The organism is Wolbachia endosymbiont (group A) of Epagoge grotiana (assembly GCF_947251775.1).
Classification (GTDB): Bacteria; Pseudomonadota; Alphaproteobacteria; order Rickettsiales; family Anaplasmataceae; genus Wolbachia; species Wolbachia pipientis.
In genome coordinates, this window is sequence record NZ_OX366387.1 from 1,384,114 (window position 1) to 1,441,784 (window position 57,671).

Here is a 57,671-nt window from a genome sequence, read left to right on the forward strand (position 1 = left end):
ACTTTGCACTTTTTTGCCTTGGCTAAATTGTCTAGATTCTTTTCAATGCTATTTTTTAGTGAGACTACACCCTCTGGAAGATTTTTTCCTACCGCTATTTTTTCCATATAAACATCAGGTGCATGTAAAAAATTACCTTTTTTCGTTGCAGCAAGAACAGACATTGCCCCTGGTTTGTAATGAGCACAAATCGTAGTGCCCTCAAGTGGGTCAACGGCAATGTCGATTTCAGGACCATTTCCAGTGCCAACCTTCTCGCCAATATATAGCATCGGCGCTTCATCTCTCTCACCTTCACCAATTACGATAGTACCATTTATTTCCATTGAATTTAATACTGTACGCATTGCATCAACTGCAACCTGATCAGCCCTTTTTTCATCACCAAAGCCTGCCAATTTATACGCAGCAAGTGCTGCAGCTTCGGTCACTTTAACTAATTTATAGGCTAAATCTTCCATCATTTGCTTTAAGAACTATATTCAATATGTATCATGATATATCATGCTGCTTGAAACTGCAATATGCCTTGACTGGTTTTGGGAAAGTTGCTATAATAAATTAGATAGTAATAGTGGTAAAATTTGACATGACTTATGAAAAGATAAAGGAAATTGTAACTAACAATCCTAATATAACTGCTGAGGAGTTTGGTGAGAAGCTCAAAGAAAATAGGATAAAAATAAAAAAAACAAATAAATATCATTATACTTTACTTGGGCATATTGTTAATTCAAAGGGACCTAATATTACAGACAACACCAATGATCGTGCTATATTTCTACACATTATTAAATTACTCACAGAGTTGAAAACTGAAGGCAATACTGGTCAATTCAAACATGTAAAAGCTGGATTGAGCGAAGCTATAACGACTAAGCAAGCTGATGTTGTAAGAATACTCCTGGATAGTGGTAAGTTTAATGAAGAAGAAAAATTTAACGCTTTGCTCTGTGCTGTTACTCAAAAGTATGTCCAGGGAGTTAAATTATTGTTAGGTCATGTAAATGATGAAAACATGCAAAAGGCTTTAAAGGTGGCCATGGATAAAGAACAAACTACACAAGTTGAAGAAATTACTCAGATACTATTAAATTTTATTACACCAGAAACATCCAATGTAGAAGAAAATATAGTACCAGCACCTCCTATAGTAACAGAAGCAAATGCTAACCAACCTGTGTCAAGTAGTGTTAATGATCAGCCAGGTCATAGTAACGAAAATGAAACGCCTGTATTAACAATAGAAACAAATACCGGCAAAACTACTATATCAGATTGTGATAATAATAAAAATGTCTTCACAAATTCTCAATTTTCTATGCCAAATGAACAAGAAACTAAATATAAAGAGAGCAAAAAGGATTTTTACACCTCATTGACAAAAGATGTTGTTGGAGTTGTTATTACAGGATTATTCATTACTGCTGCTGTGATGGTTCCATTTGTAGCTGGTGCAGTAGTTTGCAGTGTCATAGCTGCTTTGATTGCAATATATACCGGGTTGCATGTAAAAAATTCTACATTACCAAGTTATAGGGAGATGAGAGAGAATGAAGTTGAACGTGTAACAGGATGTCATCCCAGTGCCCAGACACTGGGATCCAGAAGGTCATAATAAAAACTAGATTCCAGCGTCACGCGCTGGAATGACACCCTCTGGTGGGCTCAAACCATATGAGTAGCCAACACTGCCACTATACTTACCTAGCAAATTTAGATCTAACACTAAACTGTGCTGCCACTAACTTTGCAATCGGTACTCTATAGGGTGAGCATGAAACATAATCTACCCCTGATTCGATGAGAAACTCTATAGATTTTGGATCTGCTCCATGCTCTCCACATATACCCAGTTTTATTTCTTTTCGGGTTTTTTTGCCTCTTTCAATGGCTATCTTGATTAACTCCCCTACCCCTTCGATGTCCAGCACTTCAAATGGATCATTGTCAAATATGTTGCTTTCCTTATAAGAATCGAGGAAATTAACTGAATCATCTCTTGAAAGTCCCATGGTTGTTTGCGTTAAATCATTAGTGCCAAAACTAAAAAACTCTGCATGTTTTGCTAACTTATCAGCAATCAGTGCTGCTCTTGGTAGTTCTATCATCGTTCCAATTGAGTACGCCTTGTCTGATGTCATTCCAGCGCGTGACGCTGGAATCTGCATCTGGATCCTAGCTGAGATGACAGAGGATTCTTTCTTTGCTAGCTCGCATATCAGAACAAACTCTTTCTCACTCATGATAAAAGGAATCATGATTTCAGGTTCCACTTCTATCTTCTTTTCTTTCTTTAATTCACTTGCAGCACTAAGTATTGCCCTAATCTGCATGCTATATATTTCAGGATGAGAAATAGCAAGTCTACAACCTCGATGGCCAAGCATTGGGTTCTTTTCTGATAACTGTGCTATTTTATTTTTTACTGACTCAACTGACTTACTAAGTGATTTGGCAATTTTTTCTATAGTAGACTGATCATTGGGTAAAAATTCATGCAAAGGTGGATCAAGCAACCGTATAGTGACTTCCCTGCCCTCCATAATAGAAAATATTTCTTTGAAATCAGACTTTTGCATTTCTTCTAGTTTAATGAGCGCATTTGCCCTTTCATTTTCATCGTCAGCTATTATCAATTTTTGAATGAATTCGATTCTATCACTAGCGAAAAACATATGTTCTGTGCGACATAAGCCTATACCTTCTGCACCGAATTCTTTTGCAATTTTTGCATCTTTTGGAGTATCAGCGTTCGCTCTCACTTTGATCGTTTTGATTTCATCTATCCAGTTGATTATCGTTTTGAATTCTTGCGATAATTCAGGCGAAATTGTAGGAAGAATGCCAAGCATAACCTCCCCTGTTCCTCCGTTGATGGTAATTGGTTCACCTTTATTTACTTTTGTATCCCCTACAGAAAAGAAAATTCCATCTTTATCGATATAAAGTCCACTTACACTGCAAATGCATGGCTTACCCATTCCACGGGTTACAACAGCAGCATGCGAGGTCATCCCTCCCCGTGCTGTTACTATGCCGCTTGCAGCATTCATTCCATTAATATCTTCAGGACTCGTTTCTGACCTTACTAAAATCACTTTTTTACCCTGCTCTGCAGCTTTTTCAGCATCACTTGCACTAAACACTACATATCCAGAAGCAACACCTGGAGAAGCAGATAGCCCCTTCCCTATTACTTTTTGGTCACTCTCAACGTCAAGAACTGGATGCAATAAATTGTCAAAGGTTTTTGGATCAATTCTCAATATTCCTTCTTCTTTTGTAATCGTTCCTTCGTTTACCATATCAACTATTATGCGAATAGCAGCTTCAGCCGTGCGCTTGCAAGACCTAGTCTGCAAAATCCATAATTTACCGTCCTGTACAGTAAATTCGATATCCTGCATGTCTTTATAATGCCTTTCAAGTTTTTCACATACCACACATAATTCTCGGTAGACACTTGGCAGCAACTTCTCCATGGTGTTTTTTTGCTCTCCGTCAATTGGCATAGGAGTATAAACACCAGAAACCACATCCTCACCCTGAGCATTAATCAGAAATTCACCAAAGTATTTTTTTTCTCCAGTTGAAGGATTTCGTGTAAATATCACACCAGTTGCAGAATTATCATTTAAATTACCAAAAACCATTGCTTGCACGTTGACCGCTGTTCCAAGGTTTTCAGGAATATTATGTATTCTTCTATAGGAAACAGCCCTATCATTTTTCCAAGAGGCAAATACTGCATTAACTGAGTTTAACAATTGCTCTTCAACGTTCTGCGGGAAATGTTTTCCTGTTTTTTCATGTACTATCCTTTTGAAATTGTTAACAATTTCTTTTAAAACATCAACATCAAGATCAGCTAAGCTTTTTGCTCCACTCTTTTGCTGCTTATTATCAATAACATCTTGAAATAGGTGATGATCAAGCTGTAGTACAACATTGGAGTACATCATGATGAAACGGCAGTAGCTATCGTAAGCAAAACGTTCGCCACTTTTTTTTGCAAGCCCAACAACGGTTTCATCATTTAGGCCAACATTTAAAATAGTATCAAGCATGCCCGGCATTGAACTAACACTACCAGAGCGTATTGAAACTAATAAGGGGTTATTTAAATCCCCAAACTTACAACCGATGTCATTTTCGAGCATCGCCATGTAGTTTTTGATTTCACTACATATGTCATTCCAGTGCGTGACCACATTTTTTTCTGGATCCGAGTAGTCAGCTACTTGGATGACAGAAGATCTATTGTCTTGATAATAGACTTTGCAAGCAGAGGTGGAAATTGTGAAACCAGGTGGAACAGGAATGCCAACATTGCACATTTCTGCTAAATTTGCCCCCTTTCCTCCCAGCAGATTTTTCATTTCTGCATTGCCTTCGCATTTACCCTGGCTAAAGTAATGTATTAACTTTTCCCCCATCATTTTCTCCGGATTTTCACTGATAAACACATTGTACATATAGTTCCAATAAACCTGTGAGGACTTGAAACCTTAGGATAATAAATTTTACAAAATTTTGCAACAACGTTCCCTCTGGCAACATCAGTAAAGTTAACAAAAAAGATGACAAATTATTGAATTATTATCAATAAGAATATATAATATAAAGATACATTTAAAAATTTTTTTATGGCTCTTTCTAAGTTTCTCGACCCCAAGAATGATGTTGCGTTTCGGCGTATTTTTGGTACTGAAAAAAATAAAGACATCCTCATTCACTTTCTCAATGATATTTTGGGGTTCACTGGCAAAGATGAAATAAAAGAAATAGAATTCCTCAGCACTATTCAAGATGCTGAAATTGCCTCTAAAAAACAAAGTATCGTTGATGTTCTTTGCAGGGATGAAAATGGGGTGCAAGTAATAGTCGAAATGCAAGTTGCCAAAACTAAAGGCTTTGAAAAACGCGCTCAATATTACGCTGCTAAAGCTTATTCAAGGCAAGCTGATAAAGGTGATCAATATCAGGATCTTAAAGAAATCATTTTTATAGCTATTGCTGATTGTATTCTCTTTCCTAATAAATCTGAGTATAAGTCAGATCATGTAATGTTAGACAAAGATAGCTATGAACATGATTTAAAAGATTTTTATTTTACATTTATTGAGTTACCAAAATTTCCTAAAACTAAAGAAGACCAATTGGAGAGTATAGTTGAAAAATGGATCTATTATTTTAAATATGCAGATGAAACTAGCGAAGAAGAATTGGAAAAGATAATAGGTAGTGATGTAATAATTAAAAAGGCATATGAAGAACTAAATAGATTCAACTGGTCAGAGAAAGAATTTATTGCCTACGAACAGGAAATAAAACGTATTCGTGATGAACGGGCTGTTCTTGAACAAAAACTTGATGATGCTAAAAAGGAAGGAAAAATTGAAGTTGCAAAAACAATGCTGGCTAATAATGTTGATGTCACCACTATTGTTAAGTTTACTGGCCTCTCCATGAGTGAGATCAAAGAATTGCAGAATTAAGTGGACCCGCAAACGGTTACACGAAATAATGCTGCAGCCTGACCAGGTGATAAGTACATTTAGCCTATTTATCTTTATACTTTCATGTCAATTTTATAAATCAAATTTATTTCTGTGAGTAGCTACAATTTAAAGACCTTGCTTCATCAATGTAATGGAACAAAACCTTTTTAGTAAGTTCAAAACCCTCTAAAGTCTCTCCTTCGCATCTTGCTGTAATGCAGTTTTGCGTATTTGATACCCTAAGAAGCCACCAACCTTTATTATCGGTTACTTTAACACCATCAAGATCTGAAAATACAATATTTTGCTTCTCCAGTGTTTTCTTTATTGATTCAATTATTTGAAATTTTTTCTCATCTTTCACTACAATCTTTACTTCATGAGTGATATATAACTTCGGTAAATCCTCAATTACCTGAGATAGGCTTTGGTTTTTCTTAAGCAAAATGTCAACTGCTTTAACAGCAGAATATAGCCCATCATCAAAACCTAGCTCAGAAAAGAAGAAGTGCCCGCTTAATTCACCAGCAAACTTTGCCTCTTCCTCTACCATCTTCTTCTTAACTAGTGAATGTCCAGTAGCGCAGGTAATAACTTGCCCTCCTAACTTACTAACAAAATCATGCACTTTCATACTCATTTTTACGTTAGCAATAACTTTGCTTTCTGGATATTCCTCCAACACTTCACGTGCAAAAATTATAAATAAATGGTCATTGGAAACAACGTTGCCTTTATTATCAATTAAGCGCACCCTATCGCTATCGCCATCTAGCGCAATGCCAAGATCACATTCACATTCCTTCACAATGTCAATTAATTGAGCGAGGTTCTTTTCCTCTATGGGATCTGGATCATGCAGTGGAAATGCCCCATCTATAGAGTTATTGGTTACGATATGCGTATGACCAGGCAAGATCTTTTCAATATACCTTATAATTCCACTTGCTGGACTATTTCCACAATCCCAGGCTATTTTTAATTTCTGTGTAGTATTATTCTTCACTGCACTTTTCAATATGCTAATGTACTCACTATATATATTTATGTTAATTAAGCTTCCAATTCTTGTGCTGTTTTTAATTGGACTGCTTATAATTTCCTTCATTTCTTGATCTGAGAAGACTTTTTTATTACTAAAAAATTTAAAGCCATTATATTCGCTGGGGTTATGAGAGGCAGTTATTATGATACCAAGATCCGCCTGTGTGATTTGTGTTGCAGCGTAAAGCATAGGTGAAGAGCATAGTCCAACGCGTATAACATTTGCACCGGATAAAGTTAAGCCCCTAATTAATTCTCTTTCTATACCTGGTGAATCTATTCTGCTGTCGTAGCCGACACAAACACTAACTACGGTTTGGCCAAACTTTCTACCTATCTCGTACCCATCATTAATCTGCAAGTCTTTGCCTATTATACCTCTAATATCGTATTTTCTTATAATGGTATTGTCCATACTGTACTTCTTGAAGTGACTACTATATAACATTTTGGCCAAATGCTCAAGTTTATTTATCCAACAATTAGTTGACTTTTTAAAGAAATCTGTTAATATTATAGTATATTTTTTAAAATGTAAAATTATGCCACAGGAAAACGAAAATGTATTTATAGCTGAAAGTCAAAGTTTAGATGTAGATGAACAGAAGAAAAAGGATATTTTAGATGTGATTGAATCTTGTAGCAGCTTTCAAGAGACTATAAAACAATTGGAGGAAAAAAATTTAATCTGGTATTTTATTGGCCCTTTACGCAAAGATGAGAACATTACAGGACAGATAAATTTAAAGTGGGAAAAGGAGTTCCAAAAATTTGAGCAATCAATAAATGAAACACATAGAGAATTTGAAGCATCTTTACCAAATCAAAATTTCTTAGCGTATTCAACAAAAGATGATGACTTCAAAATTAGATTTGAAAATGAAGAAAAACCAATAGAAATTAGCAATATTTTAAGAGCTAGCAGTGAAGGTAAGGTTTATAACATATCTTTAGGGAAAGATAGTCAAATAACTGCAACCAAAAAAGGCAGCGAAAGGCACTATGATTTTACTGGTTCAAGCTCATGTGAAATGACCATTAATTGGCAGGCTAAGGATTCTGAAGGTAACAGCATAGACTGTAGCATGACCGTAAAATTGGATTCTGGTGGTATACAGAGTGTTATTGGTGAGCCAAAATTTGGAGGAATAACGAGTTCAGAAGAAGTATTAAAGTTAGTTGGACAAAATAAAGAAGTTTTTATCAACGGAAAAACTCTGTATCAAGCTTTTACTGGCATATCCAAGAGTGTAGACGATCAGCAAGTACCAGCAGAGGAAATATTTACAAAAGATCTACATATATCACCACAGTCACCTACACCAAGCAGCAGTGGGTATTCCTCTCCTAGCACACCTTCTTCACGTAGAAGTTCTATATCCACCAGCAGTGAATTTAGTGATGAAGATGAAATATTTGAGGATGATATGTCTGGTGATGAAGAAGAGTATGAGCAAGAAGGATTAAAAGATGAAGTTGAGGAATTAGAGGAAGAAAAAGAAACATTTGCTAAATATTTTGCAGTGCAGGCAAAGCAGCTTGAGGATCTAAGATTAGAACGTGACTCCTTGAGAGATAAAGTCAATGAACAACAGCGAGCGATATTTGAAAGAGGTCAAAGAATAAAGGAACAAGAGGAAGAACTACAGGATAAAAATGATGTAATAAAGAACTTAAATGATCAGTTGAAAGATAAGGAAGGTGAAACAAATGAGGCAAATAAAGAATTACAGAGAAAATTGAAGCAAAGTGAAGCTAATTTAACTGTACTAAAGGAAAAGAATGCAAATTTGGAGAATGACCTGAAGAAAATAGTGGAAGGTTTAAACGATGATCATAAAAAGCAGTTGGCAGAACAGTTAATGGAAACAAAAAAGGAAAACAATACATTGGCTGAAACGGCGAACCAATTGTCTAAAGAATTAAATGAATTACAGAGAGAAAAGGAAGACTTAGAGAGGAAAATTCGACAACTTGAACCTGGAAGATCACTTGCAGATGAGCTAAGCGAAGAAAATACGAAGGGGGAAATAGAAAAGCTTCAACGTCAGCTTAAGGAAAAGGAAGATATGTTACAAGAAGAGTTGAAATCTGCCAAAGAGAGTCTAGAGCAACTGCAGAACATATTACAGCAGGAAAAAGGTCAGGCAACTCAAACTGAAGTTGAATATGAAAGTAGAGGAACAAGCATGCAGCAGCAAGACCAAGGTATACAAGCTGTAAACAACAACTCAAGCAGAACAGCTAGTGGGTTAAGACAAGAAAACAAAAAATTGACTAGAGACAAACTAACTATATCTGAACAATTAAAACAAAAAATAAGAGAGATTGACGAGTTAAAGAAAAATTTAAAGCAATTACAAGAAGAAAATAAACAACTCAAACAAGAAGTTACTAAAAATGCAGGAGTTGATGCATCATCTTCAACAGGTCAAAAAGAAGCTAAAGAAGCAGAAGTTATACCGCAAAACATTATGGATTGGCCTGTTCCAATTCCAGATGATAAACCGGAAGAGCAGAAAACTCCATTAGAGCCAATCAAGGTAAATACAGAATTATCAGATCCAAAATCAATCCCTGCTGAGGGTCCGGAAAAATCTCCTCCTCTTTCAAAATGATGAGTTTTGCTTCTATAGCTGACCCAAGCAACACGTCATCCCGCGATTTATTCGCGTTATCTCAGCCGCTAACACGTAGCGGGATACTTAACCGTCATACCGTGATTTATTCACAGTATCTCTTAGCCACTAACAAGCAGCGGGATGACAGCAATCCTACGTCATGCCGCCGCGGTACCTCTAGATCCCGCTAACTAGTAGCGGAATGACGAATTTTTGTTTTTCAAATTATAGCTAAACATACTGTAATTGCTATTGAATGATGGAGAGACATACTCCATTATTTTAGCACGAAGTAACAAATTCAATGAATTGGTTCTTCAAAAATAATTTAAACTTTTACAGTAGGTCATGAAATATTATAGCGATCTCATTAAAAGAAACTTTTATAAGTATCGTTGATGAGAAAGGAAAAGTTGTTAAGGAAGAAGTTGTTGCAAGCGAAAGTAAGGCAATAGCAGATTAGCCAAGGCAAAAAATACGAACCCATAGGAATAGAAAGTGGATAGTTGTCAATATCAATGTGCAAAGAGTTAAGGAGTTTTGGATTACCAGTAATTTGTGTAGATGCAAGGCATATGGCAGCAGCGTTGTCTGCAAGAATCAATAAGAATGATAAAAACGATGCGAGGGGTATAGCGCAGATGATGAGAAGTGTTAGTAAAATCAGTTGTCAAATTAAAATAGCGCTTGGAAGCAGAAGACAGCTAATGTGTAGCAAACAGCAGGTTATTGGAACAATAAGAGGGTTGTTGAAGATACCATACGCGTCAAGTTAAGGAAATAAAGGTATGAAAGAGATAGAATAATAAGGTATAAGTTCTCCCAGATATACTTTTAGTGAGAGAACCAATGAATAAAATAACTTGCTTATCAAAAAAGCTCAAAGAATTTTTTAATGAAAAAGCAGAGAAAATCTCAATTACAACAAGGTTTATAAAAAGAAAGAGAAAGCTAAAAGGTTCATCATTCGTAAAAGCCATGGTCTTGGGTAATATAGGAGTTGATAATTGTAGCGTAGAAACAATGTGTCAATTACTAAACGAGGACTCGATAGATATAACAAAACAAGGTTTGGATTTTAGATTTACTGAAGAAGCAGTGGAATTTATGAAAAGGATGTATAATGAATCTGTGATTCTCTTTAAAAATATCTTGCAAGTTGATTGCAAAATCTTACAGCAATTTAATAGTGTTAAATTATTGGACAGTAGCTATATTACTCTACCTAACAGTATGGAAGAGATGTATAAAGGTTATGGTACTAGCTACAGTGGCTATGAAAGCAATACTAAGTCTGGAATAAAGTTACAATTAGTTTTCGACTACATGAATCAGATAATAGACCAACTTAATTTAACGGAGGGGGTAAGATCAGACCAGGGATATAGGAAACATTTAAGTAATATATTAAGCAATGATTTGCTAATATCTGATCTCGGTTATTTTGTGCCAAGTTCTTTTAAACAAATCAATGAAATAGGAGCTTATTTCATAAGTCGTTATAAATCCGATACCAACATATATGATGTAGAAACAAATCAAAAAATGGAGTTATTAGAATGTTTAGAGGATAAGTTATTTTTAGAAAACGAGGTATTGTTAGGAAAAGAAGCAAAAATTAGAGTAAGAATTATATGTCAGAAACTAACTGAAGAACAGTCTATGGCCAGAAGAAGGAAAGCTAATAGATTAGCAAGATCGCAGGGATATACATCCTCTAAAAGAAATCAAAAATTGTTGAACTGGTCAATATTTATAACTAATGTTCCAGAAAATAAAATTAGTGCTGAGCAAGTATTAACGATTTACAGAGTAAGGTGGCAAATTGAGTTATTATTTAAATTGTATAAAAGCCATATCAGGCTTGATAAGCTAAAAGGAAAGCCATGCAGAGTATTATGTGAACTATATGCTAAATTGTGCGCAATTCTTATATTTCACGGCATAGTTGGTTGCACAGAAGTGAAAAAGAATACAGAACTTAGCTTAACAAAGGCATTTATTGAGCTAAAAAGGCGGGTTAGAGAGTTATTTTTAGTATTAACCAAAATTAATAGTTTAAAAGCATTTCTTAAAAAACTCACTATAACTTGGTCGCGATTTTCATTAAAAGACAAACGTAGAAGGGCTAGAGTATCCACTTTAACCTCTCTAAATTTGCTCACAATCTCTTAACTTGACGCGTATGGATTCAGATACTCACCCAATTGTATATGTATTAGGATTTGCTGATAATGAAGAAGAAGTAGAACAGGAGCAAAACGAGGCAAGGTACAGAATAACAGAATTGATGAGCAAACAAAGAGGATATTTGCCTATTACTTCTGAAGATGAGATAGTTTTCTGTCCTGTTGTACTTAATTTAGCTGCACAGAGAGCGGAAGAACTTATAACTATTCCAGAAAATCTTTATATACATAAAATTAATCGTCATTATGAACCAAGAAGAGCTGCTCGTAATCAAGAACAAGTATTACAACTAATAAATGCGTATATTCAAAATAATCCAAATGGTAATTTTGATCAGCTAGAAAATGTACATGATATACTTACATTAGATTTTGCAACAGATAATCTTAATTATCATTATTGGCTTCAACACCGTGATGTATTTGATGCTGCAAGAAGGTATGGCTTTAATGTTGAAAATGATCAATTGTTTGCAATAACTTCAGAAGCACAGATAACAGAGCCAGAGCGACGTGATGATGATGGGCAAGTAGTACGTCAAGAGTATCAATGGGTACGTGAAAATCTGCAAAGGCTTCGTGGTGGAGAAAATGGTGAAAGAAGGATATTAACTTTAATTGTTAATTTAGGTAACGTTCATTGGGTTACATTAACTATTGTTTACCAAAATGAGAATTATTATTGTTATTATGCTAACTCAGCTGGTGGCGGTATTCCAAATGATGTTAGACTAGCTTTAGAAGATAGTGGTATTAATAATGCTAATATCCATAACATTCTTGCTGATCAGCAAGGTAATTTGTTAGTACAACAAAGAGATAATCACAATTGTGGCTTGTGGGCTTTGGAAAATGCCAGAGATATCAATCAAGTTTTACAAGGAAATAATAACCTTGGAGAAAGGGGTCTAGGTATGTTGGATGAGATGCGTCGCCGTCTTACGTTAAATGTTCCAGGCTTGAATAATCAGGATGATCAAAATCCTCCTAGAAATGAACAGTACTTTCAAGATCTGAGAAGAGAAATCTCAAGAGAATTTCGAAACACTGGTACTAATGCTGGACAAAGTCGTGACAATGATCCATTGATTAGAGGCACTATACGACTTCAAAATCAAAATGGAATACGTGAACTACTATTAGAGTACTTAGAATTAACATTATCTCATGTACAGTCATTACATTTTGATAAAGAGCAACAGGCAGCGCTTTTGCAGTTTGTATCTAGCAGCTTTCCAAATGTATCTATTGAATTAGTGAAACAAGGCCTTTATTTGCCTTCTTTTGAAAAGCGAGGAGTTAATGTTAATGGTAAATGCGTAACAACTACCCGTGGTTTATCTCAAGCTTTATCTTTACACGAAAACAAATCACTTTTAAATAATCTAAAAACTTCATCTGAAATTTATGAGCGTATAGCTCAAGGTAAGCAGATATCGAAAAGGGAAGAAAAAGAGGCTTTTACTTTTAGTAAGTTGCTTAGTAATTTTGAAGAGCAGGCAGATTGTGTTACAAGTACTTTGCCTTCAAGCTTAACTCATAGTAGGGGTTGTAAAGTGCTTAGTGATTTATCAAATTATATAGCTAAAATTAATGGTGATTTTGCTCTTCACTTAGTAACAAGTAATCATGTTGTAGCCATTTACAGAATGAGTGATAATTACGCGTATTTTGATAGCAATACAGCATTTGTTTCTGAACTAAAAAGCGTTGATCAGCTTATACAAGTTGTGGAAAAAGGAATGGGGTTTGCCAGCTATGAAATAGGAGAAAAAGGCTTTCTCCTTGAACACTTTGATATTAATCAAGCTAATGATCTATTAGATGATGAAGATAAGCAAACCCTAACAAGAGAAATTAAAACAGAACGAGAACTTCTTGCAGAACAGGATAAAGAGCTTGGTCTTATTAAAATTGATGGTCAAGAAGTATCCAGAGTGCAATTATATGACTTTGGGACTAAAATTAATGTAAAAGGTAGCGTGCCATTGCTCATTAATGCTGATATGAAGTTAAATAGCGAAAAATTTCTGGATTATTTAGATAAAAAAGAAGTAAGCATAACAGCTAGAGAATACCTTGATAACTTGCAAAATAGCAAAAATGTGAAAGAGGTAGTACAAGCAACCAAAGCAATTCCTTTTGAAGGTTCAAATCGAGAAGTTAAGGAAGCAGAACACCAACGTAGCCAAGAACTTAAGTTTTCTATGAAGCAATTAATAAAATATCTTTTGACTGCTGTCATTAGGCAGAAAAGCCAACTGTCAGAGGATAATAGCAAAGCAGATGATAATCCTAATCATTATTTGAGTAGTGTAACAATAAGTAGTCAACCGAAGGAGTCACAAAGATATTAATCTGTTTATCTCTGAAGTTGTGAAATTTTATCTACAGAAAGATGGCGTCTTGTAATTCAACAAGAAGATTATAAAAATTGAATCTTAAGTTGTGTTGTGAAATAAAAAATATTTTCTATTCGCGACCTGTGTAGAGCGTTTCTATTATGATAATCATACTCACCAATATGCAGGTCATTCTCACCAAAAAGCTAAATCTTATGAGATTCAAGCGGAAGCCGCAAAAAGCATTCTAGCAGCACCAGAATCTATAGATGAAAAGGATAAAGAAATTATAGAACCTTTAGCAAAAGTCCGTGGTATTACGGTTATTGAAATGGCAAGAATAATTGAGGAAAAAGTGAAAAAAGCAGTAAAAGCAATAATTAAATGTGAAGAGCTTGAAGATTTAGCCAAAAGAAAGATTGAAGAAGCCAAAAGTGAAAATGAGCTACAGACTTTGCTAGATGATTTCAGGAAAAAAATACAAAGAAATGGCTGAAGAATTTTTACATGGCGTAAATGTTATTGAGGTAACCTCAGGAGCAAAGACAGTACGTACAGCTAAATCATCAGTGATAGGTGTAATTGGTACTGCACCTGAAGCAGATGAGCAAAAATTTCCGCTAAATAAACCAGTGTTAGTTGCAGGAAGCTTAAAGGAAGCAGCAAAGCTCGGAAAGAGTGGCAGTTTACCTTCTGCAATAAATGGAATATTTTCCCAGATTGGTGCAACAGTAGTAGTTATTCGAGTTAAAGAAAGTGAAAACAGCGATCCAAAGCTCAAAGAAAGTGAAACTATTCAAAGTATAATCGGTGGAGTTGATAAAGAGACTGGAGAATATCAAGGGATAGAGGCATTCCTCAGTAGTGAAAGTATAGTTCATGTTGCTCCAAGAATATTAATTGCACCTCAGTTTACTCATCAGTTACCTGAAATAGATGGAGTAAATCCAGTAGTGAGTGCTTTAATTTCCATAGCAGAAAAATTAAGAGCAATTATTGTTGCAGACGGACCAAATACTAATGATGAAGAAGCAATAAAATGGAGAAAAAGTGTAGGCAGCTCAAGAGTTTACGTAGTTGACCCATGGATTAAGTTATTTATTGAAGGAAAAGAAAAAATCTTGCCATCGAGTCCATTTGTAGCTGGTTTAATAGCTAAAATAGACAGCGAACAAGGCTTCTGGCATTCACCTTCAAATAAAGAGATAAATGGTATTGTTGGCACAAGCAGGCCTATTGATTTTAGCTTAGGTTATGCAAATTGCAGAGCAAACCACTTAAATGAAAATGAAGTAACAACGATAATTCATCAAAACGGCTATAGGCTTTGGGGAAATAGAACATGTTCAAATGACTCAAAATGGGCTTTTCTGTCAGTGAGAAGGACTGCAGATTTAATCAATGATAGTCTACTTCGAGCTCATTTATGGGCAGTTGATCGCAATATCACCAAAACTTATATAGATGATGTGATTGAGGGGGTGAATTCTTATTTGGCCAATTTAAAAGTACAAGGAGCGATTATTAGCGGAAAATGTTATGCAACTCCAGAGCTCAATACACCAACAAATATTGCAAGCGGGAAAGTATATTTTGATTTCGAATTTACACTACCATATCCGGCTGAGCAAATAACATTCAAATCTCATCTCGTAAATAATAGTGTAATAAGTTAGGAGAAAGCAAAGTGTTACCGAAAATACTGAGAAATTTTAACGTATTTGTTGATGGCCGGGGTTATGCAGGAAAAATAGATGAAATAACCTTGCCGAAGCTTACCATAAAAACCGAAGAGTACAGAGCTGGTGGTATGGATATTCCAATAAATATTGATATGGGCATGGAAAAGCTTGAAGCAGATTTCACTTTTTCTGAATACGATACAGAACTCTTTAGGCTATTTGGTCTAATAAATGGGAATTCAGTTTCTTTGACACTCAGAGGTGGAATGCAAGGGAGTGGTAGTAATGATATTGAAGCAGTAATAATCAATTTAAGAGGCATTTTTAAAGAGTTTGATTTTGGTAACTGGAAACCTGCTGAAAAAGCAACGCTGAAGTGTACTGTAGCTGCTCATTACTATAAACTTACTATGGGTGGTAATGAGTTAATAGAAATCGATGCTGAAAATATGATTAGAAAGATAAATGGTGTTGATCAGATGGCACTACTTCAAACGGTGCTTGGAATATGAAGATTTTTAGAATTCTATTTTTTAGATGTTGATCAAATAGTTACAACATTTTACAAGATTTTATTTTTTATAGGAGAATTTTATGCAAACTATAACACTAAACAACCCAATAACAGTTGATGGTATTTCTGTCTCAGAACTTACCGTTAGACGTCCAAAAGTTAGAGATTATCTAGCTATTGAGAGACTTAATGGTAGTGATCTAAGTAAGGAAGTAACTTTGACTGCCAATTTGACATCAGTTGCAAAAGAAGCGATTGAAGAGTTAGATATTGCTGATTATGTGAAAGTGCAAGAGGTATTAAAGGATTTTTTTTCACCAGTTATTCAAAGGACTTGAGGTCAGAAGTATTAATGTTCAGCTCTGTTGTAGGGCTTACTATTACCCACAAGTATAAAATTCATGAGCAAGTTTCCATCCTTCTGCTAAATCAAAGAGACGTTTCCATCCCTTCCACAAAGCTATAGGGCCTGGTTCTAAGTCATTTTTGCGAGCTAAAAACCCTCCTAACTTGGCCACCCACCTCACAATTTCTCTTATAGGTGGTGGTGTCTCAGGATAGTTTTTTGTCTTAAGCATTTTGGTATATAAAACCTTCCATTCGTCGTCAGTCAGTATGAAAGTGCAAGAAAGATTTGGATTTGTTCTAGCTACTAGTGTGATAAAAAATATTCTCCATGCAATTATACTCATTATTGTAAGAAAGCGGATTAATCTATCTGCTGCTTGGAGCCTACATTCTTCAACTTTAAGACCAGATTTCAAAATTTTATGAAAAACCTCTATTCTCCATCTTAAGCAATACCATTGTATTTTTTCTACTGCTTCTTCAAAATTATTAATATTTATATTTGTCAACAAAATCCAGTTCACAGGCTCTTCGCCAAATGGGGGGTATTTTTCTATAGCATAGACAGCATTTAAACTTAAATTAGGAAGTTTTTGGGTTTTACGTCTAGCGTTATTTTTTGATGCATTCATCACAAAGTTGCTAAACTTTACTTCTAAAACTGTTGTTCTTTGAGGTTTATCATTGCGAGCAGGAATATTCACTTGTATTTCTCCTTGACAAGACATGCGATTCATCAGATCCCACAACCTTTCACCACCTTTTTCAGAATAAGTCGACTTCTTATTTATTGTTCTGTTTTGATTTCCTCTTACTACAAAAAGAGATTGATTAGTGGAAGCAACTTCAAATAAATCATACATATCTGCTTCTCTGTCACAGACGGTAACTACCTTGATATCCTTTAATCCAGGATGATTAGTAGAATATTTAAGTGATTCTATCCACCGTATGCTTTCTTTCTCTTCTATGGGAACAGCAGTATTATGGCTTCTTCTTTTCAACTCTTTTAGGTCTTCAGCTAAGGAGGGTCTAGTACTAATTTTTTGATCCAATAATCCTATAGGCAGTCCTTCTGTTGTAACTGCAAACGTTGTATGCATCACTAATCCATGTGTTTTAAAATTAGTTGTTTTAGATGTTAATCTTGCTGCTATAATCCCTAATCCTTCGGTCTTTTTATGATTTTTATATGAGATATAACTCGTGTCTTGGATAGCTAAGATAGTTGAGTATTCTTTAGCTCTTTCAACAGTTTTAATTATATGACTTTCTAATATCTTTCTCTCAGAAATGGCATCGTTTTGGAAAAATCTATAAGCTGCTTTACTTTGATGCCAATCTTCACAAGCTTGATTTATTGAACGCTCAGGCGATTCAGCAAAACTATTAACTATTTTTAGAAGCCTTTTACTTAATCTTATATCACCAAAATTAACAATTCCAAATTCACTTTCTGCCCATTCGCCAGTTGAAGTATTTATAGTTCTTTTCATCATATATTCCATTTTTAGACCATAGATCCATTTATAATAGAAAGTTGAATTAGTAAAATATCAGCTTTTTTACTATTTATATACTTATGGGTAATAGTAAGGTTGTAGGGGGCGGGGTTGAGCAAATACTTGAAATGGAAATTAATGAATTTATCCTATGGAATGAAGCAGCGAGGAAGGTACAATGTCAACGTTATCTATAAAAATTGGAGCAGTCCTAGATGGCAGTTTCAGTACTGTAATAAAAGGAAGTAGCAGTCAACTTACTCATCTTGGTGAGAATATAAGAAAGCTTGACTTATCTTTAAAATCAGTATCAAAGTTTAAGCAGTTAGGTCATGATGTTTTGACTAGCAAGAGGTCATGGAAAGGCTTTGAAGATCAAGTAAAATCTTTAGCTAAACAAATGAAGGCAATAGAGAAACCGAGCAAAACTTTAAAAGCAGAATTTGACAAGGCCAAAACCTCTGCAATAAAAGCAAAAGAAGCATATTTGAAAAAGAGAGATGCTTTGCATTCATTTAATGAAGAAGTAAGAAAAAGTGGAAGAAATATTAAGTCATTAGTAAGCGACCAATATAAACTTGGCTCGTCCATTGAAGTGCTAAAAGGTAAGTATGGTAAGCTTGGGTCTGCAATACGTAGTCACCAAAGTTTTTTAGCAAGCAAAGCACATTTTAAGTCACAAATTATAGAGACTATTGGGCTTGGACTAACGCTTGCAGCGCCAGTTAAAGTTGCCATTGATTTTGAAAGTGCTATGGCTGATGTTACAAAAGTAGTTGATTTTAAAAAGGGAACGAATGAAGCAACTAAATTTGCCAAAGGGTTAAAGGAAATGTCAAGAACAATACCATTATCAGCCGCAGAATTAGCACAAATAGCTGCAAGCGGTGGACAGCTTGGTATCAAGAAAGAAGACCTTTTTAATTTTACAGAAACAGTGGCAAAAATGTCTACAGCATTTGATATGTCTGCAGAACAAGCAGGAGATTCTATAGCTAAACTTTCTAACGTTTATGGAATTAATGTTAGTGAAATGGAACACGTTGGTAATGTGATCAACCACTTGTCAGATAACACTGCTGCTAAAGCAAAAGATATGGTTGAAGCTCTAGCAATAGTTGGTGGTACTGCAAAGCAGTTTGGATTAAAGTTTGCACAAACAAGTAGCTTAGTAAATGCTTTCATTAGTTTGGGCAAACAACCAGCAAAAGCTGCAACTGCTATAAATGCACTACTTTCAAAACTTCAAACTGCTGAAGGTCAAGGAAAAGAATTTAAGGAAGCACTAGAAGAAATGGGCATAGCCGCAGAAAAAATGGTACAAAGGATAAGTGAAAATGGGGAAAAAGCACTACTTTACTTTTTTCAAACTCTAAAGAAAATGGATAATCAGGAACGTTCTACAATCCTTATGAAACTTTTTGGTCAGGAATATCAAGATGATATTGCATTATTAGCTGGAAGTTTTAATAAGTATGAGGATGCAATAAAGTTATTGGCTAATACAGAAAAGTATGGAAGCTCTCTGCAAAAAGAATTCAAAAATCGTGCAGACACTACAGCCAATAAATTAAGACTCCTTCGAAATGCAATAGCTGAAGTTGGTATGAACCTGGGCTCGGTGATGCTGCCTACTTTAAAATTTATAGCTGAATTTTTACAAGAAAAAACTAGGAGCATAGCCTTATTTGCAGAAAAATATCCAACCTTAACTACAGCAATCATGGGAACTATAGCAGCTTTAATAAGTTTGAAAATCTTAGTAGTGGGCTTAGGTTATGGGTTTACTTTTTTAGCAAGTACAGTTCTCGGTTTAAGAGCAAAAATAATTGCAACATTTTCATTTTTATCAGCTACAGTTTTTCCTGCAGTAATAACAGGACTAAGAGCAGTAACACTCGCTGTAATGAGTAACCCGATTGGATTTTTAATAGCAAGTCTTGTTACTGGTGCAGCTCTTGTTGTGACTAACTGGCAAAAGGTGAAAGACTTTTTTTCTAGCTTTTTGGAATACATAAAATCACTCATTAAACCTATAGGAGAAGCCTTTTCATGGATGAAAAATACAGTTAGTAGCATATTTGGAAAAGTGTCAAAAAATAGTCCAGTAAAGGAATTTGAAAAGAGAAAAACTGTTATTTCGTTAGTTGATGGAGAAGCTAGCAATGTACTTTCTAAAAATAGTGTTTTTAATAATGGGAATCCTTTATCAAATAATAATGTGATGAAAGAAATTTCTAAAAATAGCTGGAATAATGTTAAAATTAAACATGCTATCGCAGAAAAGAAATCTGTAGTAGATGAGAAAAATCTAAAAGAGTACGTAAAAAGCAAATATGAAAATAAAACTTTTAACCAAACTCAACATAATTATTTCAACATAAGTGTACAAGCAGCACCAAATCAAGATGTTCGTGGTCTTGCAGATGAAGTAATAAAAAGGATAAGAGAAAAGTCACGTGATGTTTTATTTGATACAGTAGAGACATTTTACTGATGTTATCTCTTGGTCCATATAAATTTACTCCGATAAGTTTGAAGTATAGTAAAGAAAATCGTTGGAGTGTAATTGAATGCATCAATAAAATGCCGTCACTACAAAATATTGGTCAAGGAGTGGAAAATATAGACTTAGAGGGAATAACTTATCTTCATAACCCTGGAAATTTAAGTCAATTAAATAGTGCAAAAGAAGCAGAAGAACCTCACACTTTGGTTGATAACATGGGAAATGTTTTGGGACAGTTTGTGATTACAAGATTAGAAGAAAAGCAAACATCATTTCTCCCTTGTGGATTTCCAAGAAAAGTTGAATTTAGTTTGAGTTTGAAAAGCTATAGATGACTATATATTACTTAACTAAAGAAGGAGAAATGCTAGATCTGATTTGCTGGAAACATTACGGATTTACTGATGGAGTAGTGGAATTAGTACTAGCAGAGAACTTAGGTTTGGCAGAATACGGAAGCTTTTTACCTGCTGGATTAAAGATAAAGCTTTCTACTATTAAGAAAACAGTACAAAAGTCAAAATTAAAGGTCTGGGAATAAATGCAGCCAGATTTTATAATAGATAAATGTGAATCAATTAAAGATAGAGTTATATCATTGCGCCTCACAGATGAATCTGGGACAATAGACGATGTAGTTGAAGTGTATGTTGATTACAGAGATGAAAACTTAAATATCCCGAATAAATTGAATATTTCTTTAGGGTATAGGGAAATCGGAGTGACGCCCATGGGTGTATATACAATTAATGAAATTACGGTACAGAGTCCGCCTAAAACCTTACTAATAAAGGCTCATGCAACAAATTTAAGACTATCATTAAAGGAAAAAGTATCTAAAGAATGGCATCAAATTACTCTAGGTAACTTGGTTAATGAAATAGCAGAAAAACACGGATATGGGTGCAGAGTTGCAGAAGAATTTGAAAATGTGTTGATTCCACATATTAACCAAACAGAAGAAAGTGATATAAGTTTACTAACAAAAATAGCAATAGAACGCGAAGCAATGGCAAAACTAGCTGGCGGATATATACTCTTTATTCCAAAAGGCAAAGCAAAGTCGGCAACTGGAAAAGCTTTAGGAACAACAGCTATTAGACCTCAAGACACAATAAATTGGAAAGTGCATTTTAGCGTGAGTAGGTACAACTCAGTGGTTGCAAAATGGCATAGCTATGAAAAGGGTGAAACTATATCAGAAACAGTTGGCTCTGGTAGTCCAAGTTATACCATACAAACGCTTTACTCTAATGTAGAATCAGCACTAAGTGCAGCAAATGCTAAGTTAAAACAACTAAAGCGAAATAATGCAGTATTGGATATCACTATGCCTGGTAATCCAGAACTATTTGCAGAGGCGAAACTTAGCTTGTTAGGGTTTTATCAAGATATAGACGGTGAATGGGTAATTGATAGAGCAGAACATGTGTTAGATAGTTCAGGTTATCGCACTATGTTATCAGCATCAACGTTAAGAAAAAATCAGTAAAACAAATGTTTAATGTTGAAAAAAGTATTGAATATGAATAGAGACTCAAGAAATAAGCTACATTTTTGGTGGTGTATAACAATGATAATATGTGTTGTTATTACCTATTGCTACATGAAAGCAAAAGCTACAGATAATTATAAAACAATATTACGAACTGCCTCTCAAAATTGTAACTTAGAAGTTGTAAAATTCTCAGTAGAAAATCTATTAGACATTAATGTGCAGATCCCTAAATTAACAGCACTACATTATGCTGCAGAAGAAGGATGTGCAGAGGTTGTAAAATTCTTAGTAGAAAAAGGAGTTGATATAAATGCTACGAAATATGAAAGATGGACACCTTTACATGCAGCTACATATGAAGGCAATTTAAAGATAATTAGATTTTTATTAGATAAAGGTGCAGATCCTAACATTAGAGACACAGATGGGAAAAACCCTAGAGATGTAGCTGTGCTAAGATCACGGCACAATAAAGATAAACCATACGATGAAATTATACACTTGCTCTATAATGCTGAAAAAGAACACGAATCTGAGCAGTAATATTTCGTAACCGGAAACAAGAAGTAGTTGAAAGATTACACAGTTAGGAGAAACATGCAAAATCAAAAAATCCCAATTACAGTAATTATCACGTTATTAATACAAACAGTAGCATTTATATGGTGGTTATCCAAGTTAGACTCAAGGGTACAATTTCACGATAAACTTATTGAATATGGTTTAATGGAAAAAGTATTAGTACTTGAGGAAAGGGTAAAAAATCTTTCTGAGGAATTGGATGAGCTTAAAGCTGATTTTAAGTAATTATTCTTCTACTTTTGGTGTATAAGGATCAGATTGAGATTTACGATCCTTCCAGTTTTCGATGTATTGCTCAACTAGTGGAGGATCTCCTGTTATAATCAATAGGTTTTCAGCATTTCTTTGCTGAGCGGCATCTGAAAAGTTAAATGATCCGGTTATGATTTTTTGCTCATCAATAATCATAATTTTGCTGTGTGAAATTGCAGGTTTATAGTCTATGTATATCGGTATTTTTTGCCTAAATAATTCATTGATGACACTGTATTTTGAGCTGACCTGTGATTCATCTAGGATAACCCTAATATCAATACCACGTTTTTTTGCTCTAATTAAAGATTGTGCAATAGGCTTTGAAGTAAATTGATATGCCTGAATTAATATGGATTTTTGAGCTTGATCTATAGCATTGGTTATTTGTTCGGCACAATTTTCCCTAGGTGTAAAACAGACTGTAGTTTTTGGACAGGTAACACAACCTGATAAAAGTGAGCAAGTTAACAGAATTAATAAATATCTAATCATGAAAAAATACATCCTTTCAGTTGACGGAGGAAGCATAAGGGGCATAATACCAGCCATTATTCTAGCAGAAATAGAAAAGAGAGCAAGAAAACCGATAGCTGAAATCTTTGATCTTATGGCAGGGACCTCAACCGGTGGAATTGTTGTAGCTGGATTATGTAAAAAAGATAAACCTCAATATTCAGCCAATGATTTAGTTGAGTTTTACCAAGAATACGGGTCATATATTTTTAAATCTTCATTTTTGAGAAGATCAATATTTTCTTGGTTTAATTGTGCACAATATTCACATAAAAATATTGAATTTGTACTGGATAAATATTTTGGTGATGATACTCTACAAAACACTTTAAGTAATGTACTGCTTACCAGTTATGATATTCATAACAACCATCCTTTCTTTTTTAAGAGCTGGAAAGAAGATAGAAATTTTATCAAATTGAAAGATGCATTACGAGCTACAACTTCTGCACCTACTTACTTTGCACCTAAATATCTTAAAATCAACCACAAGGAAATGGTATTAGTGGATGGCGGGGTATTTGCCAATAATCCAGCGGCTTGTGCATATGCAAGTGGTAAGAGGTTATTTCCAAATGATGATATTCTACTGTTATCGATAGGTACTGGAAGAACAGATAGAAGCATAGAGTATGCCAATTCAAAGAGATTTGGAAAAATAGGCTGGATAAAACCACTATTACATGTGATGTTTGCCTCAAGTTTAGATTCAGTAAATTACCAACTTGATCAAGTTATAGGTGATAAATATATACGCATACAATCGCAATTAAAAATAGCATCACCTGACATGGATAATATTACATCAAAAAATATCAAATCTCTTCAGCAAGAGGCAAGTAAAATGATAGAGGACAATCAAAAAGTGATAGAGAAATTCTGCATAGAAGTGTTAAATATATAACTATCTTTACTTATATCTTAATATAATATTTCTCAGTACCGTCTTTAACACAATTCAATTTTCACACTCATCAGCAGTTAGGCCACTTGCTCGCAAAATAACATCAGTAGAAACACCTGCCTTTGCTAGATTTTTCGCAACTTTGATTTTTTCTATTTTTTTAACCTTTTCTTTACTATCCTTCATACTACTAGATAAAAATTTTACTAATCCATTCACTAATTCCTGCTCTTCAGTTTTTCTTAGTAAAGTGAGTAGTTCACTATCTTCATTTGTTTTAGGTAGCAGAACTTTAATATTCACTGATAATTGTTCTGCTATTTGATATAATTTGTCAAATGATATGGCAGTGTATCCTATTTCATACTCGTGTATTTCCTTGAGCGTTAAATCAACTTTATTCGCCAAATCTTTCTGAGTATACCTTTTTATCAATCTCCATTCTCTTATTCTTTGCCCTATTCTGTAGTATATAGAATCAGTGCAGACTTCTTTCTCTGTATTATCATACTCGTAAATAGATAAGCCGGTTGCTTGGGAAATTATGTCAACTGAAACCCCTTCTTTCACTAGATTTTTTGCTATTTCCAACCTTGCCTCTTCTTGATTAATTTTTTCGCTAATATGAACAAACCTGACTAATGAAGGTACTATTTTGCCTAACTTTTGATTCTCGTATATTTTCGTTAGATAGAGTATTTCCTCGTCTTCATAGCTGTCTTCCCTTACTATTACTGGTTCAGGTAATAAATCTACAACGTCAACTGATAATACTCTTGCTATTATATATAGTACTTCAATTGGAATAGGAATATACCCATCTTCATAGCTGTTTACTTCTTGGTATGTTAAACCTATTTGACTTGCTAATCCTATTTGAGTATGCCCTCGCATTAACCTACAATTTTCTATTCTTTGCCCTATTCCGTAACTAACATTGCTTGCAGAAACAAACATTTATCCTCCATTTAAGAAAAAAACTTTATTGCTATAATTTTTTTACGAGCTATCCATCTAAAACCATATCAATAGATAAACCTACCGCTTGCAAAATAGTATCAATAGAAATTCCCCCTTTTACTAGATCCTTTGCAACTTTAATCCTTTCTATCTCTCTCACTTTCTCCTCACAAATACGTATCCCTTCAAACAAAGATTTTATTAGTGCATGACGTAGTTCTTGGCTCTCAATTTCTTTGTATTCTTTAATCAAATTCGGTAGCTCATTTTCCACTGTACTACCTTCATCTTTCTCTATTAGTAGATCTGTAATATTAATCGATAACGCTTCTGCCATTTCATATAATTTATCAAGTGGAACAGCAGTCCTTCCTTGTTCATAGTTGCTTATTTCGTCACGTGTTGTATTCATTTTCTCTGCTAAATCCTTTTGAGTATACTCTCTCACGAGCCTCCATTCTTTTATCTTTTTTCCTATTTGGCAGTATATAGAACCAACTTTTTCTTCAATACATTCATCAGCAGGCAGACCAATTGTTTTTGCAACAATATCAACAGAAACTCCTGCTTTAACCAAACCCTTTGCAATTTTTATTTTTTCTGATTTTTTACTACTTTTTTCACTAACTTTGACAAATTTAGTTAATAAACAAAACATCTTACGTAACTCCTGATCATTAATCTTTTTATATTCTCTTACTAGATTTAATATTTCTCCTTCCTCATTTTTAAAGCCGATTTTCTCCTTTGATGCAGTAATGAGATCGGTAATACTTACTGACAATGCACCTGCTATAGCGTACAACCTTTCGATTGAAATTCTACGGTTCCCTTTTTCATATTGAAGTATTACCCAGTACTTTACACCAAGTTTCTCTGCTAAATCTTTCTGAGTGTACCCTCGCTCTAACCTCCAATTTTTTACTTTTTGCCCTACTTCATAGTCTAAACTTCTTTCCACAAAAAGAACCTTGCATATAATATTTTCTATTATAGCTCAAAGGCTCCAGATATAATAGCTAGACTCTGGAACCTTTAAATTGATGAATTAAAGTGCCCTACAAGTTTCTTTACTATTTTCACGTACTTTGTCTGCCCATGAAAACAATTTTTCACTTACTTCCTTCTGCTTTTCACTCCATATGCCACATCTAGTGAAACTACCTTTCTCTACTGCTTCTTTAAGTTTTACTCCCCCGAAAAGGCAATTTTTTCCAATTTCTTCCCCTATTTGTTGTAATTCAGCCCACATTTCCTTGTTTTCTACTCTGACTTGTACTTGATCATATTTTTTTACATCGTGGTACAATATAACATTTAGCTTACCAATGCTTGTAGGAAATTCTAACACAACAGAGCTACCATCTGATACATCAACGTAATTTCTTGCACCTCCTTGCTCCCTTCTAACCCTTACTATTACCCACAAATAAAAACATAGTATTGTATTTACTCAAATAATTTAATTTTATTAACCTGAAAGCTTATTAGATTAAAATTATTAAACTAAGAGTTATAATTTTAGCAACTAAAAGCTGTAAATTGCACCATATAAACAGTTATTTCAAGCAAAAGTTATGCCATTAAGAGCTATGCAACAAACATTTATATTTGTGGGTAATAGTAAGCTTCTAACCCTTACTATTACCCATAAGTATATAAATAGTAAAAAAGCTGATATTTTACTAATTCAACTTTCTATTATAAATGGATCTATGGTCTAAAAATGGAATATATGATGAAAAGAACTATAAATACTTCAACTGGCGAATGGGCAGAAAGTGAATTTGGAATTGTTGATTTTGGTGATATAAGATTAAGTAGGAGGCTTTTAAAAATAGTTAATAGTCTTGCTGAATCGCCTGAACGTTCAATAAATCAAGCTTGTGAAGATTGGCATCAAAGTAAAGCAGCTTATAGATTTTTCCAAAATGATGCCGTTTCTGAAAGAAAGATATTATACAGTCATATAATTAAAACTGTTGAAAGAGATAAAGAATATTCAACTATTTTAGCTATCCAAGATACGAGTTATATTTCATATAAAAATCATAAAAAGACTAAAGGATTAGGGATTATAGCAGCAAGGTTAAAATCTGAAACAACTAATTTTAAAACCCATGGATTAGTGACGCATACAACATTTGCAGTTACAACAGAAGGACTGCCTATAGGATTATTGGATCAAAAAATTAGTACTAGACCCTCCTTAGCTGAAGACCTAAAAGAGTTGAAAAGAAGAAGCCATAATACTGCTGTTCCCATAGAAGAGAAAGAAAGCATACGGTGGATAGAATCACTTAAATATTCTACTAATCATCCTGGATTAAAGGATATCAAGGTAGTTACCGTCTGTGACAGAGAAGCAGATATGTATGATTTATTTGAAGTTGCTTCCACTAATCAATCTCTTTTTGTAGTAAGAGGAAATCAAAACAGAACAATAAATAAGAAGTCGACTTATTCTGAAAAAGGTGGTGAAAGGTTGTGGGATCTGATGAATCGCATGTCTTGTCAAGGAGAAATACAAGTGAATATTCCTGCTCGCAATGATAAACCTCAAAGAACAACAGTTTTAGAAGTAAAGTTTAGCAACTTTGTGATGAATGCATCAAAAAATAACGCTAGACGTAAAACCCAAAAACTTCCTAATTTAAGTTTAAATGCTGTCTATGCTATAGAAAAATACCCCCCATTTGGCGAAGAGCCTGTGAACTGGATTTTGTTGACAAATATAAATATTAATAATTTTGAAGAAGCAGTAGAAAAAATACAATGGTATTGCTTAAGATGGAGAATAGAGGTTTTTCATAAAATTTTGAAATCTGGTCTTAAAGTTGAAGAATGTAGGCTCCAAGCAGCAGATAGATTAATCCGCTTTCTTACAATAATGAGTATAATTGCATGGAGAATATTTTTTATCACACTAGTAGCTAGAACAAATCCAAATCTTTCTTGCACTTTCATACTGACTGACGACGAATGGAAGGTTTTATATACCAAAATGCTTAAGACAAAAAACTATCCTGAGACACCACCACCTATAAGAGAAATTGTGAGGTGGGTGGCCAAGTTAGGAGGGTTTTTAGCTCGCAAAAATGACTTAGAACCAGGCCCTATAGCTTTGTGGAAGGGATGGAAACGTCTCTTTGATTTAGCAGAAGGATGGAAACTTGCTCATGAATTTTATACTTGTGGGTAATAGTAAGAGCTAACAAGCAGCGGGATCTTTTTGATTTACTCCCACTCAATAGTTGCGGGTGGTTTAGAAGTGATATCATAAACAACTCTATTTACTCCGGGAACATTATTAACAATTATACTGCCGACATTGCGTAAAAAATCCCAAAATACTAGCAAGTGTTGATCCTTATCTTCAAATGGAAATGCATCGGCTGTCATACCATCAGATGATGTTACAGCCCTTAAAGCACAAACATATCCATACGTACGACCATCTCCCATAACGCCTACAGTTTTTATTGGTAATAATACAGCAAAAGCTTGCCATATCTTATCATATAGATCGTAATTTTTCATCGTATTAATATATATTTCATCTACTTCTTGCAATATTCGCACCTTTTCTTCATCGACTTCACTTATAATCCTCACTGCAAGTCCAGGTCCAGGAAATGGATGTTGAAATATTATCTCATCTGAAAGCCCAATTTCTTTTCCAAGTAGCCTTACCTCATCTTTAAAGAGGTAGCGTAAAGGCTCCACTAGCTTCAGGTTCATCTTTTCTGGCAACCCACCAACATTATGGTGAGACTTAATTGTACTAGTGTTGTTTGAGGCATGCCCTGACTCAACTACATCAGAGTAGATGGTACCTTGCATCAAAAAATCCACATCACCTATTTTTTTTGCTTCTTCTTCAAACACTTCAATAAAAGTGTTACCGATAATTTTTCGCTTTTCTTCTGGATCAGTTATTCCCTTCAACCTACTCAAAAGTAAATTTGATTTATCAACGTAATTTATCGGAATCTCTTTCAACATAGCGATGGTTTGGTTCTTGCGTAACAACCCAGTATCGATAAAAATACAGTTCAATTGTTTTCCTATAGCTTTATGTGTGAGAGCCGCTGCAACGCTTGAATCAACCCCACCACTTACTGCAGCGATTACTTTTTTCTCTCCTACTACATTTTTGATTTTTTCCTTTTGCTCCTCAATAAACGACTTCATTGTCCAGTCTCTTTTGCAATTTGCAATATCCAAGAAGTTAGAGAGCAATTTACTGCCATTTGTTGTGGGCTTAACCTCAGGATGGAACTGAGTACAGTAAATCTTCCGCTGTTCGTTGACAATCATTGCAATTGTTTGATTTATCACACCTGATGCGATAACAGTAAATCCCTGTGGTATAGTATCAACACTGTCCGCATGGTTCATTAATACATCCACTTCAGAATTAACATCCCAGGTATCCTTTACAATGGGGGATTCTTTTAGTATCTTGATTTTAGTTCTACCAAACTCCTGTTTGAAACTCTCTTTTACTTTTGCTCCAAAATAATGACAAATGAGTTGCTGTCCATAGCATATTCCAAGTATAGGAACGCTTGTTGCCTCATTAAGTTTTATAATTTCATGTACTACTCTACTTGTTTCAGAACAATCATCATTTACAGATTGTGGTCCTCCAGAGAGAATAAACCCATTGAATTTTGATATTGTTTCAAAACTGATGTTGCTTGGAAATATCTCACAATAAACACCCATTCCTCTTACTTGTCTTGCGATAAGCTGTGTAAACTGTGAACCAAAATCAATAATGGCAATTGCTGACAATTTGCTCCTCCATATTATTTAAAATGATATCTGATAATAAAGAAAATAATGGAGTAAGTAAACCAAGACCTGTTTAAAAGCTTTAACGCGTGGTACAAGTTAGCTATATAGCTAATTTTCCTACACCATACCGCTGCGGCGCTAACTAGTAGCGGAATGACAGCAATCTACGTCATACCGCCCCAGTATCTCAGCCGCTAACAAGTAGCGGGATGACGATTGTCGTTTAGCCATAAATGTTTAAGAAATTTACCAAGTGAAAAAAAAGGCAAAAGAAGCCCCATGGTGGTTGGCTATTTACTATGTACTAAAATATCGGCGTTTTTTTTATTCTAAAACGCTTGATTAAGAGCGATTTAGCTGCTTTTAACTTGCAACTAACCTACACCGCAAGTGTTTAAGAAATTTACTAAGCAGGAAAAAAGGCAAAGAAACCCCGTAGTAGCTAGCATTCAAATTCTCCCTTGTCAATTTGACGTTTTTTGCTGTCTTAAACGCTTTGTAAGCGCGTTTCGGCTTATATAGGTAAAAACCTAAAAATTTTTAAAGACATGCGATGCACGTAGTGCGAAAAATTAAACATGAGACGCCAAATACCCTAAGTTTTTTGTCATTAACCTGCACAGATTGCGAAGATAAATAAATAGCTTCAGTTTTATGATAATGGAGCTGGCGGAGTTTGTCAAGAAAGTTTTTTCGTTTCTATTCCCAATAAAAGTGCGTTATATGGTTATGCAAGAAGTCTATTTACCCATTTGCTTAACTTTCTCTCTACTTTTTTTGAGTAAGGCCGCTATTGGCATGACAGACATTCATCGTAGTCAATATCTGTTTTTTGTTGCAATATTTCACTTTTTTTGAATATGTCATGCGAGACCTTATCGGCTCTCTGCATTGATTGTGATCTGCAGTAATATAAGCTCTTCAATCCTTTTTTCCAAGCAAGCATGTGTATTTTGTGCAAGTAACGTTTATGTACGTTGGCAGGTAAGAACAGATTTACTGATTGAGATTGACAAATATACGAAGTTCTATCACTTGCATGTTCTATAATCCATCTTTGGTCAAGCTCGTACGCTGTTTTAAATGTCAATTTTTCATGCTCACTAAGAAAATCTAAATGCTGAACGGAACCCTCGTTTGTTGAAATTGAAGACCATATTTTATCATTGTCTTGATTTTTTTCTGCTAATAGTTTTTGCAAGAATTTATTTCGCACTACAAATGAGCCTGTAAGTGTCTTTTGTATGAATACGTTTGCTGCGTATGGTTCTATTCCAGGGGAGGTATTACCTGCAATAATGGAGATCGAGGCAGTAGGAGCAATAGCGAGTTTGTGTGTAAACCTTTCCATTAGATCAACTTCTTTGGCATCAGAACATGCTCCCTTTTCTTCTGCTAATTTTTTAGAAACTATATCTGCTTGCTCGCGTAAATACTTAAATATTTTTTTATTCCATTGTTGTGCTGTTACTGATTCAAAAGGAACCATTTTGCTTTGTAAAAATGAGTGAAAGCCCATCACACCAAGACCAATACTGCGTTCTCTGGCTGCAGAATATTTTGCTCGCTGCATTTCATTCGGTGCTTTATTTATGAAATCTTCCAATACATTATCAAGAAAGCGCATTATATCTTCTATGAAGAGTTTATTGTCTTTCCATTCTTCGTAGTACTCAAGGTTTACGGATGATAGACAACACACAGCAGTGCGTGACTTATTCAGGTGATCATAACCTGTGGTTAAAGTTATTTCACTGCATAGATTTGACATCTTGATGTCTAAGTTGAGCTTTTTGTAAGATTCTCGCTTATTGTTATTTGTTGCATCAAGGAAAATAATGTAAGGTTCTCCAGTTTCAACTCTTGCTGTTAATATTTTGATCCATATATCCCGCGCTTTTACAGTTGAAATAACCTTATTGTTGTGAGGGCTTATTAAATTCCATTCTTGATCATTCTCAACAGCCTGCATAAATTTATCTGTTACTATTACAGCATGATGTATATTTAACGCTTTGCGATTTGGGTCACCGCCTGTTGGCTTGCGTAAATCTAGAAACTCTTCTATCTCCGGATGAGATACAGGAAGGTAGACTGCTGAACTTCCTCGCCTTAGGGATCCCTGACTAATTGCAAGCGTTAGAGCATTTTGCACTACAATAAATGGAACAATTCCTGATGTTTTGCCGCTACCCTTTACGCTTTCGCCTATTGAGCGTAAATTTCCCCAATAACTACCTATGCCTCCTCCACGTGCAGCAAGCCAAACATTTTCGTTCCATAGATCAACTATTCCCTGCAAGCTGTCTTCGGTTTCATTAAGAAAGCAAGAGATAGGTAACCCTCTCTTAGTGCCACCATTGCTGAGTATTGGTGTTGAAGGCATGAACCACAAGTTGCTCATGTAGTCATAAAGACGCTGCGCATGTTCTTTATTATCAGAATAGTAATTAGCAATACGTGCAAAGAGGTCTTGATAACTTTCATTTTCTATTAAATACCTGTCTGATAAAACTGCTTTTCCAAAGTCGGTTAATTTGCTGTCCTTTGCGTAATTAATGGTAATGTTATTCATAAAGTTCCTTTTATTCTTTTATTATATATAGATACTTAAAAGTCATTTTGAGCGATTTTTAAGTTAGGTTTTTCGGATTTTCTTGTTGATGCTGTAATGCAAACAAGATACCGTCAACCTGACTGCCATATATTTTACAGTAACTCATATAACTTATTTGCATATTTATTTCTTTTGCAACATGTTGAACATAACTTTCTGAGTGACGAAAATAGTCTCCTTTATTTACAAAGTCAATACCTTCACCTTCCTTTCTTCTTATTAAACATACAATAACTCCTTTTTTGCTCGTAGATCTTTTTGCTAATTCCAACTCTTCTTGAAAGTCATGTAGATAATGTAGCACTTCAGCAAAGATAATTACATCATACTGCTGGTTTTTCTCTTGTTTAAGAAACTCTTTCATTTCCATATGTATTAATTCATTGTAAACAGGCTTACCTTTTATAAAGCATCCTCTTGCGATATTTAGCATTCTACTTGAAATGTCAATTCCTGTTATATGGTTTCCAATACTATTTATTTTCAAGAAATGACCACATATTCCAGTTCCACAACCAAGGTCGAGTATATTGAGCTCAGAAGTGGAGTTGTTGAAGATTTTTGTAATTATCATGTGTACAAGTTCATGCCCTCTATATTGTTTGGCAATCAACCAATGCTCAACAAAATATTCACCTGTGTAATCAAAATATTGTCTTATGAGGTTTTTTGGCAATTCTGTAATAGGCGCTGAGTTTGTCATTTTTTTTATATAGTAAGACGCCTCCTCGTGGTCATTATCTAATTTTAGTGCCCTTGTTAAATAATTATAAGCTTTGTTAGTATTCCCTACCGCAAAATGACACCTTCCGATGTTATACCAGACTATAGGTAAATGGGGGTAAAATATGCTAATTAACCAAAATCGTAACTTTGCATCTGATATGCTACCTTTATAAAAGTGATATAAACCGATTTCAATGTTGGTGTTTAACAGGTTCTTAGATTTTTTAAGAAGCACTGTCATTTCTTTATGAAGAGTATTATATTTATTCACAATGAAGTGTTTTACTTTCTTAATATTTAATACGCCAATGAGCTTAGACATACAATTTAAAGCAACGTTTTTTATAAAAGAGAGATTACTTTTCATACGTTAGAAATACTCCGAATGTTTATTATCATTTTTAGGCAATTGATTTTAACACATTTTATCTTACAAAATATCTTTTTTATTAATTTTTACTGTATATATAAGTTTACCACATATTTCTCAGATTATACTGTTTAGGATTGCTAGTATATTGTTGTTGATAATATAAGTAAATGTTTTGTGCAAAAAGGCGTTGACATATTATTTATTAGGTTATAACATATAAAAGATTAATTTAGTTTTTAGATGTTTGACAAGTTTTATGGTAGAGATTAATTTAATCTCAATTCAATTTTAATAATATTTAACTCTGCATATTCTGCATATAGTCGGATAAATAAATTATTAAGAGCACTTGATGGATGCCTTGGCGTTAAGAGGCGATGAAGGACGTGGCAGGCTGCGATAAGCTGTGGGGAATTGTCAACAAATTTTGATCCGCAGATTTCCGAATGGGGAAACCCAACTAGTTTAGCTAGTTATTACGTACTAAGTATGTAAAGCAAACTTGGTGAACTGAAATATCTAAGTAGCCAAAGGAAAAGAAATCAACCGAGATTCTGTTAGTAGTGACGAGCGAAAGCGGAAAAGGCTAGTGATTTAAGAATAAGAATTAGAATACTCTGGAAATAGTAACCATAGAAGGTGATAGTCCTGTATAAGTAGAAAGTTTTTAAATCCTTGAGTAGAGCGGGGCACGTGAAATCCTGTTTGAATATGGGGGGACCATCCTCCAAGCCTAAATACTCCTTAACGACCGATAGTGAACAAGTACCGTGAGGGAAAGGTGAAAAGAACCCCGGGAGGGGAGTGAAATAGAATCTGAAATCAAGTGCTTACAAACAGTTGGAGCTCTATATCAATTTATTGATATTTAGAGTGACAGCGTACCTTTTGCATAATGGGTCAGCGAGTTAATCTATGAAGCAAGCTTAAGCCGTTAGGTGTAGGCGTAGCGAAAGCAAGTCTGAATAGGGCGTTTTAGTTTTATGGATTAGACCCGAAACCAAGTGATCTAGTCATGACCAGATTGAAGGTGTGGTAAAACACACTGGAGGATCGAACCAGTTAATGTTGCAACATTATTGGATGAGTTGTGATTAGGGGTGAAAGGCCAATCAAACTTGGAAATAGCTGGTTCTCCGCGAAATCTATTTAGGTAGAGCGTTGTATGTATGTTGTTGGGGGTAGAGCACTGGATAGACTAGGGGGATTCACCGTCTTACCAAATCTAACTAAACTCCGAATACCAACAATTAATTATACAGCAGGCACACTACGGGTGCTAAGTCCGTGGTGAAGAGGGAAACAACCCAGATCACTATCTAAGGTCCCAAAATTACAGCTAAGTGGGGAAGGAAGTAGAAAAACCATTACAGCTAGGAGGTTGGCTTGGAAGCAGCCATCCTTTAAAGAAAGCGTAACAGCTCACTTGTCTAAATAAGTTTTTCTGCGCCGAAAATGTACCGGGGCTAAAGCTGTATACCGAAGATGTGAGTGCTTATTGATTTCGATCAATAGGCGCGGTAGCGGAGCGTTCCGTAAGTCTGTGAAGGTGGTTTGTGAAAACTGCTGGAGATATCGGAAGTGAGAATGCTGACATAAGTAGCGTAAAAGAGTGTGAAAAACACTCTCACCAAAAATCTAAGGGTTCCTACGTTAAGTTAATCTGCGTAGGGTTAGTCGGTTCCTAAGGCGAGTCCGTAAAGGAGTAGTCGATGGCAATTAGGTTAATATTCCTAAACCTCTTAAGTGTGACGGGTTTCGTATTTGTATAGGTCTTATTGGATTGATCTATGCTTAAAAGAAGCTCCAGGAAATAGCACTTATATTTATGAGGCCGTACCGCAAACCGACACTGGTGGATGAGTAGAGTATACTAAGGTGTTGAAAGAATGATGTTGAAGGAACTCGGCAAATTATACCTGTAACTTCGGAAGAAGGGTAACCTGCTTTTAGGCAACTATGAGTAGGTGGCACAAAATAGGGAGTAGCGACTGTTTACTAAAAACACAGGACTCTGCAAACACGTAAGTGGAAGTATAGGGTCTGACGCCTGCCCGGTGCTGGAAGGTTAATAGGAAGGGTGCAAGCTCCGAATTGAAGCCCCAGTAAACGGCGGCCGTAACACTGACGGTCCTAAGGTAGCGAAATTCCTTGTCGGGTAAGTTCCGACCCGCACGAATGGCGTAACGATTTCTCCACTGTCTCCAACATCACTTCAGCGAAATTGAATTCCCCGTGCAGATGCGGGGTACCCGCGGTTAGACGAAGAGACCCCGTGCACCTTTACTATAGCTTTACATTGCTATTAAAAGTGTGATGTGCAGGATAGGTGGGAGACTTTGAAGTTATGGCGCTAGCTATAATGGAGTCAACCTTGAGATACCACCCTTTACACTTTTGATATCTAACTATGTTTCATTATCTGGAACTAGGACATTGTATGGTGGGTAGTTTGACTGGGGCGGTCGCCTCCTAAAAAGTAACGGAGGCGTGCGAAGGTAAGCTAGAGCTGGTCGGAAATCAGCTTGATAGTATAATGGCATAAGCTTGCCTGACTGCGAGGCTGACAAGCCAAGCAGAGACGAAAGTCGGTCATAGTGATCCGGTGATTCTGTATGGAAGGGTCATCGCTCAACGGATAAAAGGTACGCCGGGGATAACAGGCTGATGGTGTTCGAGCGTTCATAGCGACGACACCGTTTGGCACCTCGATGTCGACTCATCACATCCTGGGGCTGAAGAAGGTCCCAAGGGTTCGGCTGTTCGCCGATTAAAGTGATACGTGAGTTGGGTTTAGAACGTCGTGAGACAGTTCGGTTTCTATCTGCCGTGGGTGAAGGAAATTTGAGAAGGTCTGACTCTAGTACGAGAGGACCGAGATGGATATACCTCTGGTGTACCAGCTGTTATGCCAATAGCATCGCTGGGTGGCTATGTATAGATGGGATAATTGCTGAAAGCATATAAGCAAGAAACCCTCTTCAAAAAGATTTCCCAATTAAGGCCGTGGAAGACTACCACGTTGATAGGCTAGGTGTGGAAGCATGGTAACATGTGAAGCTAACTAGTACTAATAGCCTGATTGATTTATTTGCTTTCTATATGTGTGTATGCAGTGTTAAATATTAAGTTAAAATTGTTAAGTTAGAAATTTTTATTGACTTGGTGGCTATAGCAAAAATGAACCACCCGATCTCATCTCGAACTCGGAAGTGAAACTTTTTAGCGCTGATGGTACTTGAAAAGGGAGAGTAGGTCGCCGCCAAGTTTATAAAAATTTCTTTGTTAATTAGACAGTAGGTATACTTATATTTTAACTTTCTTGTTTTGTTACTATTCTTTAAGTTTTTACTTTAACTACGATATCTTTTTTTTCTTATATGTTCTTGGTCATTTTCTACATTATTTAGCATTGTTCCTACTTCCCCTAATTGGTTCCCTTTTGAAGGAGAATTACTGATTTCTGGTAATATTACATTACCTCCCACTTTTTTAAATAATTCTTCTTGTTGGCGAAATGCTGACCTCCAATCTGTTCCTGTTCCTTTAGGAAGAAATAAGAATTGATACATCTGACCAAAGCCTGTGTTATTTACCTCTTTTATATGCTCTACCATTCACCACACCCATTAACTATTTTTAAAAATTTTACCTATATTATCATAAAAAATATAGTTGTAAATACCTTAATTGAGATTTTTTTTATTTTATCTTTTTTAAGCAAATAGTTAGATCTTTTTGTAAATTTTTATAACTTGCTTGCATAATGTTTCTATGAGTTAGTATTATGTAGTAGTGCCCTATATTACTTATATTTAAAATGCTAATTTTAGCAAGCATTCGTAGTTGCCTTTTTATTTTATTTCTTTTTGCTGCTTTTCCGGTTTTTTTACTGATAGCCAGACCTACTCTAATAGTATGAATGTACTTTTCAGGTTCTCTTTCTTTTATAGCGTACAGTGATATATAAAGCCCACGATAAAAAAGACTGTTGAGTGCTAACTTATTTTTGAAAGCAGAAGAAAAATCTTTTTTTTTATACTTACTATGCGCATAATTTGTTACACCCTAATGAACGGCGCCTATTAAGGATTTTTCTTCCAGCTCTTGTTGCCATACGTGAACGAAATCCGTGTCTGCGCTTTCTTATCAAATTTTTTGGTTGAAATGTTCTCTTCATTGTTTTTATATTAATATAATTATTTATTTTAAATTGTTTTACTTTATTGTCAAATAATGGTGAACTTGTATGACATTTTCGTAGAATAAAATTTGATGCATGGAAGAATGAATTCGGTGATAGTCATACCTGTCTTACTAATCCTTTTATTTTGTTTTAGTAGGTTTCAAGAAGTAAATAAGGTTAAATCTTATCTATATCTTAGTTGTGTATGGATGCTAACTTGGTTGTTAGTATTCTATAATAATTGTTTTGTAACTTTTATTTCTATAGCGTTACTTTTTTTCATGCTTGCTTTTATCTTTAAAAATAAAAGAAATAAGATAATAAAACTTTCGTTATTTGTGGCTTTGGCCATATCATTTTTTATCACTTTATTTATAATGCTGTCTATTTTTATTCAATCCATTAGTTTTTTTAATAAAGTAGCTATTTCAGAATTCTTGTTTTGCTTGAAATGGGGCCACAATGTAGTCACTATCAATGAAGAGAAGATAGGATGTTTTGGTATAGCGCCGCTTTTAGTTGGTACATTACTTATAACTATTATAGCAATGTTAGTTGTCGTTCCGCTTGGTTTATTTTCTGCAATATATATTAGTGAATATGCGAGTGAGAAAGTGCGTTATATTGTTAATACAACTTTGCAAGTTTTGTCTGCTATTCCTACGGTTGTATATGGATATTTCGCGGTTGTGTTTTTGTCTTTCTTTATAAAGCAGGTAGCAAATTTTTTTGGTTTAAGTATACACTCAGAAAGTGCCTTAGTTGCCGGTTTATCGATTGGGATAATGATTCTTCCTTTTATTATTTCTTTACTCGAAGATGCCATAAGATCTGTTCCAAAAAGCTTGCGTTATGGCTTCATGGCACTTGGTGCAACTCCAGCGGAAACTATATGGCATATAACAATACCTTATGCAATGCCTACAATTTTAAGTGCAATTTTATTGTCAATTTCAAGAGTGATAGGTGAAACAATGATTGTGCTAATGGCTGTGGGAATCAACGCAAATTTGACTTTTAACCCTCTTAATTCAGTTACTACCATTACCGTGCAGATCGCTACATTACTTACCGGAGATCAGGATTTCAATAGTGTACAAACTCTTGCTGCTTATGCGCTTAGTTTAGTATTGTTTATTATTACTTGGCTATTAAATGCATTTGCATTGTTTGTAATGAAGCGTAACTAGTAAGCGTTTTAATGTTGCAAAATTTCTATTAATAATATAAAATTTATTTTCTTTAGAAGTTCTTTTATGGAATTATAGTGTTAGGTGATAAAAATAAAGAGATGAATATAGGTAGAGCGATTAAGGTAACTCAAGCAGTTGTTGATATAAAATTTGAAGGTGAATTGCCTAAAATATTTAATGCTTTAAAAAGCAAACTAAAATATAAGGATAAGGAGCTGGTTTTAGAAGTTTCGCAGCATATAGGTGACAATATAGTTCGTTGTATTGCTATGGATAGCACAGATGGCATGTCAAGGGGGGATGAATTTGTTGATACAGGTGCACCAATATCGGTGCCAATTGGGCGTTCAACTTTAGGAAGGATTTTTAATGTTGTTGGAGAGCTTATAGATGAGTGTGGTCCACTGAAGGGAAAGTATAACTTAGAGCCTATACACAGAGCACCTCCAAGTTTTACTGAACAGAGAATACAGGAAGAAGTTTTAGTTACGGGAATAAAAGTTATAGATCTTCTTGCACCTTATCTTAAAGGAGGAAAAATTGGCTTATTTGGTGGAGCCGGTGTTGGTAAAACAGTCCTAATAATGGAATTAATTAATAATATAGCAAAAGCTCATAAAGGATTTTCTGTGTTTGCCGGGGTAGGGGAGAGAACGCGTGAAGGTAACGATCTTTATCACGAGATGATCACTTCAAATGTAATAAATATAAATGAGCATGAAAAATCTCAAGCTGTTTTGGTTTATGGTCAGATGAATGAGCCTCCTGGAGCAAGGGCTAGAGTTGCTTTAACAGCACTTACTATGGCAGAATATTTCCGTGATAAGGAAAATCAAGATGTTCTATTTTTTGTGGATAATATCTTTAGATTTACACAAGCTGGTTCTGAAATTTCTGCTTTACTTGGAAGAATACCGTCAGCTGTTGGTTATCAGCCAACCCTTGCAACTGATATGGGTGCAATGCAAGAAAGAATAGCTTCAACAACTTCTGGCTCTATTACTTCTGTGCAAGCTATATATGTTCCTGCGGACGATTTGACTGATCCAGCCCCAGCAACTACATTCTCTCACCTTGATGCAACCACAGTGTTGTCAAGGCAAATAGCTGAAATGGGAATATACCCTGCTGTTGATCCACTTGATTCAACTTCTCAGTCTTTATCTGCTGAAATCATTGGTGAAGAACATTATAATGTAGCTTCTGAGGTGAAACGTATATTGCAAACTTATAAATCACTGCAAGATATTATCGCAATACTTGGTATGGATGAGCTATCTGATGAAGATAAAATTATTGTTGATAGGGCTCGTAAGATTCAGAAATTTCTTTCTCAACCTTTTCACGTTGCAGAAATATTTACTGGCATGCCTGGTAAATTTGTTTCACTTTCTGATACTGTTTCCAGTTTTAAAGGGATTGTTGAAGGCAAATATGATCACTTACCAGAGGCTGCTTTTTATATGGTGGGGAATATAGATGAAGCAATAAAAAAGGCTGAATTAATACAAGCTGAAGCTAAATAAAAGTTAAAGATTATGAATACTTTTAAAGTGCAATTTTTCTCTCCTGATGATCAAATTTCATTCAGTGGAGTGGTTTCTCTTTCAGTAACTGGGCTCGAAGGGGAGCTTATGATTTTAGCTCACCATGCTCCTTACTTAATTTATTTATTGCCTGGTATGATTACTGTTAAAATGAGTAACCAAACAGAAAAGAAGGTTGTAATTGATAGTGGCGTATTAGAAGTTGCAAATAATAATTGTAGCATTATAACAAGTCAAATTCAGGTTTTTGATCGTGCAATTCATGATGAGAAATCGTTTAAAAATAAGAGAATTAGTATATATTTAAGTTATCTTGATGAGAAGTTTCTTTCTTAGTTATTTTAGGCAAAAAGTCAATTGTCATTCAAGTGGCTATAAGATTTTTGCTCAGGGGGCTCTTTTTTGTCATCCCAGAAACCCCGGGGTGTCATCCCAGTGTCGGAGTACTTTAGGTGTATGATCCCAGAGTGTGATGGTATGGGACCATACACCTAATCAAATAAAAATTAAAGAAGGAGAGTTGGTTGTAACGGTTGGAGATAACGACTTTGTTTTACCTGGAATTTACGTTGGATAAACTACAAAAAATAACAGGTAAAAATCAACGTAAATTTAAGATAAATCGATTTTATTAGTATTATCAAATCAAAATCTGTTTTTAATTAATCAATAATACTTTTTTACATATTTTCATCCCCTTTCATGGATTTTTTAATTTTATAGATGATATCTAATATTATTAGAAGCATTGTAAAATATCTTATGAGAAAAATTATAAAATATATTAGCATTATTGGTATTGCATGTTTAGTATTGTTATTTTTTATATCTAATGTGGAAACACGCGTAAAAACACAGGAAGAACAATTATTCCTAGCTGTAGAAGATGGTAATGCACAAGAAGTAAAACTATTACTCAAAAATGGTGCAGACCCAAATTGACCTTACCCAGAAAAAGTAGAGAGAAAGTTAAGACGTTTTTATCATGAGAATAAATTGTGCAGGAATGCAATAGTTAATAGTAGAATGTCTACGTTATTTGTTATAAAAGATTTCTATGTATTCAAATATGGCAGTTCTGGTTTGTTGAGCGAGAAGTATCAATAAGCAGCTCCCTTTTAAGTGAACTTTTCTGCAACAGAGTTATCGTAACAACAGCCCTTATGGCTCATGCTGGAAATGATGTTTTTTGTATTCAATAGAAATTGGTAATTTTGAGAGGTATACTGTGACCCTTGATCGCTATGTAACAGCAGATTTTTATCGGGTTTGCGTTTATCAACGGCCATCAATAAAGAATCTATAACTAATTATCATGTTACTCATTAACCACCATGCGTGAATATAGGTCAATTATTGCCGCCAACAACCTTCTTTAGTTTTTATGTAGGTAATCCCAAACTTTATTTGGCTGATCAGTAGTAAAATTTTGATCCAATGTGTTCGGAGCCACAACTCGGTTGCTTATTTGCTGTTTTTTATTTTTGAACCTTCGTCTAAACTTGGCTTTAATGCCATTTTCTTGCATAACACTTTGTACTGTTTTAATTTTTGCCTAAAGCTTTTAATTCAGCGTGAATTTTAGGGGCTCCATATCTGCATTTAGAAGCTTGATGTATTTTTTGAATATCTGCTAGAAGCCCTTCTTCTGCTAATTCTTTACTGCTTTTTTCCTTAGCAACCCATACCACCAGTACAAAACCCTACATAGTTCCTGTGTTTTATAGCAATTTCTATATAAAAGAATACTTTACTCTTTTTCTTTGCCCAGGGCTTTTTTTAAAATGTCTCTTTCTCTTGTTAGTTCTTTTTTTAGATCAAATCTTTCTTTGTCATAAGGAGCCTTTGCCTGGAAATGCGTATGCTCCAGACATTTTTCCATCATATTTTCTTACTTAACATACTACCATCTATACCTAGATCTTTTGCTATTTTTGTACTTGCTTGACCTGTTTCTTTAACCAGCTTAACAGCTTCTAATTTGAATTCTGCTGTATATTCTCTTCTATTTGTCATATTTTGAAAAAACGTTTTATTTTACTCCAAAAACGTTTTAACTTTCTCTCTACTTTTTCTGGACTACTCCGAATCGGTTGACAAATTGGACGTTTGATAAGCATAATTTGGAGCTTCTTGTGTAATGACTATATCATGAGCGTGACTCTCTCTTAATCCTGATGCAGTAATAGTAACAAATTTACAATTTTTTTTCATCTCTTCTATATTCCTATTACCAGTATACCCCATTGCAGCTTGCAATCCGCCAATCAATTGATGGATTACTCCTGAAGCTGGACCTTTGAATGGAACTCTTCCTTCCACTCCTTGTGGAACTAATTTGAGTTTTGAATCTTTATCTTGAAAATAACGGCTAGCTGAACCTCGTTTCATTGCACTAATAGATCCCATTCCTCGATAGCCTTTATATGCTCTGCCCTTATACATAATAATCTCACCTGGGCTTTCGTCAGTGCCAGCAAAAATCGAACCAATCATCACAGAGTCAGCACCAGCTGCAATAGCTTTTGCAACATCTCCTGAGTATTTTACCCCACCATCAGCAATTAGTCTGACGTTTCTTGCTCTACACGCCTCTGCAACATTCTTGATTGCAGAGAATTGTGGCACACCAACACCTGTAACTATTCTGGTTGTACAGATTGATCCTGGTCCTATTCCAACCTTCACTGCATCAACACCCGCATCAATCAACGCTTCAGCAGCCTCCTTTGTTGCAATGTTTCCGCCAATTAATTGCGTATTAGGATACATCTTTTTTATTTCCCTAATGGTATTGATAACGTTTTCGGAATGACCGTGAGCAGTATCCACAACAACTACATCAACTTCTTCTCCGATCAAAGCTTCACATCTTTCTATACCATCTTTTTTACCAGTGCCAATTGCAGCGGCAACTCTTAGCCGCCCTTTACTGTCTTTACATGAATTTGGGTATCTATTGTATTTTTCAATGTCTTTAACCGTAATTAAACCTATACAACAAGAATTTTCATCTACGACCAAAAGCTTTTCTATTCTATTTTCATGCAACAATTTCATTGCTGAGGCACTATTCACTCCCTGCTCCCGCACTGTCACTAACTTATCTTTTGTCATCACTTCGGAAACTTTTACATTCATGTTCTGGTCTTCAATAAATCTCACATCTCGGTTAGTTAAAATTCCAACTAACTTGCGTTGATCGACTACAGGAATGCCAGAATAATTGTGCTCTCTCATTAATGAAATTGCTTCCGCAACTGTTTTATCCGGTGAAATCGTAATTGGGTTATACACGATCCAACTTTCATATTTTTTCACCCTTCTTACTTCTAAAACTTGTTCATCTATTGATAAATTCTTATGTATGCAACCTATCCCTCCATGTTGGGCAATAGCTATTGCAAAGTCCGATTCAGTAACAGTATCCATTGCAGAGGATATGAGAGGGATATTTAGTTCTATACTATTTGTTAAATAAGTTTTTGTATCTGCATCGCAAGGCAATATATTAGAATAGGCTGGCAAAAGAAGTATATCGTCAAACGAATAACAAGCTTCCATTTTTTTCATAGGCTTTATTTAAAGCTTATACGCCAATTAATTAAATTGCAATAGGCAAAATTAGCTAGGAGCCTTTAATTGTATAGCTCTAACTGTTTTTAGGAGATAGAAAAGCTATATGGTTGCTAATACATTTTATTGCAAAATAAGCATTCTACATTATTTGCCAGCAAACAAAACTGCTCAATAGTTAAGTTTTCTGGACGCTGGTTTCCGCTCAATTTAGCGTTTTCAAGGACAGTTTCAGCGTGGTTCGTTATATTTTGCAAGCTATTTCTCAGCATCTTTCTTCTTTGAGCAAAAACAGCACGTGTTAATTTTATTAAGGTTTCCAAGTTTACTACAAACTTTGGGGTAGGCAAAGGATTTACTGTAATTACTGAAGAATGTATTTTTGGTCTTGGAAAAAACTCTTTAGGTTCAATATCAAATTCCTTTTTTATATCACATAGTAACTGGCTTAGCACTGATAAGGAACCATAATCTTTAGAATTGGGTCTTGCCGTAATGCGATCTGCTACCTCTTTTTGAAACATTAATGTCAAGTTCGTAAAAAATTTTATATTATTTAACCACTTTAAAAATAACACTACCGAGATATTGTAAGGCAAGTTAGCAATAACTTTAACTGGGCGCTCTATCAGCTCTTCTTCTGTAACATGCAGTGCATCCGCTTCTATAATTCTATACTTTCCTTGATGCTCATTTAGCAGTTGGTCATGGTGTTTTACTAAATCTCTATCTTTTTCTATAGAAAGTAGAGACTTTGGATTATGCACCAATATTTCTCTTGTTAATGCACCATATCCAGGACCAATTTCAATGACATTAAAATTTTCCAGACTACCAGCTAAAGCGACGATTTTTTTTGTTATCTCACTCGATAAAATAAAATTTTGCCCTAGACTCTTTTTTGGCTTCAGTAAAAATTTTTTCATATTATTTTCATTATACAGTATTTTAAAAATTAGTTGACGAAAATTCATTGATAATTGTATATTATTAATGTGTTTAACGCCGGCTTAGCTCAATTGGTAGAGCAACTGACTTGTAATCAGTAGGTTGTCAGTTCAAGTCCGACAGCCGGCACTCTCACTCATATAAGTAAAGTTGATGTCCTTTTTAATAGTAGCAAATTGGAAAATGAATGGAATGCGTTCTTCATTTGTTGACTTTATAGGCAAACTTAACGACAAGAGCAACGAAATTACCTCTAAATTAGTAATTTGCCCTCCTTTTACGTCATTTCCAAGCAGTATAGAGTTGAACAATAATATTAATATAGGAGCACAGAATTGCCATCAGAAAAAGTCCGGTTCTTACACAGGTGAAATTAGCGCAGAAATGTTAAAAGAACTAGGGTGTACTTACGTAATACTGGGGCATTCTGAAAGGGCTAATGAAAAAGATAGTGAAATAAAACTTAAGTCCAAAACATCAATAGAATTAGGCTTACACCCAATGATCTGTGTAGGTGAAAATTCAGAAGATTATAAAAGTGGAAAAACAAATGAGGTAATAGAATATCAATGTAAAAACCGTTTGCCAACACATGGTAAATATACCGTAGCATATGAGCCAATATGGGCAATAGGTACAGGTCATATGCCAAATAATGATGCAATTACTGAGGTGATAGAGGTAATAAAATTGTGTACTGGTAAAAAACACATTATATATGGTGGTTCAGTTAGTTCAGAAAATATAGAAAATTTGTTAAATATTTCAAATTTATCAGGAGTTTTAATTGGCAGTGCAAGCTTAGATTTCGATCACTTTTATAAAATTATACAACAAGTTGAAAAAAAGTTTTCTCTTATCAATTCTAAAATCAGCAACTAAGAATCCTATGATAAATGTCATCATTCCAGTGTCAAGCATATATCTGTACGAACATCTAGTATAGCTAAAGTAATCTAGAAAATTAACGATATTTTATTCCCCGGTGAACGCTCTATTTTGTTTTCCAACTCTAGTTCCAAAAGAGCCATTAGAGCTATGTTGGTAGAAAGTCCGCTTGCTAATATAAGTTCATCTATATCAACAGGTACAGAGTTAATATGATCAACTATAACAGATTTTGCCTGTTGTAATTTTTCTTGTTTTTGGTTAACAAAATGGTGCTCAACATCAAATAGGTTTTTTTGCTGCGGAGGTAAACTAAACCTAATACTCTCTATTATGTCATCAGCGGATTCGATAAGCTTAGCACCGTTTTTAATTAAATAATTACTACCACTACAGCGTGAATCTAAAGGGAAACCAGAAACTGCAAACACCTCTCTCCCTTGATTTAAAGCAAAATCTGCTGTTATTAGAGAGCCAGAACGTTTCGATGCTTCAATCACTGCAACACCCAGCGATAGACCAGATATAATTCGATTCCTCTGAGGAAAATATTGAGGCTTTGGTTTAGTAGCAAATGGAAGCTCAGTAATTACTAACCCACCGTTCCCAGTGATTTTTTTGTATAGATCAAAATTCTCTTTTGGATACACCACATCAATTCCGCTTGCTGTAACAGCAATAGTGGGATGATTTTTGTATATTACACTGTTTGCTGCAGTATCGATTCCTTTTGCAAGTCCAGAAACAATAACAAAACCAGCTTCGCTTAAATCAAGTGCCAACTTATTGGCAAAATTTCTTCCATTCATTGAAGAGTTACGCCCACCGATTATTGCAATTATCTCACGGCTTAATAATGATATATCACCAAGCGCAGTTATTACAGGAGGACAACTAGAGATATTTCTTAAAAGATCAGGGTAATCTGGGTCACATGCGGGTATAATTTTAGCTCCAATTCTTTCTGCATTATTGATTTCTTCTCGTGCATCTTGAATGCCATACACCTTATTATTAGCCACCCTATTGAGATATTTCAACACCTCATCTAGCGATCCATGTGTTCTTAGTATACTAAAAAACTTTATTGGTCCTATAGTTCTAGCCAAGCTTAACCATACTTCTAATTCTTTGTTGTTCAATTTATTTATCTTCATAAAAGACTTGAATTTCTTATCAATTTAGTGTACCCAAGATAATACAAATATACAGTGTTTTATGACGCATTTTGTTACAGACAAATGCATAAAATGTAAATATACAGACTGCGTGGAAGTATGTCCCGTTGACTGCTTCTATGAAGGCAAAAACATGCTCGTGATTAACCCAGATGAATGTATTGATTGCGGAGTGTGCATACCTGAGTGTCCAGTAGATGCAATTGTAACTGATGATTCCATAAAAGATATTTTAGAACTAGATGAAGAGTTGCTGAGCAGCGAACAAAAAACTTTCAAGTTATTTTACGATATAAATGTAGAATACTCACAAAAGTGGCCAAATATCACAGCTAAAAAGCAACCCCTCTATACTGCAGAAGAGTATAAGGAAAAAAAGGATAAAACAGCTTATTTTGACGAAAATTTAGAGTAATATTAACAAAGAAAAAGATCAGACTCCTTGCATAACCATATGAAAAACTAGCAACTCACTCTTTTTTGTCATTCCAACGCGTGACGCACAATCGTACGAACATTGCAATTTGCAGGTGGCAGATGGTGTCATGCAAGTAGCTCTCCTTTGTCATCCGAGCCCCTATGATGTCATTCCAGTGCTCTGACTACTTGGATCCAGAAAAAAAGATGATGTCATCCAAGTAGCTGACACTGGTTCCTTTATGACGGTGTCATCCCAGTGCGTGACACTGGGATGGCTTTGTTGCATAGCAACTGAAAAAATCTGGTGGCTACTGACAAAATTCATTATAAAATAGCCATTTAACCTTGAAAGAAAAAATATGCCACAAAAAATGAGGGTCAGTAACCATAGCGAATATAACAAATTTCTAGAAAAAAGAGGAAATATTTTTCATTATATCAACGAAGCCATAGAAAAGTGGTACGAGAATGGTCCAAAAATACCAGTTGGCAACAATATTTATAGCGATAAAGTTGTAATTTTGGTGCACATAATAACTTGTTTATTTAGAATAGGCCTGAGGCAAACAGTTGGGTTTATAGCAGGATACCTTGAGCAAATTGGGAAAAATTTGCAAGTTATCAGCTATTCACAATCATCAAGAAGGTTTAAGAAACTCAATATTAAGATCAATGATTGCAGAAAATAATATGGAAGATATCGAAATTGCTATAGACAGTACAGGAATTAGTATATACAACAACACTCCTGGTCATAGCAAAGAAAATAGCGAAGATAGAAAGTATCGCAGCTATGAACAGACAAGAAAATTGCATGTAATGTTGAATACAAACAGCAAAAAAGCCATAGCTGTAAAATACAGTAACGGCTGATCACTATGGAGCTTGTGATTTGCTAAAAGAAGTCGATTTTCAGTATGTCATAAAAGTACTATATGCAGATAGGGCATATGACAGAGAAAAGCTCTATAAGCTGTGTAATCAATATGGTATAAAAACGAAAATTCCTCCGAAAAACAACGCAGCAGAGCATCCAAAGTTAGACTATATGGCTGAGAGAAATGCTGCAATTAGACTAATAAAATCATGCAGCGAAGATGGAATGAAGAGGTGGAAAAGGCAAACAAACTACGGAAAAAGATCTTATATAGAAAGTTTTTTCTCGCGACTGAAACAAACATTCGGGTTTAGTTTTAGGAATAAATCTGAGACAAATAGAGAGAAGGAACTACTTGTTAAATGCTATTTGCTCAATAAGTTCACTGATATTGGTATGGCTAAATTTGAGATAGCTTCATAAATTTATTGTGCGTTACCTACTATCCGAAGAGCGATGCAACAAAGCCATCCCAGTGTCAAGCACTGGGATGACAAAAAAAGGAGCACTGGAATGGCACCATTTGTTATGTTTAACAAAGTTCGTACTTAGCTTCATGTTAGCCATAAATATTTAAGAAATTTACCAAATGGAAAAAAAGGCAAAAGAAGCCCCATGGTTAACTAGTTCTGACACTGGTTTCCATCCAAGACGGCAGTAGCCCCTTCGGTGTCATTCCAGTGTCAAGCACTGGAATGACACCATTTTGGATGGAAACCAGTGTCAAGCACTGGAATGACAAAGGAGAGCAGTGTCAGCTACTTGGATGACACCTTTTTTCTACTTAGTGTGGGTTATACAAGAAGTCTATTGTATGGCTATTGCTGGTCGTATATTACTTATAGCTTATCTATTCAAATTGCAACTTTGTTTTTCATAATTAATTATTGACAGAAATTATTAATTGGGTTATTATTAAATTATCGTTAACAAGTGAGGCAAAGAAATGATGATATCCAATAATTCTTCATTGCTAAAAGATAGTCAGGAGCTTACTAAAACTAAGCAGACTATATGGAAACCTTTAATTGCTGTTTCATTATTATCTATATTTAGTTTCATATCTGGTCAATATCTTCCTTATGTTATTATAGCAGTTTCTGGTTCTGGTCCTATTGCAGCAGTTCCTTTAGCAATTTTTGCTGTTTCTACGGTTGTTGCACTTATTTCAGTGACATATCTTGTTAAACTGGCTATTTCTAGAGATGATAATAAGAAAGAAGTAGGTCTTAATGGACAGAAATTCGGCCATACTCCATCTCAAGAACCACAAAAATTTGTGTGTAAAAATTGTACTAATCTGGAGAATAAATCAAATGTACCTACTCCTCAATCACCTCCAGTAACATTGGGTACACAACCAAATCCAAGTGTCAGTGTACCACCGCCACCACCTCCTCCATTGCCACAAGATGCTGCACTACCACCTCCGCCTCCGCCTCCGCATTTTTTTACAGCTTCCAAGCGTACGGAGCAACCTAAGAATGATGCACCGAAGAAGGCTGGTGAACCTGAGAATAATAATCATTCTACTCTGTTTGAACAGATAAGAGGAGGTACTACGTTAAAAAGAGTGAGCAGCAACAAGAGTGGGCAGCAACAAAATTTTACAAATGAATTGAAAGCAAAATTAGAAAGTAGTGGGGGCACTGACAAAAAAGAAACACCAGAAGAGTTTGCTGCAAGAATAGATAGGGAGCAAGCAGAGAGAAAGAAGTCGGATGATAATGATTCAGATTGGACAAAGAGACTTAAGGAGAGAGCAGCAGTCATGCAACTCTCAGATAGTGAAAGTGAGCATTCTGATTCTATTAGCGATTCAGATTGGACTACAGATGAAAGCAAAGACACACAGAAAGAGATAGAGCAGGAAAAAGAGGAGCAGACAAAACACACAAATTCCCCATCAAGCAAGGAAGAAGGAAGCGGGGGTCTTGACAGTGGTATAGGATCTAGAGCCACATCTCCGATACATCCTGAACAAGAAACAGAGGAGTCACCGGTACCGCCAAGTTCGTGTGTTGATTCACCACAAGTAAATAATGTTGACTCAGTGGATAATGAGGTGCAAGATTCACCTCCTCTTTCTGTTGAGGATCGCATAGCACAGTTTGGTGGAAAAGCGTTGCGATGCCAAAAGGAAAATGTTGTACAAGGACTATGATAACTATGAAATGGTCAGCCATGCACTTCCCTTCCTTTTCAAAATAAGTTTACCTACAGGTCTGATTGTATTAAGATTACTTAATACAATCAGATCTATTATATGCGCTTATCCAAATATTACCTGCCAACTCTAAAGGAAAAGCCTGCCCATGCTAAAATTATCTCCCATCAATATTCTTTGCGTGCAGGTTTAATAAAGCAGATAGCATCTGGCATCTATACGTGGTTACCACTTGGTCTCTTAGTGCTTAAGAATATTGAAGATATTATCAGAGATGAAATGAACAAATCCGGTGCTATTGAAGCATTAATGCCTTGTGTGCAACCAGCAAGTCTTTGGCGAGAATCAGGGCGTTACGATGATTACGGTAAGGAAATGCTACGCATAAAGGATAGGCATGAGGAAGATATGCTTTTTGGTCCAACGCATGAGGAGATAGCAACTGATTTAATTAGAGATGTGGTAAAAAGTTACAAAGATTTGCCACTTTGTTTATACCAAATTCAATGGAAATTCCGTGATGAGGTAAGACCACGTTATGGTGTTATGAGGGGCAGGGAATTTTTGATGAAGGATGCATACAGTTTTGATGTAGATTACGAAGGTGCACTGAATTCATATAATTTGATGTACAAAACTTACATAAAAATCTTCAAACGCATGGGATTTACTCCAATTGGAGTTCGAGCTGATACGGGGCCAATTGGAGGAAATTTGAGCCACGAGTTTCATATATTGGCAAACACTGGTGAGAGCACTTTATATTATGACAATAAATTTTCTGAACTACTAGAGAGTGAAGATATTGAAAGTTTAAAGAGTATATACGCAGTTGCAGATGATATGCATGATCCTGAGACTTGCCCTATATCACAAGAGCAGTTAAATGTTAGTAAAGGTATTGAAATAGGGCATATTTTTTATTTTGGCGACAAATATTCAAAGCCTATGAAGGCAAGTGTTACTTCTCAAGATGGAAAAAATGTCAATATACATATGGGTTCGTATGGCATTGGGGTTTCAAGGCTTGTTGGTACAATAATAGAAGCTTTTCATGATGATAAAGGAATTATCTGGCCAGAATCGGTGGCTCCTTTCAGAATTGGTTTAATCAATTTACAAACGAAAGTAACGGAGGCTGCAGATAAAATATACAAAGCTTTGAAAAGCGATGAAGTGCTTTACGATGATACGGAAGGGAGTGTAGGAGTAAAATTTTCTAGAATGGATCTGATAGGCTTGCCGTGGCAAATAATTGTCGGAAAGAAAGCAGTAAGTGAAAATATAGTTGAAGTAAAAAATAGAGCAACTGGAGAGGTAAAGGAAATGCAGATTGAGGAAGCAATAAATCACTTTAGCGCAAAATGATACACGGTATCGGCACTGACATAGTATATATACCAAGAATATTGAGAATATTACAAAAATACGGGGAAAAATTTCTCAATAGAATCTACACTGAAAAGGAAATAGAGCTAAGTAGAAAGTATAATAGTCAAGAAATGCAAGCAAGGTATTTTGCTAAACGCTTTGCAGCAAAAGAAGCTTTTGTTAAAGCACGAGGTAGTGGTCAGGGTATTACAATGAAAGATATAGAAATATACAATGATGTAAGAGGCAAGCCATATCTTACCGTTAGCAAGGATTTTATCTCCAAAATTCATCTTTCTTTAAGTGACGATGGAGATTACGCTACTGCATTTGTTGTAATTTGCGTCTAGCAGATATTTTCAATTTATGCAGTTGACTTTGTGCTATCTATATAGCTAAACTGACTTACGACAATTTGAAAAACCGTCATTCCGCTACTAGTTAGCGGAATCTATACTGAGATACCGCGGCGGTATGACGGTTCGCGGTGGCATGACGATAAGCTCGTCATCCCGCTACTAGTTAGCGGATGAGATACCGCGAATGAATCGCGGTATGACGGTTCGTGGTGGTATGACGTAGATTGCTGTCATTCCAGTGCTTGGCACTGGAATCCAGCCTTTATTATGCAGCCACTTAGTTGAAATTAAGTTTTCTGGATCCAAGTAGTCAGGGCACTGGGATGACATCTTTGTTGTGTTTAACAAAAACAAATGTTCGTACAGTTGTGGAATGAATCGCAGTATAGCTATAGCATACACAAACGACTAGTTTGCCAAAAAAACATAGCGGTTTTTCTATGATTTTAGTATAATTCTAGCTTTACCTAAACAAAAAGATGAATTATTTAATGGACTGTGTTTTAACGTCTCTTTCCTTACCATTTTCAATTACTGAGAATTATTTATTAATTACTGCGTTGATTCCACTTTTAAGTGCGTTAGTTATTTTTTTTACTGGTAAATGGCCCGGAGTGAACAATAGTATTACTGTCACTTCTTCTGTACTTCTGTTTACGTATACGTGTCTGTGCACTTTATATTGGGTATATGGTGATCATTCTCAATTTATTCTCATGGATTTTGGTAATAATTTGCACATTAGTTTAAAGCTAGAGTCTACCGGAGTAATATTCAGTTTATTAATATCGTTTTTATGGGTGCTGACCAGTATATATGCAATATGTTATATGCAGAATAACTATGCTGATAGCAATCACTCAAGTTTTCTATGCTTTTTTTCAATATCGATTAGCTGTGCAATGTTTATTGCTTTTTCTGGAGATTTGCTCACTACATTTGTCTTTTATGAGCTTCTAACTATTAGTACATACCCTCTGGTTACTTACAACTCAACAAATGAATCAATGATTGCAGGACGCTATTACTTTGGCGTGCTATTTTTCTCTTCTTTGGTATTATTTTTTCCTGCAATAGGCCTTTTATATAATGAATTTCATACTTTAGACTTTGTAAGTGGTGGAATATTCAAATTTGATACTTCACTCATCACTTTTATTGCAGTGTGTTTTGCTATGCTAATTTACGGAATAGGAAAAGCTGCATTAATGCCAATGCATTTTTGGTTACCAAAAGCAATGGTTGCACCAACTCCTGTGAGTGCACTACTGCATGCTGTTGCTGTTGTGAAATCCGGAGTTTTCATCATCATAAAAGTTATATTATACACTTTTGGCGTCGATAACATGCAACGTTTTGTGCAGCAAAATTGGTTTGCTGGAGGGTGGCTTCCGTACGCTGCTGGATTTACTATTATTACTGCATCATTGATTGCACTAAAGCAAAAAGAATTAAAGAAATTGCTTGCTTACTCTACCATCTCTCAATTGTCATATATTATATTGTTCGCTTCAATTTTTAGTGAGCTCAGCATGAGGGTTGCAATTTTTCAATTAGTTTGCCACGCATTTGCAAAAATCACTTTGTTTTTCGTTGCCGGAGCAATAATAACGAGAGCAGGTGAGAAATATATAGATAAGATTTACGGTATAGGACGCAGTATGCCAATTAGCATGACAGCATTTGCTATAGGTGCGTTGTCTATGATAGGGGTGCCGCCTGCTCCAACTTTTTGGGGTAAATTTCTCATTTTTCAAGCTGTTTTCAACTCTGGCAATGTAATACTTTCTGTGTTTGTAACTCTAGTGTTAATTGTTAGTACTATACTCAACGCTCTGTACTTTTTACCGATAATTTACAACGCCTTTTTCTTAAAACCTTCTCAGAATTACTTTATTAAAAAAACACCAATTCTTCTAGTTTTACCTCCAGTTATTACTGCTATGTGCACTTTGGTTATTTTTTTTAGCTACCAAGTAATATTTTAAAATCTGTATTTATAACCATTAACAATAAATTTAAATGGTATTATACCAGCCAGAGTTGCTTTTATATTCGACAAAGTGAAGCTAATCTCAACAGCCTGATTTTTCACCTCCTTATTTTGCTCGGTTGCAAAAACTACAGTAGCATTTCCAGCAAATGTAACTAAGTCCTTGGTCGATCGATCAATAGATAATGTTATTACATTTATGTTGGCAATTTTTCTTTTGGATGAAACAGCTTCATTGTTCGTTTTTTCCTGAAAGCCTTGATAGGTTTTATGTATAGAATTGTTTCTTATAAAATTTTCTTGGTACTTCGGTTCAACGGTCTTAATGGACTCATATATTTCGATGTATTTACTTATTAAGTACCTCGCTGTGGAAGTGTATTCATCTTCCTTTTTACTGAAACTAAGCTTATGCATTGCGGAGAACTCATCTTCTGTGTGGTTCATATACTTCACAAAATTTAAATCTTTTTTAATAGGAAATAACAGGTATATGTTTAATGTTAATAAACATAAGCATACTAGGAGAAGCGATACTATTAATGCCATCCAAGATCTTTCTGCTACACAAAACAGATACCTATGGCAGTACCATTCGACTGCTTTACTGAAATAACTTTTGTTTTTTACTGATTCAAGTAATTTATCTTCCATAACACAATACTACCAGACCTAATCGGATCATTATAATAACAATAAGCTTAGATACTCTAAAAAAAACTTTAAAATATGTCTAAATTTTCCCAAATAGGATGAATGATTATATCACCTTGTTCTGCAATGCATACGCGTCAAGTTAAGGAAATAAAGGTATGAAAGAGATAGAATAATAAGGTATAAGTTCTCCCAGATATACTTTTAGTGAGAGAACCAATGAATAAAATAACTTGCTTATCAAAAAAGCTCAAAGAAATTTTTAATGAAAAAGCAGAGAAAATCTCAATTACAACAAGGTTTATAAAAAGAAAGAGAAAGCTAAAAGGTTCATCATTCGTAAAAGCCATGGTCTTGGGTAATATAGGAGTTGATAATTGTAGCGTAGAAACAATGTGTCAATTACTAAACGAGGACTCGATAGATATAACAAAACAAGGTTTGGATTTTAGATTTACTGAAGAAGCAGTGGAATTTATGAAAAGGATGTATAATGAATCTGTGATTCTCTTTAAAAATATCTTGCAAGTTGATTGCAAAATCTTACAGCAATTTAATAGTGTTAAATTATTGGACAGTAGCTATATTACTCTACCTAACAGTATGGAAGAGATGTATAAAGGTTATGGTACTAGCTACAGTGGCTATGAAAGCAATACTAAGTCTGGAATAAAGTTACAATTAGTTTTCGACTACATGAATCAGATAATAGACCAACTTAATTTAACGGAGGGGGTAAGATCAGACCAGGGATATAGGAAACATTTAAGTAATATATTAAGCAATGATTTGCTAATATCTGATCTCGGTTATTTTGTGCCAAGTTCTTTTAAACAAATCAATGAAATAGGAGCTTATTTCATAAGTCGTTATAAATCCGATACCAACATATATGATGTAGAAACAAATCAAAAAATGGAGTTATTAGAATGTTTAGAGGATAAGTTATTTTTAGAAAACGAGGTATTGTTAGGAAAAGAAGCAAAAATTAGAGTAAGAATTATATGTCAGAAACTAACTGAAGAACAGTCTATGGCCAGAAGAAGGAAAGCTAATAGATTAGCAAGATCGCAGGGATATACATCCTCTAAAAGAAATCAAAAATTGTTGAACTGGTCAATATTTATAACTAATGTTCCAGAAAATAAAATTAGTGCTGAGCAAGTATTAACGATTTACAGAGTAAGGTGGCAAATTGAGTTATTATTTAAATTGTATAAAAGCCATATCAGGCTTGATAAGCTAAAAGGAAAGCCATGCAGAGTATTATGTGAACTATATGCTAAATTGTGCGCAATTCTTATATTTCACGGCATAGTTGGTTGCACAGAAGTGAAAAAGAATACAGAACTTAGCTTAACAAAGGCATTTATTGAGCTAAAAAGGCGGGTTAGAGAGTTATTTTTAGTATTAACCAAAATTAATAGTTTAAAAGCATTTCTTAAAAAACTCACTATAACTTGGTCGCGATTTTCATTAAAAGACAAACGTAGAAGGGCTAGAGTATCCACTTTAACCTCTCTAAATTTGCTCACAATCTCTTAACTTGACGCGTATGGTTCTGCAATGAGGTAGAATTTATCGATTTTGCTCACATCTATATTTATCATTTTTACACTGAAATTTTCAGGATCATAAGTATTACTTTCTGCACTTTTGTGATAATTATAATAATGCAATTTATTTTGATCATCAAAATAACCAAATTCATCAGCAAAGGCTCCCACTTTTCTACCTTTACCACTTTTGACTAGCTCAAATAGATCAATTGCATGGTTTTGGGATCCAGGCTCAATAGGCCCTTCTGCAGCAAAAAATTTAGGTGCATGACCAACGTATTCCTTAAATTTTAGATTATGAGTCTTTTTTACACTACCAAAATTCACAAATTTATATTCATCTGAAATACCAGAATATTGTGGATCATACTTTTTATATTCAAAAAACTCGTTACCTAAAAAATTACAAAACGTTAATTTATAATCATCATGATCAGATTTAACGACTTTAAGGTAATGAAAATCTCTAGGAATCTTTACTTCCTCTTCTGTAATATGATTACGTACAACAAGCTCGCCATTTAGCATATGATAGCCAATTTTTGGCAAAGTGGCTATATTGATTGCCTTGTTTAGCTTAAAATTTGCTTCATAAATGCCACTTAACAACTCCTTTCCTTTTTCTAGGGTTATGTCTTGATCTGAAGCTATATTCTTAATTAAGCTTAATTTTTTCTGCATGTTCAATATGGCTTTCGTCAAAACTTCTATTGATTGCCATACAGTTAATTTATTATCACTCAACCACTATCGGCTGAGAGCCGAAAGGTTGGATATAGCGCTGGAAGCGCGGTGAGAAGCTAAAGCTACTCCAATCTTATACTAGATATAGAATGAGGCTGATGTGCATCTGTATGTTTATTGATGTACTCATTAATGACTTCATCTGTGATATCTCCGCTGGTAGCACTAAAGTATCCTCTTCCCCAAAAACGCTTTCCCCAGTACATTTTATTTAGCTCTGAAAATTCTTGTTGAACTTTGCGTGAAGACCTGCCTTTGGCTCTTTGAACAAAATCACTCACAGCTATATGAGGAGGTATTACTACGAATAAATGTAAATGATCTGATGATATTACTCCGTTTTCTATCTTAATCCCCATTTCTTCAGATACTTCTGCTATGATTGTTCGTATTCTCTCCTTCATAGCCTTAGTTAATACTCTGTACCGATATTTTGTAATCCAGACTATATGGTACCTATGATAAAATACAGTGTGTTTTCCTTTGTCATATTCCGTCATAACTATACTTTATAAAGTACAGTTA

General features: G+C 34.9%; 46 protein-coding genes, 1 tRNA gene, 2 rRNA genes and 6 pseudogenes (1 of these 55 running past the window's edge). 33 read left to right on the forward strand and 22 right to left on the reverse strand.

What is annotated here, in order from left to right:
- Positions 1–461 carry the 5' end (the start) of a class II fructose-bisphosphatase gene (gene glpX / locus OPR50_RS06585; RefSeq protein WP_265024331.1) on the reverse strand. 466 nt of this gene lie to the left of the window's left edge, so 461 of the gene's 927 nt are visible here — the first part of the coding sequence; it begins with the start codon at positions 459–461; its stop codon lies beyond the left edge, outside the window.
- Between the two features lie 113 nt (positions 462–574).
- Here glpX and OPR50_RS06590 point away from each other — a divergent pair, with 113 nt between their 5' ends.
- Positions 575–1,618, forward strand: coding sequence for an ankyrin repeat domain-containing protein (locus tag OPR50_RS06590; protein WP_265023971.1), 1,044 nt, complete (start codon positions 575–577; stop codon positions 1,616–1,618).
- A gap of 85 nt (positions 1,619–1,703) precedes the next feature.
- Here the strand turns inward: OPR50_RS06590 and ppdK are convergent, their stop codons facing one another.
- Positions 1,704–4,439: a pyruvate, phosphate dikinase gene (gene ppdK / locus OPR50_RS06595; RefSeq protein WP_265023972.1), complete on the reverse strand. Its 2,736-nt coding sequence runs from the start codon at positions 4,437–4,439 to the stop codon at positions 1,704–1,706.
- A 210-nt stretch (positions 4,440–4,649) separates the two neighbouring features.
- Here ppdK and OPR50_RS06600 point away from each other — a divergent pair, with 210 nt between their 5' ends.
- Positions 4,650–5,501, forward strand: a complete 852-nt coding sequence (locus OPR50_RS06600) for an Rpn family recombination-promoting nuclease/putative transposase (RefSeq protein WP_096616857.1) — start codon at positions 4,650–4,652, stop codon at positions 5,499–5,501.
- Between the two features lie 106 nt (positions 5,502–5,607).
- Here OPR50_RS06600 and OPR50_RS06605 read toward each other — a convergent pair whose 3' ends face one another.
- Positions 5,608–6,996 carry a phosphomannomutase/phosphoglucomutase gene (locus OPR50_RS06605; protein ID WP_265023973.1) on the reverse strand — a complete coding sequence of 463 codons (1,389 nt, stop codon included), beginning with the start codon at positions 6,994–6,996 and terminating at the stop codon, positions 5,608–5,610.
- A 94-nt stretch (positions 6,997–7,090) separates the two neighbouring features.
- On the opposite strand from OPR50_RS06605, the gene OPR50_RS06610 reads away from it, so the two are divergent.
- The 8 genes and pseudogenes from OPR50_RS06610 (at position 7,091) to OPR50_RS06645 (ending at position 16,234) form a co-directional block, all read left to right on the forward strand.
- Positions 7,091–9,166 carry a coiled-coil domain-containing protein gene (locus tag OPR50_RS06610; RefSeq protein WP_264339460.1) on the forward strand — a complete coding sequence of 692 codons (2,076 nt, stop codon included), beginning with the start codon at positions 7,091–7,093 and terminating at the stop codon, positions 9,164–9,166.
- A gap of 509 nt (positions 9,167–9,675) precedes the next feature.
- Positions 9,676–9,945, forward strand: coding sequence for a hypothetical protein (locus OPR50_RS06615; protein WP_265023974.1), 270 nt, complete (start codon positions 9,676–9,678; stop codon positions 9,943–9,945).
- Positions 9,946–10,018: 73 nt separating this feature from the next.
- Positions 10,019–11,344, forward strand: a complete 1,326-nt coding sequence (locus tag OPR50_RS06620) for an IS4 family transposase (protein WP_264339118.1) — start codon at positions 10,019–10,021, stop codon at positions 11,342–11,344.
- Between the two features lie 10 nt (positions 11,345–11,354).
- Positions 11,355–13,715 (forward strand): hypothetical protein, encoded by a 2,361-nt coding sequence (locus tag OPR50_RS06625; protein WP_265023975.1) that lies wholly within the window; start codon positions 11,355–11,357, stop codon positions 13,713–13,715.
- A 136-nt stretch (positions 13,716–13,851) separates the two neighbouring features.
- A pseudogene (locus tag OPR50_RS06630) lies at positions 13,852–14,196 on the forward strand (hypothetical protein); the annotation flags it as partial.
- On the forward strand, positions 14,189–15,376 hold the full coding sequence (locus tag OPR50_RS06635) for a phage tail sheath subtilisin-like domain-containing protein (RefSeq protein ID WP_174515985.1): 1,188 nt from the start codon (positions 14,189–14,191) through the stop codon (positions 15,374–15,376). The pseudogene OPR50_RS06630 and the gene OPR50_RS06635, both read left to right, overlap by 8 nt.
- An 11-nt stretch (positions 15,377–15,387) precedes the next feature.
- A complete protein-coding gene (locus OPR50_RS06640) occupies positions 15,388–15,894 on the forward strand; it encodes a phage major tail tube protein (RefSeq protein ID WP_265023976.1) in 507 nt (168 codons plus the stop codon).
- Between the two features lie 82 nt (positions 15,895–15,976).
- The gene (locus OPR50_RS06645; protein WP_250777628.1) at positions 15,977–16,234 is read left to right on the forward strand and encodes a phage tail assembly protein; all 258 of its coding nucleotides are present in this window, start codon (positions 15,977–15,979) and stop codon (positions 16,232–16,234) included.
- Positions 16,235–16,276: 42 nt separating this feature from the next.
- Here the strand turns inward: OPR50_RS06645 and OPR50_RS06650 are convergent, their stop codons facing one another.
- Positions 16,277–17,743, reverse strand: coding sequence for an IS4 family transposase (locus tag OPR50_RS06650; protein ID WP_264339584.1), 1,467 nt, complete (start codon positions 17,741–17,743; stop codon positions 16,277–16,279).
- A 181-nt stretch (positions 17,744–17,924) separates the two neighbouring features.
- Here OPR50_RS06650 and OPR50_RS06655 point away from each other — a divergent pair, with 181 nt between their 5' ends.
- The 6 genes from OPR50_RS06655 to OPR50_RS06680 are packed head-to-tail and all read left to right on the forward strand — an operon-like array spanning position 17,925 to position 22,560.
- Positions 17,925–20,243: a phage tail tape measure protein gene (locus OPR50_RS06655; protein WP_265023977.1), complete on the forward strand. Its 2,319-nt coding sequence runs from the start codon at positions 17,925–17,927 to the stop codon at positions 20,241–20,243.
- Positions 20,243–20,590 (forward strand): phage tail protein, encoded by a 348-nt coding sequence (locus OPR50_RS06660; protein ID WP_208571517.1) that lies wholly within the window; start codon positions 20,243–20,245, stop codon positions 20,588–20,590. Before OPR50_RS06655 ends, OPR50_RS06660 begins: the two co-directional genes overlap by 1 nt.
- Positions 20,587–20,796, forward strand: coding sequence for a tail protein X (locus tag OPR50_RS06665; protein ID WP_208571518.1), 210 nt, complete (start codon positions 20,587–20,589; stop codon positions 20,794–20,796). The genes OPR50_RS06660 and OPR50_RS06665 overlap by 4 nt, the downstream gene beginning before the upstream one ends.
- Positions 20,797–21,747 (forward strand): contractile injection system protein, VgrG/Pvc8 family, encoded by a 951-nt coding sequence (locus OPR50_RS06670; protein WP_208571519.1) that lies wholly within the window; start codon positions 20,797–20,799, stop codon positions 21,745–21,747.
- Between the two features lie 33 nt (positions 21,748–21,780).
- Entirely contained in the window at positions 21,781–22,296 is a 516-nt protein-coding gene (locus OPR50_RS06675; protein ID WP_244226821.1) for an ankyrin repeat domain-containing protein, read from the forward strand.
- A 54-nt stretch (positions 22,297–22,350) separates the two neighbouring features.
- Positions 22,351–22,560, forward strand: a complete 210-nt coding sequence (locus OPR50_RS06680) for a hypothetical protein (protein WP_019236585.1) — start codon at positions 22,351–22,353, stop codon at positions 22,558–22,560.
- On the opposite strand, the gene OPR50_RS06685 is transcribed toward OPR50_RS06680, so the two are convergent.
- Complete coding sequence (locus OPR50_RS06685; protein ID WP_139686866.1) at positions 22,561–23,082, reverse strand: phospholipase D family nuclease; 522 nt, start codon at positions 23,080–23,082, stop codon at positions 22,561–22,563.
- On the opposite strand from OPR50_RS06685, the gene OPR50_RS06690 reads away from it, so the two are divergent.
- The gene (locus OPR50_RS06690; protein ID WP_265023978.1) at positions 23,081–24,007 is read left to right on the forward strand and encodes a patatin-like phospholipase family protein; all 927 of its coding nucleotides are present in this window, start codon (positions 23,081–23,083) and stop codon (positions 24,005–24,007) included. The two genes, OPR50_RS06685 and OPR50_RS06690, sit on opposite strands and share 2 nt — an antisense overlap.
- Before the next feature lie 54 nt (positions 24,008–24,061).
- Here OPR50_RS06690 and wmk (OPR50_RS06695) read toward each other — a convergent pair whose 3' ends face one another.
- The 3 genes and pseudogenes from wmk (OPR50_RS06695) to OPR50_RS06705 form a co-directional block, all read right to left on the reverse strand.
- Positions 24,062–24,964 carry a WO male-killing family protein Wmk gene (wmk, locus tag OPR50_RS06695; protein WP_265023979.1) on the reverse strand — a complete coding sequence of 301 codons (903 nt, stop codon included), beginning with the start codon at positions 24,962–24,964 and terminating at the stop codon, positions 24,062–24,064.
- A 49-nt stretch (positions 24,965–25,013) separates the two neighbouring features.
- The gene (gene wmk, locus OPR50_RS06700; protein ID WP_264339073.1) at positions 25,014–25,928 is read right to left on the reverse strand and encodes a WO male-killing family protein Wmk; all 915 of its coding nucleotides are present in this window, start codon (positions 25,926–25,928) and stop codon (positions 25,014–25,016) included.
- Positions 25,929–26,015: 87 nt separating this feature from the next.
- Positions 26,016–26,384, reverse strand: a pseudogene (locus OPR50_RS06705) (hypothetical protein); the annotation flags it as partial.
- Between the two features lie 318 nt (positions 26,385–26,702).
- Between OPR50_RS06705 and OPR50_RS06710 the strand changes: the two are divergent.
- Positions 26,703–28,169, forward strand: coding sequence for an IS4 family transposase (locus tag OPR50_RS06710; RefSeq protein WP_265024328.1), 1,467 nt, complete (start codon positions 26,703–26,705; stop codon positions 28,167–28,169).
- A gap of 35 nt (positions 28,170–28,204) precedes the next feature.
- On the opposite strand, the gene guaA is transcribed toward OPR50_RS06710, so the two are convergent.
- The 3 genes from guaA to OPR50_RS06725 all read right to left on the reverse strand — a co-directional run bounded on the left by guaA (position 28,205) and on the right by OPR50_RS06725 (position 33,480).
- Positions 28,205–29,767, reverse strand: a complete 1,563-nt coding sequence (guaA, locus tag OPR50_RS06715) for a glutamine-hydrolyzing GMP synthase (RefSeq protein WP_265023980.1) — start codon at positions 29,765–29,767, stop codon at positions 28,205–28,207.
- A gap of 793 nt (positions 29,768–30,560) precedes the next feature.
- Entirely contained in the window at positions 30,561–32,345 is a 1,785-nt protein-coding gene (locus tag OPR50_RS06720) for a ribonucleoside-diphosphate reductase subunit alpha (protein WP_265023981.1), read from the reverse strand.
- A gap of 58 nt (positions 32,346–32,403) precedes the next feature.
- The gene (locus tag OPR50_RS06725; protein WP_012673083.1) at positions 32,404–33,480 is read right to left on the reverse strand and encodes a methyltransferase domain-containing protein; all 1,077 of its coding nucleotides are present in this window, start codon (positions 33,478–33,480) and stop codon (positions 32,404–32,406) included.
- Positions 33,481–33,815: 335 nt separating this feature from the next.
- On the opposite strand from OPR50_RS06725, the gene OPR50_RS06730 reads away from it, so the two are divergent.
- Positions 33,816–36,581 (forward strand): 23S ribosomal RNA (locus tag OPR50_RS06730).
- A gap of 66 nt (positions 36,582–36,647) precedes the next feature.
- Positions 36,648–36,754, forward strand: a 5S ribosomal RNA gene (gene rrf, locus OPR50_RS06735).
- An 85-nt stretch (positions 36,755–36,839) separates the two neighbouring features.
- Here the strand turns inward: rrf and OPR50_RS06740 are convergent.
- The 3 genes and pseudogenes from OPR50_RS06740 to rpmH all read right to left on the reverse strand — a co-directional run bounded on the left by OPR50_RS06740 (position 36,840) and on the right by rpmH (position 37,666).
- Complete coding sequence (locus tag OPR50_RS06740) at positions 36,840–37,103, reverse strand: hypothetical protein (RefSeq protein ID WP_077188558.1); 264 nt, start codon at positions 37,101–37,103, stop codon at positions 36,840–36,842.
- An 85-nt stretch (positions 37,104–37,188) separates the two neighbouring features.
- Positions 37,189–37,464: pseudogene (gene rnpA, locus OPR50_RS06745) on the reverse strand (ribonuclease P protein component); the annotation flags it as partial.
- 67 nt (positions 37,465–37,531) lie between these two features.
- Positions 37,532–37,666 carry a 50S ribosomal protein L34 gene (gene rpmH, locus OPR50_RS06750; RefSeq protein ID WP_006279898.1) on the reverse strand — a complete coding sequence of 45 codons (135 nt, stop codon included), beginning with the start codon at positions 37,664–37,666 and terminating at the stop codon, positions 37,532–37,534.
- A gap of 107 nt (positions 37,667–37,773) precedes the next feature.
- On the opposite strand from rpmH, the gene pstC reads away from it, so the two are divergent.
- From pstC to OPR50_RS06770, 4 genes are all read left to right on the forward strand, one after another.
- A complete protein-coding gene (gene pstC, locus OPR50_RS06755; protein WP_038199744.1) occupies positions 37,774–38,862 on the forward strand; it encodes a phosphate ABC transporter permease subunit PstC in 1,089 nt (362 codons plus the stop codon).
- A 101-nt stretch (positions 38,863–38,963) separates the two neighbouring features.
- Complete coding sequence (gene atpD / locus OPR50_RS06760; protein ID WP_264339588.1) at positions 38,964–40,391, forward strand: F0F1 ATP synthase subunit beta; 1,428 nt, start codon at positions 38,964–38,966, stop codon at positions 40,389–40,391.
- Between the two features lie 12 nt (positions 40,392–40,403).
- Positions 40,404–40,748, forward strand: a complete 345-nt coding sequence (locus OPR50_RS06765; RefSeq protein ID WP_006279902.1) for a F0F1 ATP synthase subunit epsilon — start codon at positions 40,404–40,406, stop codon at positions 40,746–40,748.
- 426 nt (positions 40,749–41,174) lie between these two features.
- Positions 41,175–41,354 (forward strand): ankyrin repeat domain-containing protein, encoded by a 180-nt coding sequence (locus OPR50_RS06770; protein WP_238514246.1) that lies wholly within the window; start codon positions 41,175–41,177, stop codon positions 41,352–41,354.
- A gap of 93 nt (positions 41,355–41,447) precedes the next feature.
- Here OPR50_RS06770 and OPR50_RS08930 read toward each other — a convergent pair.
- The 3 genes and pseudogenes from OPR50_RS08930 to rsmA all read right to left on the reverse strand — a co-directional run bounded on the left by OPR50_RS08930 (position 41,448) and on the right by rsmA (position 44,914).
- Positions 41,448–42,428, reverse strand: a pseudogene (locus OPR50_RS08930) (IS3 family transposase).
- 63 nt (positions 42,429–42,491) lie between these two features.
- Entirely contained in the window at positions 42,492–43,985 is a 1,494-nt protein-coding gene (guaB, locus tag OPR50_RS06790) for an IMP dehydrogenase (RefSeq protein ID WP_264339303.1), read from the reverse strand.
- A gap of 116 nt (positions 43,986–44,101) precedes the next feature.
- The gene (gene rsmA, locus OPR50_RS06795) at positions 44,102–44,914 is read right to left on the reverse strand and encodes a 16S rRNA (adenine(1518)-N(6)/adenine(1519)-N(6))-dimethyltransferase RsmA (RefSeq protein WP_264339302.1); all 813 of its coding nucleotides are present in this window, start codon (positions 44,912–44,914) and stop codon (positions 44,102–44,104) included.
- A 78-nt stretch (positions 44,915–44,992) separates the two neighbouring features.
- Here rsmA and OPR50_RS06800 point away from each other — a divergent pair.
- Positions 44,993–45,065: transfer RNA gene (locus tag OPR50_RS06800), tRNA-Thr, on the forward strand.
- Positions 45,066–45,089: 24 nt separating this feature from the next.
- Positions 45,090–45,818 (forward strand): triosephosphate isomerase, encoded by a 729-nt coding sequence (locus OPR50_RS06805; RefSeq protein WP_264339301.1) that lies wholly within the window; start codon positions 45,090–45,092, stop codon positions 45,816–45,818.
- A gap of 74 nt (positions 45,819–45,892) precedes the next feature.
- Here the strand turns inward: OPR50_RS06805 and dprA are convergent, their stop codons facing one another.
- Entirely contained in the window at positions 45,893–46,981 is a 1,089-nt protein-coding gene (gene dprA / locus OPR50_RS06810; protein WP_264339300.1) for a DNA-processing protein DprA, read from the reverse strand.
- A gap of 61 nt (positions 46,982–47,042) precedes the next feature.
- On the opposite strand from dprA, the gene OPR50_RS06815 reads away from it, so the two are divergent.
- From OPR50_RS06815 to OPR50_RS06845, 5 genes and pseudogenes are all read left to right on the forward strand, one after another.
- Positions 47,043–47,417: a ferredoxin family protein gene (locus OPR50_RS06815; protein WP_010082601.1), complete on the forward strand. Its 375-nt coding sequence runs from the start codon at positions 47,043–47,045 to the stop codon at positions 47,415–47,417.
- Positions 47,418–47,781: 364 nt separating this feature from the next.
- Positions 47,782–48,722: pseudogene (locus OPR50_RS08935) on the forward strand (IS5 family transposase).
- A 523-nt stretch (positions 48,723–49,245) separates the two neighbouring features.
- Complete coding sequence (locus tag OPR50_RS06835) at positions 49,246–50,463, forward strand: hypothetical protein (RefSeq protein ID WP_265023983.1); 1,218 nt, start codon at positions 49,246–49,248, stop codon at positions 50,461–50,463.
- Positions 50,464–50,565: 102 nt separating this feature from the next.
- A complete protein-coding gene (gene proS, locus OPR50_RS06840; protein ID WP_265023984.1) occupies positions 50,566–51,834 on the forward strand; it encodes a proline--tRNA ligase in 1,269 nt (422 codons plus the stop codon).
- A complete protein-coding gene (locus tag OPR50_RS06845; RefSeq protein WP_265023985.1) occupies positions 51,831–52,187 on the forward strand; it encodes a holo-[acyl-carrier-protein] synthase in 357 nt (118 codons plus the stop codon). The genes proS and OPR50_RS06845 overlap by 4 nt, the downstream gene beginning before the upstream one ends.
- A gap of 234 nt (positions 52,188–52,421) precedes the next feature.
- On the opposite strand, the pseudogene OPR50_RS08940 reads toward OPR50_RS06845, so the two are convergent.
- A pseudogene (locus tag OPR50_RS08940) lies at positions 52,422–52,520 on the reverse strand (WPE palindromic element domain-containing protein); the annotation flags it as partial.
- A gap of 167 nt (positions 52,521–52,687) precedes the next feature.
- Between OPR50_RS08940 and OPR50_RS06850 the strand changes: the two are divergent.
- Entirely contained in the window at positions 52,688–54,184 is a 1,497-nt protein-coding gene (locus OPR50_RS06850) for a proton-conducting transporter transmembrane domain-containing protein (RefSeq protein ID WP_264339601.1), read from the forward strand.
- On the opposite strand, the gene OPR50_RS06855 is transcribed toward OPR50_RS06850, so the two are convergent.
- Positions 54,181–54,843, reverse strand: a complete 663-nt coding sequence (locus tag OPR50_RS06855) for a VirB8/TrbF family protein (RefSeq protein ID WP_264339507.1) — start codon at positions 54,841–54,843, stop codon at positions 54,181–54,183. The genes OPR50_RS06850 and OPR50_RS06855 overlap by 4 nt on opposite strands.
- A 219-nt stretch (positions 54,844–55,062) precedes the next feature.
- On the opposite strand from OPR50_RS06855, the gene OPR50_RS06860 reads away from it, so the two are divergent.
- Positions 55,063–56,388: an IS4 family transposase gene (locus OPR50_RS06860; RefSeq protein WP_265023871.1), complete on the forward strand. Its 1,326-nt coding sequence runs from the start codon at positions 55,063–55,065 to the stop codon at positions 56,386–56,388.
- On the opposite strand, the gene OPR50_RS06865 is transcribed toward OPR50_RS06860, so the two are convergent.
- Positions 56,385–57,083, reverse strand: a complete 699-nt coding sequence (locus OPR50_RS06865; RefSeq protein WP_265023986.1) for a hypothetical protein — start codon at positions 57,081–57,083, stop codon at positions 56,385–56,387. The two genes, OPR50_RS06860 and OPR50_RS06865, sit on opposite strands and share 4 nt — an antisense overlap.
- Positions 57,084–57,208: 125 nt before the next feature.
- Positions 57,209–57,646 (reverse strand): IS200/IS605 family transposase, encoded by a 438-nt coding sequence (tnpA, locus tag OPR50_RS06870; RefSeq protein ID WP_265023944.1) that lies wholly within the window; start codon positions 57,644–57,646, stop codon positions 57,209–57,211.
- Between the last annotated feature and the right edge of the window lie 25 nt (positions 57,647–57,671).

Excerpts from the sequence above, each read along its gene's own strand:
- OPR50_RS06710 (WP_265024328.1), top strand. The coding sequence starts at position 26,703 with ATGATGAAAAGAACTATAAATACTTCAACTGGCGAATGGGCAGAAAGT.
- OPR50_RS06740 (WP_077188558.1), bottom strand. The coding sequence starts at position 37,103 with ATGGTAGAGCATATAAAAGAGGTAAATAACACAGGCTTTGGTCAGATG.
- OPR50_RS06655 (WP_265023977.1), top strand. The coding sequence starts at position 17,925 with ATGTCAACGTTATCTATAAAAATTGGAGCAGTCCTAGATGGCAGTTTC.
- proS (WP_265023984.1), top strand. The coding sequence starts at position 50,566 with ATGCGCTTATCCAAATATTACCTGCCAACTCTAAAGGAAAAGCCTGCC.
- rpmH (WP_006279898.1), bottom strand. The coding sequence starts at position 37,666 with ATGAAGAGAACATTTCAACCAAAAAATTTGATAAGAAAGCGCAGACAC.
- OPR50_RS06670 (WP_208571519.1), top strand. The coding sequence starts at position 20,797 with ATGCAGCCAGATTTTATAATAGATAAATGTGAATCAATTAAAGATAGA.
- OPR50_RS06660 (WP_208571517.1), top strand. The coding sequence starts at position 20,243 with ATGTTATCTCTTGGTCCATATAAATTTACTCCGATAAGTTTGAAGTAT.
- tnpA (WP_265023944.1), bottom strand. The coding sequence starts at position 57,646 with ATGACGGAATATGACAAAGGAAAACACACTGTATTTTATCATAGGTAC.
- ppdK (WP_265023972.1), bottom strand. The coding sequence starts at position 4,439 with ATGGGGGAAAAGTTAATACATTACTTTAGCCAGGGTAAATGCGAAGGC.
- OPR50_RS06765 (WP_006279902.1), top strand. The coding sequence starts at position 40,404 with ATGAATACTTTTAAAGTGCAATTTTTCTCTCCTGATGATCAAATTTCA.
- OPR50_RS06720 (WP_265023981.1), bottom strand. The coding sequence starts at position 32,345 with ATGAATAACATTACCATTAATTACGCAAAGGACAGCAAATTAACCGAC.
- OPR50_RS06860 (WP_265023871.1), top strand. The coding sequence starts at position 55,063 with ATGAATAAAATAACTTGCTTATCAAAAAAGCTCAAAGAAATTTTTAAT.
- OPR50_RS06725 (WP_012673083.1), bottom strand. The coding sequence starts at position 33,480 with ATGAAAAGTAATCTCTCTTTTATAAAAAACGTTGCTTTAAATTGTATG.
- guaB (WP_264339303.1), bottom strand. The coding sequence starts at position 43,985 with ATGAAAAAAATGGAAGCTTGTTATTCGTTTGACGATATACTTCTTTTG.
- OPR50_RS06645 (WP_250777628.1), top strand. The coding sequence starts at position 15,977 with ATGCAAACTATAACACTAAACAACCCAATAACAGTTGATGGTATTTCT.
- OPR50_RS06865 (WP_265023986.1), bottom strand. The coding sequence starts at position 57,083 with ATGCAGAAAAAATTAAGCTTAATTAAGAATATAGCTTCAGATCAAGAC.
- OPR50_RS06855 (WP_264339507.1), bottom strand. The coding sequence starts at position 54,843 with ATGGAAGATAAATTACTTGAATCAGTAAAAAACAAAAGTTATTTCAGT.
- OPR50_RS06605 (WP_265023973.1), bottom strand. The coding sequence starts at position 6,996 with ATGTTATATAGTAGTCACTTCAAGAAGTACAGTATGGACAATACCATT.
- OPR50_RS06675 (WP_244226821.1), top strand. The coding sequence starts at position 21,781 with ATGAATAGAGACTCAAGAAATAAGCTACATTTTTGGTGGTGTATAACA.
- OPR50_RS06620 (WP_264339118.1), top strand. The coding sequence starts at position 10,019 with ATGAATAAAATAACTTGCTTATCAAAAAAGCTCAAAGAATTTTTTAAT.
- OPR50_RS06850 (WP_264339601.1), top strand. The coding sequence starts at position 52,688 with ATGGACTGTGTTTTAACGTCTCTTTCCTTACCATTTTCAATTACTGAG.
- OPR50_RS06610 (WP_264339460.1), top strand. The coding sequence starts at position 7,091 with ATGCCACAGGAAAACGAAAATGTATTTATAGCTGAAAGTCAAAGTTTA.
- OPR50_RS06635 (WP_174515985.1), top strand. The coding sequence starts at position 14,189 with ATGGCTGAAGAATTTTTACATGGCGTAAATGTTATTGAGGTAACCTCA.
- OPR50_RS06665 (WP_208571518.1), top strand. The coding sequence starts at position 20,587 with ATGACTATATATTACTTAACTAAAGAAGGAGAAATGCTAGATCTGATT.
- atpD (WP_264339588.1), top strand. The coding sequence starts at position 38,964 with ATGAATATAGGTAGAGCGATTAAGGTAACTCAAGCAGTTGTTGATATA.
- OPR50_RS06625 (WP_265023975.1), top strand. The coding sequence starts at position 11,355 with ATGGATTCAGATACTCACCCAATTGTATATGTATTAGGATTTGCTGAT.
- OPR50_RS06805 (WP_264339301.1), top strand. The coding sequence starts at position 45,090 with ATGTCCTTTTTAATAGTAGCAAATTGGAAAATGAATGGAATGCGTTCT.
- OPR50_RS06815 (WP_010082601.1), top strand. The coding sequence starts at position 47,043 with ATGACGCATTTTGTTACAGACAAATGCATAAAATGTAAATATACAGAC.
- OPR50_RS06600 (WP_096616857.1), top strand. The coding sequence starts at position 4,650 with ATGGCTCTTTCTAAGTTTCTCGACCCCAAGAATGATGTTGCGTTTCGG.
- wmk (WP_265023979.1), bottom strand. The coding sequence starts at position 24,964 with ATGTTTGTTTCTGCAAGCAATGTTAGTTACGGAATAGGGCAAAGAATA.
- pstC (WP_038199744.1), top strand. The coding sequence starts at position 37,774 with ATGAATTCGGTGATAGTCATACCTGTCTTACTAATCCTTTTATTTTGT.
- OPR50_RS06845 (WP_265023985.1), top strand. The coding sequence starts at position 51,831 with ATGATACACGGTATCGGCACTGACATAGTATATATACCAAGAATATTG.
- OPR50_RS06835 (WP_265023983.1), top strand. The coding sequence starts at position 49,246 with ATGATGATATCCAATAATTCTTCATTGCTAAAAGATAGTCAGGAGCTT.
- rsmA (WP_264339302.1), bottom strand. The coding sequence starts at position 44,914 with ATGAAAAAATTTTTACTGAAGCCAAAAAAGAGTCTAGGGCAAAATTTT.
- OPR50_RS06690 (WP_265023978.1), top strand. The coding sequence starts at position 23,081 with ATGAAAAAATACATCCTTTCAGTTGACGGAGGAAGCATAAGGGGCATA.
- OPR50_RS06680 (WP_019236585.1), top strand. The coding sequence starts at position 22,351 with ATGCAAAATCAAAAAATCCCAATTACAGTAATTATCACGTTATTAATA.
- OPR50_RS06650 (WP_264339584.1), bottom strand. The coding sequence starts at position 17,743 with ATGATGAAAAGAACTATAAATACTTCAACTGGCGAATGGGCAGAAAGT.
- OPR50_RS06770 (WP_238514246.1), top strand. The coding sequence starts at position 41,175 with ATGAGAAAAATTATAAAATATATTAGCATTATTGGTATTGCATGTTTA.
- dprA (WP_264339300.1), bottom strand. The coding sequence starts at position 46,981 with ATGAAGATAAATAAATTGAACAACAAAGAATTAGAAGTATGGTTAAGC.
- OPR50_RS06685 (WP_139686866.1), bottom strand. The coding sequence starts at position 23,082 with ATGATTAGATATTTATTAATTCTGTTAACTTGCTCACTTTTATCAGGT.